Source organism: Stenotrophomonas sp. 2201_Sma (assembly GCF_056486685.1).
Genome location: NZ_CM151329.1, coordinates 4,405,001 through 4,456,464 on the forward strand (window position 1 = coordinate 4,405,001; position 51,464 = coordinate 4,456,464).

Annotated in this window: 43 protein-coding genes; 20 read left to right on the top strand and 23 right to left on the bottom strand. The window is 67.9% G+C overall.

Translation table 11 applies throughout. The features are described 5' to 3' along the window. Positions 1-423 precede the first annotated feature (423 nt). Positions 424-1,614, top strand: coding sequence for a benzoate/H(+) symporter BenE family transporter (locus ACZLIF_RS20210; protein ID WP_128987795.1), 1,191 nt, complete (start codon positions 424-426; stop codon positions 1,612-1,614). Here ACZLIF_RS20210 and ACZLIF_RS20215 read toward each other — a convergent pair. The 5 genes from ACZLIF_RS20215 to ACZLIF_RS20235 all read right to left on the bottom strand — a co-directional run bounded on the left by ACZLIF_RS20215 (position 1,611) and on the right by ACZLIF_RS20235 (position 7,135). After that, the gene (locus tag ACZLIF_RS20215; protein WP_128987796.1) at positions 1,611-2,168 is read right to left on the bottom strand and encodes a DUF2628 domain-containing protein; all 558 of its coding nucleotides are present in this window, start codon (positions 2,166-2,168) and stop codon (positions 1,611-1,613) included. The two genes, ACZLIF_RS20210 and ACZLIF_RS20215, sit on opposite strands and share 4 nt — an antisense overlap. Then, positions 2,165-4,330, bottom strand: a complete 2,166-nt coding sequence (locus tag ACZLIF_RS20220) for a lytic murein transglycosylase (RefSeq protein WP_128987797.1) — start codon at positions 4,328-4,330, stop codon at positions 2,165-2,167. Before ACZLIF_RS20220 ends, ACZLIF_RS20215 begins: the two co-directional genes overlap by 4 nt. 85 nt (positions 4,331-4,415) lie before the next feature. Further along, a complete protein-coding gene (gene egtD / locus ACZLIF_RS20225; RefSeq protein ID WP_128987798.1) occupies positions 4,416-5,390 on the bottom strand; it encodes an L-histidine N(alpha)-methyltransferase in 975 nt (324 codons plus the stop codon). Then, on the bottom strand, positions 5,387-6,658 hold the full coding sequence (egtB, locus tag ACZLIF_RS20230; RefSeq protein ID WP_128987799.1) for an ergothioneine biosynthesis protein EgtB: 1,272 nt from the start codon (positions 6,656-6,658) through the stop codon (positions 5,387-5,389). The genes egtD and egtB overlap by 4 nt, the downstream gene beginning before the upstream one ends. A gap of 84 nt (positions 6,659-6,742) precedes the next feature. After that, positions 6,743-7,135 carry a YchJ family metal-binding protein gene (locus tag ACZLIF_RS20235; protein WP_065182154.1) on the bottom strand — a complete coding sequence of 131 codons (393 nt, stop codon included), beginning with the start codon at positions 7,133-7,135 and terminating at the stop codon, positions 6,743-6,745. Between the two features lie 81 nt (positions 7,136-7,216). Between ACZLIF_RS20235 and ACZLIF_RS20240 the strand changes: the two genes are divergently transcribed. Then, positions 7,217-7,996: a sulfite exporter TauE/SafE family protein gene (locus ACZLIF_RS20240; protein WP_128987800.1), complete on the top strand. Its 780-nt coding sequence runs from the start codon at positions 7,217-7,219 to the stop codon at positions 7,994-7,996. A 105-nt stretch (positions 7,997-8,101) separates the two neighbouring features. Here the strand turns inward: ACZLIF_RS20240 and ACZLIF_RS20245 are convergent, their stop codons facing one another. The 4 genes from ACZLIF_RS20245 to folE form a co-directional block, all read right to left on the bottom strand. Continuing rightward, positions 8,102-11,482: an ATP-binding protein gene (locus ACZLIF_RS20245; protein ID WP_065176260.1), complete on the bottom strand. Its 3,381-nt coding sequence runs from the start codon at positions 11,480-11,482 to the stop codon at positions 8,102-8,104. Positions 11,483-11,498: 16 nt separating this feature from the next. Continuing rightward, positions 11,499-12,200 (bottom strand): DUF4194 domain-containing protein, encoded by a 702-nt coding sequence (locus ACZLIF_RS20250; protein ID WP_128987801.1) that lies wholly within the window; start codon positions 12,198-12,200, stop codon positions 11,499-11,501. Then, on the bottom strand, positions 12,187-13,656 hold the full coding sequence (locus ACZLIF_RS20255; RefSeq protein ID WP_053520046.1) for a DUF3375 domain-containing protein: 1,470 nt from the start codon (positions 13,654-13,656) through the stop codon (positions 12,187-12,189). The genes ACZLIF_RS20250 and ACZLIF_RS20255 overlap by 14 nt, the downstream gene beginning before the upstream one ends. Positions 13,657-13,768: 112 nt before the next feature. After that, complete coding sequence (gene folE / locus ACZLIF_RS20260; RefSeq protein ID WP_004141296.1) at positions 13,769-14,380, bottom strand: GTP cyclohydrolase I FolE; 612 nt, start codon at positions 14,378-14,380, stop codon at positions 13,769-13,771. A gap of 271 nt (positions 14,381-14,651) precedes the next feature. Here folE and ACZLIF_RS20265 point away from each other — a divergent pair, with 271 nt between their 5' ends. The 6 genes from ACZLIF_RS20265 to ACZLIF_RS20290 all read left to right on the top strand — a co-directional run bounded on the left by ACZLIF_RS20265 (position 14,652) and on the right by ACZLIF_RS20290 (position 20,321). Then, entirely contained in the window at positions 14,652-15,107 is a 456-nt protein-coding gene (locus ACZLIF_RS20265) for a MarR family winged helix-turn-helix transcriptional regulator (RefSeq protein WP_053517258.1), read from the top strand. Positions 15,108-15,213: 106 nt separating this feature from the next. Next, positions 15,214-15,423, top strand: coding sequence for a DUF1656 domain-containing protein (locus tag ACZLIF_RS20270; protein ID WP_053517257.1), 210 nt, complete (start codon positions 15,214-15,216; stop codon positions 15,421-15,423). Further along, positions 15,420-16,337: an efflux RND transporter periplasmic adaptor subunit gene (locus ACZLIF_RS20275; protein WP_128987802.1), complete on the top strand. Its 918-nt coding sequence runs from the start codon at positions 15,420-15,422 to the stop codon at positions 16,335-16,337. Before ACZLIF_RS20270 ends, ACZLIF_RS20275 begins: the two co-directional genes overlap by 4 nt. Then, positions 16,334-17,785 carry an efflux transporter outer membrane subunit gene (locus ACZLIF_RS20280; RefSeq protein WP_128987803.1) on the top strand — a complete coding sequence of 484 codons (1,452 nt, stop codon included), beginning with the start codon at positions 16,334-16,336 and terminating at the stop codon, positions 17,783-17,785. Before ACZLIF_RS20275 ends, ACZLIF_RS20280 begins: the two co-directional genes overlap by 4 nt. Before the next feature lie 3 nt (positions 17,786-17,788). Continuing rightward, complete coding sequence (locus tag ACZLIF_RS20285) at positions 17,789-19,828, top strand: FUSC family protein (protein ID WP_128987804.1); 2,040 nt, start codon at positions 17,789-17,791, stop codon at positions 19,826-19,828. A 94-nt stretch (positions 19,829-19,922) separates the two neighbouring features. Then, positions 19,923-20,321 (top strand): hypothetical protein, encoded by a 399-nt coding sequence (locus tag ACZLIF_RS20290; protein ID WP_128987805.1) that lies wholly within the window; start codon positions 19,923-19,925, stop codon positions 20,319-20,321. A 47-nt stretch (positions 20,322-20,368) separates the two neighbouring features. On the opposite strand, the gene recD is transcribed toward ACZLIF_RS20290, so the two are convergent. From recD to recC, 3 genes are read right to left on the bottom strand one after another with little or no spacing between them, the layout of a single operon-like run. Then, positions 20,369-22,249, bottom strand: coding sequence for an exodeoxyribonuclease V subunit alpha (recD, locus tag ACZLIF_RS20295; protein WP_128987806.1), 1,881 nt, complete (start codon positions 22,247-22,249; stop codon positions 20,369-20,371). Then, entirely contained in the window at positions 22,246-25,920 is a 3,675-nt protein-coding gene (recB, locus tag ACZLIF_RS20300; protein WP_128987807.1) for an exodeoxyribonuclease V subunit beta, read from the bottom strand. Before recB ends, recD begins: the two co-directional genes overlap by 4 nt. Further along, a complete protein-coding gene (recC, locus tag ACZLIF_RS20305) occupies positions 25,917-29,267 on the bottom strand; it encodes an exodeoxyribonuclease V subunit gamma (protein WP_128987808.1) in 3,351 nt (1,116 codons plus the stop codon). The genes recB and recC overlap by 4 nt, the downstream gene beginning before the upstream one ends. 190 nt (positions 29,268-29,457) lie before the next feature. On the opposite strand from recC, the gene ACZLIF_RS20310 reads away from it, so the two are divergent. Genes ACZLIF_RS20310 through ACZLIF_RS20335 form a run of 6 tightly spaced genes read left to right on the top strand, consistent with a single transcriptional unit; the run spans position 29,458 to position 33,544 of the window. Further along, entirely contained in the window at positions 29,458-30,246 is a 789-nt protein-coding gene (locus tag ACZLIF_RS20310; RefSeq protein ID WP_128987809.1) for an ABC transporter ATP-binding protein, read from the top strand. Beyond that, on the top strand, positions 30,246-30,995 hold the full coding sequence (locus ACZLIF_RS20315; protein WP_053517248.1) for an MlaE family lipid ABC transporter permease subunit: 750 nt from the start codon (positions 30,246-30,248) through the stop codon (positions 30,993-30,995). The genes ACZLIF_RS20310 and ACZLIF_RS20315 overlap by 1 nt, the downstream gene beginning before the upstream one ends. A 58-nt stretch (positions 30,996-31,053) precedes the next feature. After that, on the top strand, positions 31,054-31,578 hold the full coding sequence (gene mlaD, locus ACZLIF_RS20320) for an outer membrane lipid asymmetry maintenance protein MlaD (RefSeq protein ID WP_053517247.1): 525 nt from the start codon (positions 31,054-31,056) through the stop codon (positions 31,576-31,578). After that, positions 31,575-32,237 (top strand): MlaC/ttg2D family ABC transporter substrate-binding protein, encoded by a 663-nt coding sequence (locus tag ACZLIF_RS20325; RefSeq protein WP_053517245.1) that lies wholly within the window; start codon positions 31,575-31,577, stop codon positions 32,235-32,237. Before mlaD ends, ACZLIF_RS20325 begins: the two co-directional genes overlap by 4 nt. Beyond that, positions 32,227-32,538 carry an STAS domain-containing protein gene (locus ACZLIF_RS20330; protein WP_053517244.1) on the top strand — a complete coding sequence of 104 codons (312 nt, stop codon included), beginning with the start codon at positions 32,227-32,229 and terminating at the stop codon, positions 32,536-32,538. The genes ACZLIF_RS20325 and ACZLIF_RS20330 overlap by 11 nt, the downstream gene beginning before the upstream one ends. Before the next feature lies 1 nt (position 32,539). Continuing rightward, positions 32,540-33,544 carry an MlaA family lipoprotein gene (locus ACZLIF_RS20335; protein WP_065174059.1) on the top strand — a complete coding sequence of 335 codons (1,005 nt, stop codon included), beginning with the start codon at positions 32,540-32,542 and terminating at the stop codon, positions 33,542-33,544. A 57-nt stretch (positions 33,545-33,601) separates the two neighbouring features. Here the strand turns inward: ACZLIF_RS20335 and ACZLIF_RS20340 are convergent, their stop codons facing one another. The 3 genes from ACZLIF_RS20340 to ACZLIF_RS20350 all read right to left on the bottom strand — a co-directional run bounded on the left by ACZLIF_RS20340 (position 33,602) and on the right by ACZLIF_RS20350 (position 36,239). After that, positions 33,602-34,147: a glutathione peroxidase gene (locus ACZLIF_RS20340; RefSeq protein WP_053517241.1), complete on the bottom strand. Its 546-nt coding sequence runs from the start codon at positions 34,145-34,147 to the stop codon at positions 33,602-33,604. A gap of 68 nt (positions 34,148-34,215) precedes the next feature. Continuing rightward, complete coding sequence (locus tag ACZLIF_RS20345) at positions 34,216-34,605, bottom strand: hypothetical protein (protein ID WP_053517240.1); 390 nt, start codon at positions 34,603-34,605, stop codon at positions 34,216-34,218. Positions 34,606-34,676: 71 nt separating this feature from the next. Further along, positions 34,677-36,239: a DNA recombination protein RmuC gene (locus ACZLIF_RS20350; RefSeq protein WP_053517239.1), complete on the bottom strand. Its 1,563-nt coding sequence runs from the start codon at positions 36,237-36,239 to the stop codon at positions 34,677-34,679. A gap of 50 nt (positions 36,240-36,289) precedes the next feature. Here ACZLIF_RS20350 and ACZLIF_RS20355 point away from each other — a divergent pair, with 50 nt between their 5' ends. After that, positions 36,290-36,895 carry a glutathione S-transferase family protein gene (locus tag ACZLIF_RS20355; RefSeq protein WP_053517238.1) on the top strand — a complete coding sequence of 202 codons (606 nt, stop codon included), beginning with the start codon at positions 36,290-36,292 and terminating at the stop codon, positions 36,893-36,895. A 72-nt stretch (positions 36,896-36,967) separates the two neighbouring features. Here the strand turns inward: ACZLIF_RS20355 and ACZLIF_RS20360 are convergent, their stop codons facing one another. Further along, the gene (locus tag ACZLIF_RS20360; protein WP_053517237.1) at positions 36,968-37,975 is read right to left on the bottom strand and encodes a zinc-binding alcohol dehydrogenase family protein; all 1,008 of its coding nucleotides are present in this window, start codon (positions 37,973-37,975) and stop codon (positions 36,968-36,970) included. 91 nt (positions 37,976-38,066) lie between these two features. Between ACZLIF_RS20360 and ACZLIF_RS20365 the strand changes: the two genes are divergently transcribed. The 3 genes from ACZLIF_RS20365 (at position 38,067) to ACZLIF_RS20375 (ending at position 41,284) form a co-directional block, all read left to right on the top strand. Continuing rightward, positions 38,067-39,038 carry a LysR family transcriptional regulator gene (locus ACZLIF_RS20365; RefSeq protein ID WP_111187101.1) on the top strand — a complete coding sequence of 324 codons (972 nt, stop codon included), beginning with the start codon at positions 38,067-38,069 and terminating at the stop codon, positions 39,036-39,038. Between the two features lie 15 nt (positions 39,039-39,053). After that, a complete protein-coding gene (leuE, locus tag ACZLIF_RS20370; protein WP_128987810.1) occupies positions 39,054-39,683 on the top strand; it encodes a leucine efflux protein LeuE in 630 nt (209 codons plus the stop codon). Positions 39,684-39,856: 173 nt separating this feature from the next. Further along, entirely contained in the window at positions 39,857-41,284 is a 1,428-nt protein-coding gene (locus tag ACZLIF_RS20375) for an amino acid permease (RefSeq protein ID WP_053517233.1), read from the top strand. A 51-nt stretch (positions 41,285-41,335) separates the two neighbouring features. Here ACZLIF_RS20375 and ACZLIF_RS20380 read toward each other — a convergent pair whose 3' ends face one another. Then, the gene (locus ACZLIF_RS20380) at positions 41,336-42,577 is read right to left on the bottom strand and encodes a dipeptidase (RefSeq protein WP_478462231.1); all 1,242 of its coding nucleotides are present in this window, start codon (positions 42,575-42,577) and stop codon (positions 41,336-41,338) included. 138 nt (positions 42,578-42,715) lie between these two features. Further along, on the bottom strand, positions 42,716-43,885 hold the full coding sequence (locus tag ACZLIF_RS20385; RefSeq protein ID WP_128987811.1) for a class I SAM-dependent rRNA methyltransferase: 1,170 nt from the start codon (positions 43,883-43,885) through the stop codon (positions 42,716-42,718). Between the two features lie 350 nt (positions 43,886-44,235). Between ACZLIF_RS20385 and ACZLIF_RS20390 the strand changes: the two genes are divergently transcribed. Both ACZLIF_RS20390 and ACZLIF_RS20395 read left to right on the top strand, forming a co-directional pair. Beyond that, a complete protein-coding gene (locus tag ACZLIF_RS20390; protein WP_053517229.1) occupies positions 44,236-45,198 on the top strand; it encodes a TerC family protein in 963 nt (320 codons plus the stop codon). A 103-nt stretch (positions 45,199-45,301) separates the two neighbouring features. Continuing rightward, positions 45,302-46,063, top strand: coding sequence for a rhomboid family intramembrane serine protease (locus ACZLIF_RS20395; RefSeq protein ID WP_128987812.1), 762 nt, complete (start codon positions 45,302-45,304; stop codon positions 46,061-46,063). A gap of 70 nt (positions 46,064-46,133) precedes the next feature. Here the strand turns inward: ACZLIF_RS20395 and ACZLIF_RS20400 are convergent, their stop codons facing one another. From ACZLIF_RS20400 to rpmH, 5 genes are all read right to left on the bottom strand, one after another. Then, positions 46,134-47,249, bottom strand: a complete 1,116-nt coding sequence (locus ACZLIF_RS20400; RefSeq protein WP_065182139.1) for a glycerophosphodiester phosphodiesterase — start codon at positions 47,247-47,249, stop codon at positions 46,134-46,136. 143 nt (positions 47,250-47,392) lie between these two features. Then, positions 47,393-48,742: a tRNA uridine-5-carboxymethylaminomethyl(34) synthesis GTPase MnmE gene (mnmE, locus tag ACZLIF_RS20405; protein WP_128987813.1), complete on the bottom strand. Its 1,350-nt coding sequence runs from the start codon at positions 48,740-48,742 to the stop codon at positions 47,393-47,395. 112 nt (positions 48,743-48,854) lie between these two features. Further along, complete coding sequence (gene yidC, locus ACZLIF_RS20410) at positions 48,855-50,570, bottom strand: membrane protein insertase YidC (RefSeq protein WP_128987814.1); 1,716 nt, start codon at positions 50,568-50,570, stop codon at positions 48,855-48,857. Continuing rightward, positions 50,570-51,064: a ribonuclease P protein component gene (gene rnpA, locus ACZLIF_RS20415; protein WP_080375251.1), complete on the bottom strand. Its 495-nt coding sequence runs from the start codon at positions 51,062-51,064 to the stop codon at positions 50,570-50,572. Before rnpA ends, yidC begins: the two co-directional genes overlap by 1 nt. Before the next feature lie 5 nt (positions 51,065-51,069). Beyond that, the gene (gene rpmH / locus ACZLIF_RS20420; protein WP_005411729.1) at positions 51,070-51,210 is read right to left on the bottom strand and encodes a 50S ribosomal protein L34; all 141 of its coding nucleotides are present in this window, start codon (positions 51,208-51,210) and stop codon (positions 51,070-51,072) included. Positions 51,211-51,464: the final 254 nt, after the last annotated feature.

Sequence of the window (51,464 nt, forward strand, 5' to 3'; positions counted from 1 at the left end):
TCGTAGCGAGCCGCCCATATAGCCGGCTTTTCCGCTTCGTCAACACCTTTTTCAAGGCCGTCGCACCGGGGTGGACGTTGTTGCCGGAACTGCTTCGTCGTTGGCCCCGAGGGGCTTTCGTCGTTGCGAGCCGCCTATTATGACGGACTTTTCGAGTCCGTCAACACCCTCGTTCGATCATCTCGTCCGCTGGCGTGGCGTCGCTTCTGCGTGCTGCTTCCGGGGAAGCATCGCGCTGCAGCGAGGGAGCGAATTCTAGAGATCCTGCCGGATTCGTCAACCACTTTCTTTCAGGACAATGACAGCGCTGGCGCTTGTACCGGCTGGTGCGTGCACTCAATGTTCCCTGCGGCGTCGCCCGCGCGTTGCGCGGGCAACGCCGCAGGCGCTATCAATGCAGGGATGCACACGGGAGAGCAGGCAATGAGTACGCAGGTGCGCCACGGATGGTGGCGGGATCTATCGATGCCGGCGATCGTCGCCGGCTTCATCACCGTACTGGTGGGCTTCGCCAGTTCGGCGGTGATCGTGTTCCAGGCCGCGCAGGCGGTCGGTGCCGATCAGGCCCATATCGCATCCTGGATGTGGGCGCTGGGACTGGGCATGGGCGTGACCTGCATCGGGCTGTCACTTCGCTATCGGGTACCGGTGGTCACCGCGTGGTCGACGCCCGGCGCCGCGATGCTGGTGGTGGGCGCCGGCGGCGCTTCGCTCTCGGAGGCGACCGGCGCGTTCCTGCTTGCTGCGGCATTGGCAATGCTGGCCGGTTTCTCCGGCATCTTCGCCAGGCTCATGCAACGTGTGCCGATGGCGCTGGCGGCGGGCATGCTGGCCGGTGTGCTGTTGCGCTTCGGCCTGGATGTGTTCGTCGCAATGGACAGCCAGAGGGTACTTGCCCTGGCGATGTTCGCGACCTGGCTGGCTGGCCGGCGCCTGTTCCCGCGTTACGCCGTGATCGCGACCCTGCTGGTTGGCATCGCGGTCGCGGCCAGCCGCGGTCTGCTGCACGCGCAGCAGCTGCAGTTGCAGCTGGCGGTCCCGCAGTGGGTGACACCTTCCCTGTCGTGGACTGCCGTGGCAGGCATCGCCCTGCCCCTGTTCGTGGTGACCATGGCCTCGCAGAACATTCCCGGCGTCGCCGTGATGCGCGCCTCCGGCTACGACGCCCCGGTATCGCCGCTGATCGGCTGGATCGGCGTGGTCAACACGGTACTGGCCCCCTTCGGTGCCTATGCGCTGAACCTGGCCGCGATCACCGCAGCCATCTGCATGGGCCGCGATGCCCATGAGGATCCTGCCCGGCGCTACACCGCGGCGATGGCGGCAGGTGTGTTCTACATCGTCATCGGCCTGTTCGGCGCCACCGTGGCCGCACTGTTCGCCGCGTTCCCGCGGGAGCTGGTGGCCTGCGTGGCTGGCATCGCACTGTTCGGCACCATCGGCAACAGCCTCGCCAGCGCACTGGCGGTGGAGCGCGACCGCGAGGCGGCACTGGTCACCTTCCTGGTCACTGCGTCGGGGATGTCGCTGGCCGGTATCGGTTCCGCCTTTTGGGGGCTGGTCGCTGGCGCGCTGTGCCTGCTGGTCCTGCGGCCACGTGAGCCCCGCAGCTAGGCGCCGCCGAAGAGGTCCAACGCCTGCAGTGCGACGCTGAACACGATGCCCAGGCCCAGGGCCAGCCGGCTGACGCCGCTGCGCCGGTCGATATAGGCCTCGACGCGTGCGCCGTCACCCGCGCCGGCGGCTTCGGCGCGGGCGATCACCGCCCTGCAGCGGCGCAGATACAGCGCATTGGCCGCCAGTGACACTGCGATCTTCAAGGCCAACGTCAACCCCCATATCGCCGCGTCGTCCATTCCGGCCAGCACGATGGCGGCACCCCCCACCATGCTGATCAGGACGTAGGCCACCGCCATGCCGTACATACGCCGGTACAGCAGCCACTTGAAGTCGAACAGGAACGCGGCCCAGTTCCAGGGACGCGGCCAGCCCGGCGGATCCCGACGCAGCCGCCACAACTCGGCATAGACAGCGAAGTTGTCGGCCACCACGCGGGCGAGCCGTGGATGACGGTCATAGACCGCCATTGCGGCGTCCAGGCTCGACGGCGCATCGCCGGCAACCGGTGCAGCGTAGGGATTGCCATCCGTGGCGGGATGTCCACTCACAGTGGCGAGCTGGACAAGGTCTGTACCAGCACGTGGCGACCGGCCGGTGCGATGGTGATCACGTCGGGCCCGGCATTGGCCGCTTCCAGGCAGACGTAATCGCGCCAGCCGTCGCCCACGTCGGCCATCTTCGCTGCCGCTTCCGCGCCAGGATTCCAGGCCACCAGCGAGCGGCTGCCTTCGGTACGGATCGTGATGCGACGCTTCAGCACCGGATCGCGCAGGACGTAGTGGCCACCTGCCCCGGTATAGATGCGGTCACTGCGACCCGGGTCGCGCGGATCGCGCAGGGACCACGGGCCCTGCTGGCGCCGCGCCTGTGCATAGTTCTCGAACTTGTCCAGATACTCCAGCCCGTCCACGCCATCGACTTCGACCTTGCTGGCATCGCCCACGCGGAAGTAGTTGTGCAGCGCCTGGGTGATCGTCACCGGCGCGGTGCCGGGATTGTCGGTCACCAGCTGCTGCCGTAGTTCACGGCCGATGCGCACGGTCATGGCCAGGCGCAGAGCGAGGTTGTCCAATGCAGGGGGAGCCAATACGAGTTCGATGCTGCCGTCGTCCAGCCGGCGGGCCTCCTTCAGCTCCCACGGCAGGGTGCGCACGAAACCATGCGCGGGCACATCGTCGCCTTGCCCCTGTCGCCCGAAATACGGCCAGCACACCGGGCTGCCGCCGCGGATGGGGGTCGGCAATGCGGCACGGCGTGGCGAAAGCCAGAGCAGATCGGGCTGCCCCTTGGGTACGAAGGAGAGCAGCTGGCCGCCGAACACACTGATGGCTGCGGTGGCCTGGGGGGTTTCCACCAGCCAGGCATCAAGCCCCTGGAACTGGCCACTGCGTACGCCCTGGATCTGTTGCACGTTGGATCGACTCCGTATGGCCGGCGACTGCACGGCACTGTAGTTGCTGGGAAGCGTGAAGCGGGTGGAGGCCACCGCAGGCGGCTGCGCGCTCTGCAGCGCGCGCAGGATGCGTTGGCCGGCTCGTCCATCGGCCGTGCTCCATCCCAGGCGGCGCTGTTCGGCCTGGATCGCCCGGCGGCTGGCTGTGCCGATCATGCCATCAGCGGTACCGATATCATGCCCCCGCGCCAGCAGCAGGGTCTGCAGCTGACGGCGCTCATCACGGCCCAGCCCGGGGTCATCGGTCGGCCAGGCGGTGGCCAGGCCGCTGCCGCCGCGCAGGCGATCAGCCAGCGTCGCGATCGCCAGCGCATAGCTTTCGGCGGCGTTGTAGCTGTAGATCGCATCGTAGTTGCGGAACACCAGCAGGGCCGGCCCCTTGATGCCGGCGGGCAGCAGCAGTGCCGCCCGCGCGCCGGCAGCCAGACCCGCCGGAGCCAGCGCGCTGCCGTCCAGCGCTGTCACGCCCTGCGTACGCCATTCAGCCAGTGACCGGCGTTGGGTACGGCCGGCCAGGCTGGTATTGAAGCCGTCGGCAACACGCACCTCCATGCCCCACGGTTCTCCCGTGCGCCAGCCGGCGCGCTTGAGGTAGTTGGCGGTAGACGCCAGTGCGTCGGGAATGCTGCCGACCAGGTCACGGCGACCGTCGCCATCGCCGTCGACGGCGATGCGTGCGTAGGTGCTGGGCATGAACTGCGTATGGCCGAACGCGCCGGCCCAGGACCCGGTCAGACCTTGAGCCTGCAGATCACCGCGATCGATCAGCGTGAGCAGGGCCAGCAGTTCGCCACGGAAGAACGCCTGCCGCCGGCCGGCGCAGGACAGCGTCGCCAGCGACTGCAGCAGCGGACGCTTGCCGAATACACGGCCATAGTCGCTCTCCACGCCCCAGACGGCGACGATGGTGACCGGATCGACGCCATACTGCGCGGCGATGCGATCAAGCAGGTCGCGGTGCTGCTGCAGCATGGCCCGTCCATCGTCGACGCGCTGGCGGTCCACCAGTGCAGCCAGGTAGTCCCAGATCGGGGTGGAGAATTCGGGCTGCGCATCCAGCAAGCCGAGCACGCTGGGATCAGGACGCAGGTCGGCGGTGATCGCACCGAAGCGGTCTGCGGCAATGCCCTGGGTAGCTGCCGTTGCCTGCAGCTGTGCCAGACACCGGGTGAACGCGGGATCGGGCGGGGTCAGGTCGGGCGCCGTTGACGGCGCGGCCAGTGCCGCGGCCAGGCCGAGTGCGGTCAGGGTGGGCATGGCGTCCTCCGTGTTGCCGGTGCTGACACCATACTAGAGGCTGAGCGACCGGCGATGCTGAAGCAGTTGCCGGCCGTTGGCCTCTCTAGAGCGTACGCAGCAGCCGCAGGCCGTAAGCTGGACTGTCAGCGTCCCAGCGCTGCGCAACCTGCAGGCCGGCCTGCCGCACCAGCGCATCAAAGCCGTCATCGGTGTACTTGTGGCTGTACTCGACGCGGATCGCCTCACCGGCCTCGAAGTGGAAGGTGCGGCCATCGAGGTGGACGTCCTGCGCCCGCTGGCTGACCAGATCGGTCTCGATACGCAGACGTTCGGTGCTGTAACGGGCACGGTGGCGGAAGCCGTCCAGATCGAAGTCGCTGCCCACCTCACGGTTGAGGCGGACGAGCAGGTTGAGGGTGAATGCCGCAGTGATGCCTTCGGCGTCGTTGTAGGCGGCTTCGATCAGCGCGGGGTCCTTGTGCAGGTCGATGCCGATCAGGGCCAGGCCGTGGTCACCCATGGTCTGACGCATGGCCCGCAGCAGGGCGAGGGCGTCCTCGCTGGCGAAGTTGCCAAGCGTGGACCCCGGGAAGAACAGCAGGCGCCGCGCGGGCTCGCGCTCCGGTGCGGGCACGTCCACCGGACGGGTGAAGTCAGCGCAGACCGGCAGCATTTCCACGTCGGGAAGCGCGGGAGCGAGGTGATCGATGCTCGACAGCAGCGCCGCCCGGGAGATCTCGATGGGGGTGTAGGCCACGAGATCCTGCAGCGCGGCCAGCAACAGCGCGGTCTTGCGACCACTGCCGCTGCCCAGCTCGACCACGTGCAGGCGCGGGCCCATCACGCGTGCGATATCCGGCAGCACCCGATTCAACAGGGCCAGCTCGGTGCGCGTGGGGTAGTACTCCGGCGTGTGGGTGATCTGTTCGAACAGGCGTGAACCGCGCGCATCATAGAAGTACTTCGACGGCAGCTGGCGCGCAGTGCGCGACAGTCCGGCCAGTGTGTCGGCGAGGATCTGCTCGCGGCTGGGCGTCAGATCGGTCAGCGCCTGCAGCGCATCCTGTACGGTGCTCACGGCAGATCCCTCGCCAGGCGCAGGCCGGAGAACTGCCAGCGCGCAGGTGGCATGAAGAAGTTGCGGTAGCTGGCGCGCACATGCCCGCGCGGGGTGGCACAGCTGCCGCCGCGCAGGACCCACTGCCCGCACATGAACTTGCCGTTGTACTCACCCAGATTGCCGGCGAACGGACGGAAACCGGGGTACGCGCCATAGGCGCTGCCGGTCCATTCCCAGACGTCGCCGAACAGCTGCCGCAGTCCCCTGCCCTGTGCTGCAGCAGGATGCAGATGATCGTCCTCGGCGAAATGGCCGGCGATCGGCTGCGACGTCGCGGCGGCCTCCCACTCGAATTCGCTGGGCAGGCGCGCACCGGCCCAGCGGGCATACGCATCGGCTTCGTAGTAGCTGAGATGGCACACCGGCGCATGCGCGTCGAGGTCACGCCAGCCGCCGAGCGTGTATTCGCGCTGGAGGGCGTCATCCCAATAGAGGGGATGCTGCCAGTCCTCGCTTTCGCGCAGAGCCCAGCCCTCACTGAGCCACCAGCGCGGATCGCGGTAACCGCCGGCTTCGACGAAGTCCCGGTACTCCGCGTTGCAGACCGGTCGATCAGCCAGCATGTGGGCCGGCAACAGCACGCGATGCGGTGGCGATTCGTTGTCGTAGGCGAAGGTAGCGTGCTGTGGCCATGCCGGTGCGCCGACGGTGACGATGCGCTCGGGAGATTCGATCCAGCCCAGCGGACTGGCTGCGCTGACGGCGGCGCGCAGGTCCTGGCGGTAGGGCGGATGCAGCGGATTGCACCAGAGCGCGTGCTTGATGTCGGTCAGCAGCAGCTCCTGGTGCTGCTGCTCGTGCTGCAGGCCCAGCTGGAGATGCTGCAGGGCTTCATCGTCAAGATCGCCATCGCGGAGACGCGTCAGGAGGTGTGCATCGACCTGCTGCCGGTAATCGAGTACCTGCTGAAGCGACGGGCGCGAGAGCAGGCCACGCTGCGGCCTGGCATGCGCCGGTCCAATACTCTTGTAGTAGCTGTTGAACAGGTAGTCCCACGCGGGGTCACATGCCGGTGCGCCAGATAGACCGGCCAGCACGAAGCGGTCGAAGAACCACGTGGTGTGCGCCAGATGCCATTTGCTCGGGCTGGCGTCCGCCATGCTCTGCAGCATGGCATCTTCGGCACTGAGCGGTTCGGCCAGCAGCACGCTGCGGGCGCGCGTCTGCGCATAGCGGTGGGCGAGTTCACGCTGCGGAGCAGCGACGGCGACGGTAGCGCTGTCCATGCAGCCAGCATCCAGCGGTGCGGGTGAGCGCAACGTCATGGCGTGACATCGCGCCGTTCACATCGATGCCGTCGCGTAACCGGTTCAGATCGCGTCGAGGTAGTACCAGCGTCCGTCGATGCGCTCGAACCGGCTGCGCTCGTTCATTTTCACCGCACTGCCGCCGCCCACCCGGTAGCGGGCGGTGAATCGCACTTCGGCATGGTCGGGCCCATTCACCTGGTGCTCGTGGACGGTCAGGCCAAGCCAGTGCGTCCGCTGGCCGGGCGCCTCGTCCAGTGACAGTTCGGCGGGACGGGTGGCCGGATGCCAGGTGGCCCGCAGGTAGTCGGCCAGACCACGCACGTACGCGCTGTAGCGCGAGCGCATCAGGCGCTCGGCGTCCGGTGCGGGCTCGCCGGCATGGAAGCGGCCGCAGCAGTCGGCGTAGCCCGTGGCGAGGCCACAGGGGCAGGAATCGGCAGGGTTTCGGCTCATGGGGGTATTGTCGCTCGAGTCACGTCGGGCATCCATCGGCGATAGGCGTATGCTGTCGCGCCCCCACATTGAATGATCCCCGTGCTGGAACTGGTTCCCCCCGAGTTGTGGTGGCTGGTGGTGATCGCCTTCATTGCCGGCCTGGTCGATGCTGCCGTGGGTGGAGGGGGACTGGTACAGCTGCCCGGCCTGTTCACCGTGCTGCCCCAGCAGACGCCGGCGATGCTGTTCGGTACCAACAAGTTCAGTTCGATGTTCGGCACGGCGGCGGCGGCGTGGCGCTATGCACGCAACGTGCGGTTCCCCTGGAAGCCGGTACTGTTCGCCGCGGGCACGGCATTCGTGTTCTCGTTCGCCGGGGCTACGGCGGTGAGCCTGCTGCCCAAGGATGCCGTGCGGCCACTGGTGCTGGTGCTGCTGGTGGCGATGCTGGCCTACACCCTGTGGAAGAAGGATTTCGGCGCGCTGCACCGGCCACAGGAGATCGGCCGGCGCGAGCTGACTATCGCGCTGGTGATCGGCGCTGCGATCGGCTTCTACGATGGATTCTTCGGGCCGGGCACCGGCAGCTTCCTGATCTTCCTGTTCGTGCGCTTCTTCGGCCTGGACTTCCTGCGTGCGTCGGCCGCATCGAAGGTCGTGAACCTGGCGACGAACATGGCGGCGATCTCGTTCTTCGTGCCGACCGGCAACATCCTGTGGTTGTTCGCGCTGCCGATGGCCACGGCCAACATCATCGGTTCGGTGGTCGGCACGCGGCTGGCACTGAAAGGCGGCACGCCGTTCATCCGTAAACTGTTCGTGGGCCTGGTGGTGGTGCTGATCGCGCGGATGGGCTGGGATACGTTCGGCGGTTCGTGAGGGACGTTATGAAATGGTAGGTGCCAACCTTGGTTGGCACGTTGTTTCAGGTCGCGAAGAGCAGCCGAGCATGGCTCGGCTCTACAGGTGGATTGCCCGAGGCGGTCAGGCTTCGGCTTCCTCCGGTTCATTGGCCTGCTGGCGGCTGCGCTCGGGCAGCTTCAGGCGCCTTCCTTCTTCGTCGTACTCGATCAGCAGCACGCCCGAATCGTGGCGGCCACTGATCTCGACGAAGCAGGCACCACCGATGAAGGGCTCCAGGGTCATCACCGACTTCAGCGGCGTGGCGACCACCATCTGGAAACCGAAGTTGTCGAAGATGTTCATCGCCAGCGCGGTGAACTCGTTGTCGGCCTTGTCGAAGGCCTCGTCGAGCACGACCGCCGCGTAACTGGGCAGCTGGCTGTCAGCACCGCCGAGCTGGTAACGCAGCGCTGCGGCCAGGCAGGTGGTGGCGAGCTTCTGCCGCTGGCCACCGGACTTGCCGGCGCCGCTGCGGTAGATTTCGACCTGCTGGCGCGTTTCCGCATCGAGTTCGACGCCGATGAACTCCACGTGCATGCGCACGTCCAGGACCAGCTCGCGCCAGCGCTTGTCCTCACCTTCCTGCGAACCCAGGCGGTTGACCAGCTGGCGCAGCACGGTGAACTGCGACTCCGCCAGTTCACGCTGCTCGGTCTGCTGCTGCGACAGCACTTCGCGCAGCTGCAGCTGGAACTCCAGCACTTCCGGCAGCCGGCGGTCGCTCAATTCGATGGTCAGCAGGGTGCCCCGGTTGAACGGCACCTGCTCCAGGCTGGCGTTGACTTCGTCCAGGCGCTGGCCGATCGACTTGCGGGCCTCGGCGCTGTGGCGCTGCAGGGCCAGCAGGTTGTTCTTGCTCTGGTTCTGCAGCAGATCGAAGAAGCGTTCCTCATGCTGCGGCAGGCCATCGCGTTCGAGACGGTCGAGGCGGGCGAGGAAGTCCTCGGCCGACGCCACCGATGCGGTGAAGTCGCCGGATTCTTCCGGCCACTGCTGGATGAAGCGGCGGAAGCAGCCCACCAGCTGGTTCTCGATACGGTTCAGGTCCTGCTGCGAGGACGACAGCTGTTCGTTCAGCGCGTTGCTGACCTGGCGCATGTGCGCTTCCAGCGTTTCCAGGCTGAGCGGGCCCTGTTGCTGCAACCGCTCTGCCAGGCCGCTCTCCTGCGCTTCGGCCAGCGTTGGCAGCACCAGCGCGCGGCTCTGCTGGCGCGCGCGGTCGAGGCGGTCACGTTCCCGGACCAGCTGGCCGCGCTCGACACGGACATCCTCATAGGTGCGGCGGGCCTGCTCGATGTCGGCGCGCACGGCGTCGATCTGCTGTGCCAGCCTGGCCAGGTCGGCATTGCCTTCGCGCAGGTCGCGCAGGCTGGCTTCGATGTCGGTCAGGCGCTGCTGGGGCGCGGCGACGTCGATCTCGTTCCATTGGATACCCGCGAGCTCGTGGCAGGCCAGGCGGCGCTCGTTGTCACGATCGCGCTGGCCACGCAGGCTCGCGATATCGGTCTCGCAGCTGGCGATGCGCTTGGCCAGTTCCTGCGCCTCACGTTCGAACGCACCGACCTTGTCGTGATTGTTGAAACCGAGAATCCAGCGACGGCGGTCGCCCACGGCACTGCGGTCGTCCTTCTCGAAGCGGTCGCCCGGATGCTTGACCTGGCCTTCGCGGGTGATGCCGCGGTCGACGTTGCGCAGCTGTCTGGCATCCACGCATTCGTAGTCGAATCGCTTGCCCAGCTCGCGTCGCAGCCAGCTCTCGAACACGTGGTCGCGCAGCTCCAGCTTGTGCAGCAGCGATTTCGCCGACGGTTCGCGGGCGAACGCCTCGTCGTTGCGGCGCACGCGGTAGTAGGTGAAGCGCATGCCGAGGTGGGTGCGGTTCACCCAGTCGGCAACCGCGTTGTAGTGCTTGTCGTCAACCAGCAGCGACAGCGCGAAGCCACCCAGCACGCGTTCGATCGCACCCTGCCAGCCCTGTTCCTCGGAGCGGACCTGGATCAGCTCGCCGACGAAAGGCAACGCCACTTCGGAAATGCCGGTCTCTTCCGCCAACCGTGCACGCAGCTTCTGCATCGGCGCCGGAATGTTGGAGGGCGTGCGCTGCATCGCGTCAAGTTCGAGGCGTACTTCAGCGAAGCGACGCTCGTCATCACGCTTGCCACCGAGGCGCTCGCTGATGGCATCGTCCAGCGAGGCCGAAGCGCGCTGGCGATCCTGCAGTTCGTTCTGCGCACGCTCCACCAGTTCGGCGAAGCCATGGGCATCGTCGGGCAGTTCGGCCTGCAGTTTCCGTGCGGCTTCCTGCGCCTGGTCGCGCTTGGCCTTGCGGCGATCGCGCTCGGCTTCGGCGCGGCCCTGCTCGCGCTCCAGCTCTTCGATGCGCTCGCCGCCTTGCTGACGCCGCTGCAGTTCCAGCTCGGCCAGGCGTTCGCTGTGGTTGTCCAGCGCAGCGCGGCGCTGCGCCTCTTCCCCGAGCAGGCCGCGGTCACGCACGTCCATTTCGCGCAGGCGCGCTTCGATCAGCGCCTGGCGGCGGCTCTCGCGGAAACTGTCGACGCCCAGCTTGAGCGCCTCGTCGTCACCGCGCTGCCGGTGCATTTCCTTCAGATCGGCGTAATAGGCGCGCGCCGGCAACAGCGTCTCCACCTGGCGACGGGCGGTGACGACCGCCTGATGGGCCCCGTCAAGCTCGGCGAAATCGCTCACCAGGCGCTCGGCGGCGTCGAACGTCTTCGGCGTGTCGAGCATGAAGTCGCGCAGGAAGACGTTGAGATCACCCAGGTTCTTCGCCGATTGCGTCTTGTGCAGCAGGCGCAGCGCCATCTCGTTGTCGATGCCGAGCAGGTCGCGGAAGCGCTCGGCATAGCCGGAGAAGGTGTCGAAGTGGTGGACGTCGGCCAGCTTCTGCTTGAGCTTGCGCAGGTCCAGATCGAAGCCGCCCAGATCCTTGGCGATGTCGAACGGACGCTCGGCGATCATGTAGTGCTTGCGCACGTCGCCGGCCGAGGTGCCGTTGCCGGAGATCCACAACAGGCGCACCAGGCTGACCACGCGGCCGTCGCCGGCGCGGTACTCCAGCACCAGTGCGGTCCAGGTCGCACCCTTGCGCAGGTACTGGGTGGCAATCTCGCCGGTGCCACTGTCCTGCTGGTCGGCCCACGCGCCACGCACGTAGGACACCAGGTTGCGGTCGCGGCCACTGCGCTCGGCTTCGCGTGCAGCCGCGTTGAAGTCGACGATGGCCGGCGGCGTCAGCAGCGCGGACATGGCATCGAGCAGGGTCGACTTGCCCGAGCCGGAACGGCCGACAAACAGGAAGCCGCGCTCGGCGATCGGCACTTCGGTCAGGCCGTTGAAGGTGCCCCAGTTGTGCACCTGCAGGCGGCGCATGCGGAACTGCTGCAGGCGCGGGTCCGGCAGGCCTTCATTGAACAGGGCGGGGGTGTGCTTGGAAATGGCCATGCGGTGTTCGGGTCTCTCAGGCTTCGGCGGCCGGGGTTTCGCGCAGCTGGCGGTACACTGCCGAAAGCTGGGACACGTCTTCGGCGGAGAACAGCAGCTTCAGCGCCGGCGAGACTTCGTGGCGGTCGTCCTGGCCGCTCAGACGGGTCAGGATGTGGTTGTCCTTCATTTTCTGCACGGCCGATGCAACGCGGCGATTGAAGCCGGCGCGGTCGGTGGACAGGTTCTTCTCGTAGATGGCCAGTGCTTCGGCCATCTCGGCGTCGGCGACCACCGCGCGGTTGCCGCGCGCGTCGGCCTCAGCCAGCTGCTGGCGCAGGAACAACAACAGCACCGAGTCAATGAAGGTCAGCGGCGAGGTCCGCAGTAGTACCGGTGCATCGACGTCTTCGGTGTCGGCCTGGCGGGTGAATGCCACACCGCTTTCGCGGTCGAGCACCAGTTCCAGGAACAGGTCGGACAGCGCTGAACGGATGCCCGCCTCGCTGCGGACCAGTGCCGGCCACAGCTTGGCGTGGCGCAGCTGGTCGATGCTGGGACCGATCAGCAGCTGGCACAGCGCGCGCCGGGCATCCAGCGGCAGGCGGCCGGTATCACCCAGGTAGTACACGCTGTTGCCGTGCCGTGGCTGCGCTTCGAGCATCGCCGGCTCGGCCTCGTAGGCGTCCTCGGCCTGGTCGGCAGACGGTGCTTCGATGGGGTCTTCATGCCAGCTCATGGCGTCTCTCCTGGGTGAACCAAACCAGCGGGATACGTGCGCGGCGCAGTTGGCCGTCGCCGCCACGCCATTCGGCGAGCTCCTGTTCGCCAGCGACTACGCTGCCGAAGCGCGTGCCCAGCGACAGGTAGCCGATGACGCTGCCCAGGCCCTGCGGCGCTTCGCGCTGCGACAGCGCCTGGGCGATGCTGAGCCGCGGCTGTGCATCGAGCAGGTCGTGCAGGTCGCGGCGCAGGGTGCGGAAATCGATTTCGGACGAGGCCACCAGATCACCGACGCTCTCCAGGCTGATGCTGGCCGCGTCGTTGTACTCGACATTGCCATCGACCTGGGCGCTGCGGGGGTCGTGCAGTTTCCACTGCGACCACGAACGCAGCCGGCTGGTCGTCAACTGCAGGTCACGACCGATCGTGCGCTGGGCCGGGAACTCGTCGCGCAGGGCCAGCGCTTCGGACTGGGCCTGCTTGAGCAGCTGATTGAGGCGACGCTGTTCAAGATAGCCGCGGCTCTGCACGAAGCCGCGCAGGCTGCGCGCGAAATTCTGCAGGACATCGTGTACCTGGCCGCCGCGTTCAAGCATGGTGCTGGTGAAGCTGCGCAGGAAGTTGCGCTCGTTGCGGTCCAGGCGGCGTGCAAAGCCGCGTGCCAGCACGGCTTCCAGCGCGGCATCGAGCTGCGCGCTCTGCTCGGCATCATTGAGCAGGCGCCAGAATGCCTGGAAGCTGCGGCCGGCATCGCTTTCGCCGATCACGTCCACGCCCTCGAACAGCTGCGACAGCACATCGCCACGTTCGCCTTCGTCATCGATGATGCGCTCGCGGAACTCCCGGTTGAGCTGCTCGAAGCCGTCGCGCACCCGGCGGAAGTCTTCGGTCAGCTCGTCGGCGAGACCGATGATCTGGCGGGCACGCTCCAGTGCACGCTTGCCGTCCAGGGCGACCACACGACCGGCGCTGACCCGCGCGATCTCGGCGTCGATGCGGTCGCGCTCGTCGCGCAGCGCAGACAGGCGTGCGTCGGGGTCGGATTCGGTCTGTGCAGCCAGCTGCGAGAGCTGTTCGATGACCAGTGCCAGGCGGCTCTCGGTGGCGGCCACGCGCGCCTGCTCGAGGCTGTCGGCGAAGCGGATCGCCTGCAGGGCCTGGGTCGACAGTTCGTACTGCTCCTGGTCGGCACCCTCGGGCAACCGCCGCTCCAGCCAGCCCTGGGACAGCCAGTGTGCGATGTAGGCCTGCGCCGTGCGCGGCAGGTCACGGGCCAGTTCGTCCCCATTGAGCTGGTCCAGCGCGCGCTGCAGGCGCTCGTTGAGCACCGAGGACGGCAAGGTGCGTTCGCCGTCCATCAGCAGGCTCTGCAGCAGACCGATGATTTCGGGCGCATGGTCGGCGGCAAGCAGCTTCCATTGGGGCTGTTCGCGCAGGTGGCGGTAGCGGGAGATGCGTTCGCGATGCTTCATGCAGCGAGAGGATTGGGAAAGACAGGCGGCTGCGGGCAGCCACGCACGGCCGTCGCGGGGACAGCCGTGGGCAGGCCGGCCACCATGGGCCGGCGGTGCGGGGAGAAGCGGCTCAGCGCTTGCCGCCCACTTCGATGAAGCGCAGGAACTCGGCGCGGGTACGCGCATCGTCGCGGAAGCTGCCGAGCATCTTGGAGGTGACCATGCTGACGCCACGCTTGTGGATGCCGCGGGTGGTCATGCACTCGTGGGCCCCTTCGACGACCACGCCGACGCCGATCGGCTGCAGCACATCCTGGATGCACTGGGCGATCTGCGCGGTCATCTTTTCCTGCACCTGGAAACGGCGGGCATAGGCCTCGACGACGCGCGCCAGCTTGCTGATGCCCACCACCTTGCCGGCCGGCAGGTAGCCGACATGCACGCGGCCGATGATCGGCGCCATGTGGTGCTCGCAGTGGCTCTCGTACTCGATGTCACGCAGGACGATCAGTTCGTCGTAACCGGCGACTTCCTCGAAGGTCCGCTCCATGTAGGCGCGCGGGTCATCGCGGTAACCGCTGAACCAGTCGCCGTAGGCTTCGGCGACGCGGCGGGGGGTGTCCAGAAGGCCTTCGCGGGACGGGTCCTCTCCGGCCCAGCGCAGCAGGGTGCGCACGGCATCCTCGGCCTGGTCCTGGGTCACGTCGCCCTGCGGGGCGGCCTTTTCGTTGTTCTTGCTCATTGCGTACAGCGTCCCGAACGGGGGGCGAGCATCGTACCTGACCGGGGGGTGGGTCGTCCCGTGGGGACGGTTCATCGCGCGCCGACAGTCGGGGTCGCAGGCCGATGCTCATGACTCCGGAACGAGCTGCGGTAGCGCCGGGCCGTGCCCGGCGAGCGGCATGGTGCCCCGTCCACAGAGCCCGCCGGGCATGGCCCGGCGCTACCGCAATGGGGCGCCCATTCAGACAAACCTATTGATAGGAATGAAATTAGTAGTATCCTATCTATCTATGGACCGCCCCCTCGACGAGCGCACCGTGCTGCAGATGCAGCTCAGCTCCGGCCTGCTGTATGCAGGGCGGCAGTGGCAGCGCCTGGCCGACAGCCGACTGGGCAGCTACGGGATCTCCACCGCCTGCACCATGCCCCTGCTGATGATCGGCCGCTCCGGCGGCGGCATCCGCCAGGTCGCCCTGGCCCAGCAGTTGGGCATGGAGGGCCCCTCGCTGGTACGCCTGCTGGACAAGCTCTGTGCCAGCGACCTGGTCCGCCGTGAAAGTGATGCAAGCGACCGTCGCGCCAACCTGCTGTGGCTGACCGAGGCCGGCCACGCGCTGGTGCAGGAACTTGAAGATCAGTTGATCGACCTGCGTCAGGACGTGTTCGGCGCGCTTTCCATGGATGAACTGCACGCCGTGCTGAAGGCATGGCGCCTGCTGGCCGAGGCCGCCGACCGCATCACGTGAGACCGATGTCCCCGGATGCCGCCGCTGCCGTTGCCACGCCAGCGGCTGTCACCCGTTGTTGTTGTGCCGTTGTTCCTCCCCCTCCCCCATCTGCCCTGCCCTACCGATGCCTGGTGAATTCAGTCTCCACGGAGTGTTCGTCCCGACCCTGCTCGGGTTGATGCTGCTGGCCTATCTGCTCAACAGCGGTCTGCACGCGCTGCTGCAACGCGCCGGTGCCTACCGCCATGTCTGGCACCCGGCGCTGTTCAACCTGGCGCTGTACGGGATCGTGCTGGGCCTGCTTTTCCACCTTCTGCGTTGGATGCAATCGTGAACAAGATCGTGAAGAAGTCCCTGCCGGTGCTGCTCACCGGTGCCGCCGTGATCGTCGCGCTGCTGGTGCTGCGCCAGCTGTGGATCTATTACATGGACGAGCCCTGGACCCGTGACGCCCATGTCGGCGCGGACGTGGTGCAGATGGCGCCGGATGTGTCCGGCCTGGTGGAGACGGTGAACGTCGCCGACAACCAGGCGGTGAAGAAGGGCGACCTGCTGTTCGTGGTCGACCGTGCGCGCTACCGCATCGCACTGGAGCAGGCACAGGCCAGCCTAGCCGAGCGCCAGGCGTCGGTGGCCCAGCTGAAGCGCGAGATCGGTCGTGATCGCAGCCTGCAGGACCTCGTCGCTGCCGAGGACGCCGAAGTGCGCCGGGCCAAGCTGCAGGCCGCACAGGCCGCGCTGGCCACGGCACAGGCCGCAGTCGATCTGGCCGAACTCAATCTGGGCCGCACCGAAGTGCGCGCACCGGCAGACGGCCGGGTCAACGACCGTACGCTGCGCGTCGGAGACTACGTGGTGGCCGGCAAACCGGTACTGGCGTTGCTGGATACCGGCTCATTCCGCATCGATGGCTATTTCGAGGAGACCCGCCTGCAGGGTGTGGTGCCCGGGCAGCGCGTGGACATCCGCCTGATGGGTGAATCCAGGCCATTGCAGGGACATGTGGAGAGCATCGCCGCCGGCATCGAGGACCGCTACCGCAGCAACGGCAGCAGCCTGTTGCCGAACGTCACACCCGCATTCGACTGGGTGCGGCTGGCGCAGCGCATTCCCGTGCGGATTGCCATCGATGATCTTCCCGCGGGTGTTGAGTTGATCGCCGGCCGCACCGCCACCGTGACGGTGGATACCGGCCACCGCGCGGATGACAGCAAGGCCGGCCCCACGCCGACGCGGGGCCGCCTGTGAATACCGCACTGCCCCGCCTCGGCCTGATCGTCGCACTGGCCAGCCTGGCCGCGTGCAGGACCGTTGGTCCCGACTATGCACTACCGGAAGGCTCGGCATTCAAGCGCCCGGAGGCGAATGCGGCGTTCATCGATACGCAGAACCCGCAGATCGCCGCCAACCAGCCGCTGCCGGCGCGCTGGTGGTCGCTGTACGACGATCCGGTGCTGGACGGCCTGATCAGCCAGGCGCTGCGCGACAACGTTGAGTTGAAAGCCGCGGATGCCCACCTGCGCCGCGCGGCGGCCGTGTACGAACAGGCACTGGACGCCGGTGGCTTCGAGTACGAGGCCGAGGCCGGCGTCAGCCGCGCGCAGTTGTCGGCCGAATCGTTCCTGCAGGAACACGAACTGCCGGTGATCAACCTGGCCGATGGCAAGTTCGCGGTCAGCTATCAGTTCGATCTGTTCGGCAAGCTCAAGCGCGGTGCGGAAGCGGCGCGGGCCGACGAGCAGGCGGTCGCAGCGGCGCGCGACCTGGCCCAGGTCAGCGTGGTCGCGCAGGTGGCCGACAGCTATCTGGAGATCTGCCACGCCAACCACGAACTGCATGTGGCCGAGCATTCGCTGCAGCTGCAGCAGCGCGGCCGCTCGGTGACCGAGCGGTTGATCGCGGCCGGCCGCGGCACGCCGCCGGAACTGGCCCGTGCCAATGCCCAGGTCGCCCTGCTGGAGGCCGCGTTGCCGCCGTTGCGCGCGCAGCGCTCGGCGGCGGCATACTCCCTGGCCGCCCTGCTCGGCCAGACCCCCGGCCAGTTGCCGGGCGGAGTGATCGACTGCGCACAGGCACCGTCGCTGACGCAACCGCTGCCGGTCGGAGATGGCCGTGCGCTGCTGCAGCGTCGTCCGGATGTGCGCCAGGCCGAACGCAGGCTGGCCGCGGCCACCGCGCGCATTGGCGTGGCTACTGCCGAACTCTATCCGGACATCCGTCTGGGGGCTTCGATCGGCGCCGCCGGCCTGCTGGAAGATTTCGGCCAGCCCATGACCCAGCAGTGGTCGATCGGGCCGCTGATCTCGTGGACGCTGCCGTCATCGGGCAGCCATGCACGCATCCACGCTGCCGAAGCGGGCGCCGATGCAGCGCTGGCCGAGTTCGACCACACCGTGCTGCAGGCACTGCGTGAGACGCAGACCGCTCTGGACCGCTACGCACAGGACCTGCGCCGCCTGCAGTCGCTGCGCATCGCCCAGGAACAGGCCGCGCTGGCAGCCGAGCAGAACCGCCGGCTTTACCAGGGTGGGCGGACACCGTACCTGGCCAGCCTGGACGCCGACCGCAGCCTGGCCACCAGCGATGCCACACTGGCCGCAGCCGAAGCACAGGTCTCGCGCGATCAGATCCACCTGTTCCTGGTGCTCGGCGGTGGCTGGCAGGCGACGGCCGCTCCACGGGCCACGGCGAACTAAGTGATGAACGCCGTGACCGATCGCCAGGCGTGGCTGTTCTCGATCAAGACCTACCTGGCCGCGATCGCCGCCCTGTACATCGCCATGGCCGGCAACCTGTCGCGCCCGTACTGGGCGATGGGTACGGTCTACATCGTCAGCCAGCCGCTGCTGGGACCAACCCGCGCCAAGGGCGTATACCGCATCGTCGGCACCCTGGTGGCCGGCCTGGCCACACTGCTGGTGCTGCCCGCGCTGGTGGAAACCCCACTGATGCTGAGCGCGGCGATGTCGTTCTGGCTGGCCGGCTGCCTGTTCCTGGCCCTGCTCAACCGCGGCCCGCGCGGCTATGCCTTCCTGCTCGCCGGCTATACGACCGCCTTCATCGGCTTCCCCGCCGTGACCTCGCCGGAGACGATCTTCGACACGGTCGTGGCACGCAGCGAGGAGATCATCCTCGGCACGGTGGTGGCGGTGCTGTTCGCCTCGCTGCTGTTCCCGGCTTCGGTGCGGCCGATGCTGCGCGCACGCATCGGCACCTGGATGGAGGATGCGGCGCAGTGGTGCCGGCAGATCCTGGAGCGAGGCCGCGCGCATGCACCGCGCAACCGCCTGGCCGCCGATCTGGTGCAGTTCGAGGCATTGATCGAGTTCCTGCGTCGCGATGATCCGCGCCACACCGGCGCGGCGGTCTCCATGGAGCGGCTGCGCGAGCGCATGCTGTTGCTGTTGCCGGTGCTTTCCTCCATTGCCGATCGCCTGAGTGCGCTGCGAAGCAATGGCCAGTCGCTGCCCGATGGGCTGCCGGCAGTGATCGACGACATTCACGAATGGCTGCAGCAACCGGCCAGTGCCAGTGATTACGCCCGCCTGCGTGCGCGCATCAGCGCAGTAAAGCCGCAGGTGGACCGCGACCTGCAGCACCTGCAGCTGGCCAGCCTGCTGCTGCGGCTGGAAGAGCTGGTGGACCTGTGGCAGGACTGCCGCACGCTGCAGCAGGCGATCGACCACGGCAACGCGCCGCTGGACCGCGCGCACTATCGCATCCGCACCGACCGGGTCGCGGCCGACAGGCACGTCGACTACGGCATGGCGCTGTTCTCGGCGCTCAGCGCCGGCGTGGCGCTGATGGGCTATTGCGTGCTGTGGATCGCGCTGGGCTGGGAAGGCGGTGGCAACGGCGCGATGATGGCTGCGGTAACGGCGGCCTTCTTCGCGGCACAGGATGATCCGGCACCGAGCATGGTCTCGTTCCTGGTGTGGGCGATGGTGGCTTCGCTGGTCGCAGGCGTGTACCTGTTCGGTGTATTCCCCGCCGTTCACGACTTCGGACTGCTGGCACTGGTGCTGGCGGTGGCGTTCCTGCCGCTGGGCCTGCTGCTGCACCACCCCAAGAGTGCGTTGTTCGCACTGCCGCTGACGGTCAATCTGGCCGCGCTGCTCAGCCTGCAGAACACCTACAGCGCCAACATCCAGACGTTCGTGAACTCGTCAGTGGCGATGTTCATCGGCATCGGCTTTGCGGTGGTGATGACCCGCCTGTTCCGCTCGGTAGGTGCCGAATGGACCGCGCGGCGGCTGGTCCGGCAAGGCTGGACCACCCTGGCGGAAGCGGCCGAAGGCCGCGGACAGCAGGACCGGCAGCGCTTCGCCGCGCGCATGCTCGACCTGCTCGGGCTGCTGGCCCCCCGGCTGGCGGCGACGCCGGAAGGCAGCGACATCGCGTCGGTGGACATGCTCAATGAAGCCCGCATCGGCCTGAACATCCTGCAGCTGCGGCGTGCCCGACTGGAACTGCCCGACCGCAGCCGCGAGGCCGTTGAGCAGATCCTGCAGGAGATTGCCGCGCACTATCGACGCCAGGTCGCGGCACGCCGGCCGATCACCGCCGATCAGGCGCTGCGCGAGCGGTTGGATGCCTCGCTGGGGCGGGTCGGCAGCGTGGCGGCCTGCAAGGCACGCGACGAGGCGTTGATGGGCCTGGTGGGCCTGCGCTTCGCCCTGTTCCCGGAGGCGAAAGCGTTGGCGCCGGGGCTGGCGGATGCTGAATCGCCGTCCATGTAATGCGATCCGCCGGGCATGGCCCGGCGCTACCATCGCTACCCCGTAGCGCCGGGCGATGCCCGGCGGCCTTTCGCCCCGACAACAGGACGGTTCAATGACTTACGACATGATGGTGTTCGAGGCCAGCGTCGCCCCGCGTGAGGCGGCAGCGTTCATCGCCTGGTTCGAGAAGCAGACCGCCTGGGGCGAGAACCACGAGTACGACGATCCGGTGGTCAGCAGTCCGGCGTTGCAGGGCTGGTTCGCCGCGATGGCACAGGAGTTCCCGCCCTTGAATGGTCCGCTGAGCAACGATGAGGACCATCGTGCCGAGGTCACCGACTACAGCATCGGCCGCCACGTCATCTACGGTGCGTTTGCCTACTCCGTGGCCGAGCGTGCGCACGGCCGGGTACAGGACCTTGCGGAGGAGCACGGGGTGGGCTTCTTTGATGTCAGCGCGGATGAAGCGGCCATCGTCTTCCCCGATGGCCTGGTGCTGATCGCGGAATGACGCCGGGTCGGATCCCGTTCCCGTTGGGAAGGGGATCCGACCCCGGTTCAGAACAGCTGGCCCTGCACCGTGGGCTGTTCCATGCGCGCCGGTTCTTCAGCCGCCTGGTCCGCACCCAGCCGCCAGGCCAGGCCGCCGATTCGACTGGCATGGCGCTTGAGCGCGGCCTGCAGCACGTCGGCACTGGCCGCCACATGCAGGACCTGGCGGGCACGGGTCAGCCCGGTGTAGATCAGCTCGCGCGACAGCACGCGACTGTCCTGCCGTGGCAGTTGCAGCCAGACCTCATCGAACTCCGAGCCCTGTGCCTTGTGCACGGTCATTGCGAACGCGCTCTCGTGCGCCGGCAATGCGGCCGGATGGAAGGCGCGCGGCTGATCGGCGGTGTCGCCGGGGAACCACGCCACCATCGCGCCCGTGCTGTCGCGCAGGCAGATGCCGACATCGCCGTTGAACAAGCGATGCCGATAGCTGTTCTCGGTTACCAGCAGCAGGCGCCCCTGGAAGTAGCCCGGGGTGGTGCCGGCGAGCAGCTGTTCGATCCGCTCGTTGAGGCCACGGGCTCCCTGCGGCCCTTCACGCAGCGCGGTCAGCACGCGCAGGCGGCCGGCCTGCTGCAGTGCCAGGACCGGGTCCCGGATATCGGCCAATGCACGCCAGCGGCCCAGCAGATGCTCACGCTGGTCACGCAGCGGATCCGGCTCCCCTTCGTGGAAGCGGACTCCCGACAGTTCGCCACTGCGCAGCAGTCGCAGCGTGGTGACGCTGTCGCCATCGCGGATGGCACGCGCCAACGGTGCCAGATCCAATGCGTCGCTCTGCCGGTAACCGCGCTGCAGCTGCACCCGCCGACCGGTGAATGCATGGACCGGCGCCGGCGGCTGCAATGCCGGTGCCGCCAACACCCCCTGCAGCGCCAGTGCATCATCGACGCGCGTGCCCATGCCATCACCGCTGGCTCGCAGGATCGCGCCCAGCACGTCGCCGGCTTCGACCGAGGGCAGCTGGTCAGGATCGCCGAGCAGGATCAGGCGGGTGCCGCTGGCGATGGCATCGACCAGCTTGGCCATCATCGGCAGATCGATCATCGACGCTTCGTCGATCACCACCACATCCAGCGGCAGCGGATTATCAGTGTGGTGGCGGAAACGGGGCGAGTCGGGAATGACGCCCAGCAGGCGATGCAGCGTGGTACCGGTGGTAGGCAATGCGGCGCACAGCGCCGGGTCCAGGCCCTCCTCCTGCAACCGCTGCACGGCCAGACGCAGGCTTTCAGCCATCCGCTCTGCGGCGCGGCCGGTCGGCGCGGCCAAGGCCACCTTCGGCGGTGGCTGGCCGGCATGCGCTGCCTGCGCAGCCAGCAACAGCAGCAGGCGCGCGATGGTGGTGGTCTTGCCGGTGCCGGGTCCTCCGGTCACCAGCGCCAAGGGATGACGCAGGGTCACGCCTGCCGCGCGCGCCTGATGATCCTCGGCATCCCGGGCCTGCGGGAACAACCGTGCGAACAGAGGCGCCAACGCGGGCAGATCCGGCACCGGCAGCGGATGGCCGCCGATGCGCTGCAGGCCTGCCGCCAGCTGCCGCTCGTACTCGCGATAGCGGCGCAGGTACAGCAGGCCATTCTCCATCACCAGCGGGGCGTCATCTGCGACAGCATCGGCGCGCCCGGGGGTCGCGACCCAGGGCGAGGCGCGCAGCTGCTCGATCCAGGATTGCGGCGCCGGCCAGGCGGATACGCCTTCCAGCAGCCGGTGCGGCTGCGCCGGATCGAAACCGGCATGCCCCAGCGATACCGCCAGCGAGGCCAGGGCCGCCGCCAGGGCCACGTCCTCCGGGGTGTCCGTGCGCAGGCGCTGCAGGCCGGTGGCCAAGGCGTGGTCGATCGTCCGCAGCTGGCCATTGCGGTACAGATCCCTGAGCAGGCTCATGCGCTGGCTCCAAGCGCGCGTGCCGCCAGCTCGGCCTGGGCCTGCCTGCCTCCGGCGAACAACGCATCGAGCGCGTCCACCAGTTCGAGCGGGAAACGATCGGTGTAGACACCATTGCCAGTGCCATCCAGGCCGCGGCAGAACAGATAGCGGATGCCGCCCATGTCGCGTTCGTAGCGGTAGGCCGCCCCCAGCCGGAAGCGCAGCCAGCGATGCAGCGCGACGGTATAGATCAGGGCCTGCAGGTCGTACTCGCTGTGGCGCATGGCGATGGCCAGCAGGTCGGGGCTGTAGCCCGGCAGCCGGTTGGATTTGTAGTCGAGCACGTACCAGCGGCCATCGCGCACGTAGGTGAGGTCGATCATGCCGGTCATCAGTCCTTCCAGCCGGCGGCGCTGGCCGAAGCCCCGGCGCGCGCTGGCGATGCCATGGGCATGCAGTACATCCAGCAGCGCCGGCACAGCGGTCGGCTCGATGGCGAAGTGGAAGTCGATCTCGGCACGACGATCCTGCGCGGGCAAGCTGTACAGCGCGCCGCCCTCCGGCAGCTCCGCGATGAGGGTCTGGCCGACCAGTGGCACCAGCACCGCGATGCCGTCATCCAGGTCCGCATCTGCATAGCCCTCTTCGCGCAATGCCTTGCGCAGCACGGCGGCCTGGCCTTCCGGCGCTTCCTGGCCAGGCTGCCAGGCGCCCCATGCGGCGAAGTCGACGTTCTCCATCGCTTCGTGCAGCACGTTGCCGAAGCGGCTGCCCATGAAACGCGGGTCGACCGGCGCGGCCTCTTCGGTCGCGGCAGGATCCGGCAGCGCGGGCTCCAGGGGCAGCTCTGCGCCAACCGGTTCGTCGGCCGCCGGCGCCGGAAGTTCGGTGGCGGCCGCCTCGATGTCACTGCCACTGCCGGCATCGGCATGGGCCAGCTGGGTGAAGCTGTATACCCACCAGTCGTGGGGCACGCGACGCGCCTGCGTGCGCACTGCCGGAAGTTCGCCGTCCATTTCCACCGCCAGCTGCGGCAGCTGCGCCACAGGCTCGCTGTCGTCGACCTGCACATCGGCGCACCCACGCAGGGCCTGCAGGTCGCCCAGCAACGGCGCCAGTGGGGTCCTGGCAAGACCGGCCAGGTCACCGATGGCGATCCACAGCGCGTGCTCGGCTCGGGTCATGCCGACGTACAGCAGGCGCGCGTCCTCTGCCTGCTGTTCGTGCCGCGCCTGGCGGCTGACGGCGTCCCACACCTCGTCCCTGTCCAGCTTCCAGTGCAGCTGGCGCTCGCCGTCCAGATGCACGGTGCAGTGTGCAGCGCTGTTGTTCGCGCCGCGCTCGATGCCCACGAACGGCAGGAACACCAAGGGGTATTCCAGGCCCTTGCTCTTGTGCAGGGTGATGATCTGCACACGGCGCGCGTCCGATTCCAGGCGCAGCAGCTGCTGCTCATCGTCCTGGTCGGCGCTGGCCATCCGGCCCTGCAGCCAGTCCAGCAGGCCATGCATGCCCAACGCCTGTGCCGACGCCTCCTGCAGCAGCTCGCCGAGCTGGAGGTAATTGGTCAGCCGGCGCTCGCCATCGATCAGCGCCAGCAGGCGTTCGCCCTGTGCGGCGCAGACGTCGGCGATCACCGCGAACGGGCCGCCGCGCTGCCATCGTTCGCGCCAGTGCAGCAGCTGCGCCTGGAATCCCCGCTGCAGGTCGCCTTCGCGTTCCATCGCTGCGATCGCACTGGCAGGCTGGCCGAGCAGCACGGTGGCCAGCGCGGTACGCAGGCGGCCTTCGTCGGCCGGTTGCAGCAGGGCCAGCAGCAGCGCGCGCAGGTCGCGGGCTTCGCTGGTGGCGAACAGGCTCTGCCTGCCGGCTGCCACCGCGGGAACTCCAACAGCCGCCAGCGCACGCTGTACAAGCGTGGCCTCGCGATGCGAACGCACCAGCACGGCGATGTCAGCCGGCTGCACCGGGCGACCACGCAGCAGGGCCCTGCCGGCGCGCGCGTCCACCAGCACCTGGTGAATGGCGGCCACACAGGCCCGCGTCGCTGCCTCGCGGGAGGCATCGGCAGCCAGCGGCCTGTCACCGCCGCTGCGCAGCACGCGCAGGGTCAGGGCTGCGGCGGCATGGCCATCACGCTGGTAATCCGCATCTACACGTACGCCGCCCGGCCGCACCGGCTCGAAGCGGATGTCACGCTCGAGGAAGGCGTCCTCACCGCCGTTGTCGTACAGCATCTGCAGCACGCGCAGCAGCGCAGGCCGCGAGCGGAAATTCTGGTCCAGTGCCGGCGCAGGCTGCGCAACCTGCCTGGCCTTGAGGTAAGTATGGATGTCGCCACCGCGGAAGCCATAGATCGCCTGCTTCGGATCGCCGATCAGGAACAGCGCTGGCGCCAGTCCCAGTTCGCGCACCTCCGGCGAATCGCCGAACAGGGTGTGGAAGATGCCCCATTGACGGTCATCGGTATCCTGGAATTCATCGACCAGGGCAATGCGGTACTGCGCGCGCAGCCGTTGCACCAGCGTCAGCCGTTGCGGCCCCTGCAGGGCAAGCGCCACGCCGTCGATCAGGTCATCGTAGGTCTGCACCCGTCGCGTCTGTTTCAACAGGGCCAGTCGCTGCGCGGCTTCGGCGCGCAGGGCGTGCAGGAAGCGGATCGCGCGCTGGCGAAGCCACGACATGACCACGTCGGCGGCATCCCACCAGGCCTGCAATGCGTCGAAGAGGGGTGCATCCGGGCATGCGCCCTGCTGATCGTCCCGGCAGAGCGCCTGCATCGAAGTGGGCAGCAGCTTCTCCAGATGGAGTTTTCCATCGCGTGACCAGTCCGCGCCGGCCTGCCCGGCGACCAGGGTGGAGAATGCCTTGTCGAAGCTCGGCCGCTTGGCACGACGTCCATCGAAGACCTTCTTCTCGAACGCCGTGGCGATCTGCCCACGGGCCGCATCAAGACCGGAGTCGATGGCGGACGCGAGGACCTGCGCGGCCTGCAGCATCCGCGGCCGCGGATCGTCCGGCAGCGTCGGCAATGGCAATGGATGCAGCGGCGGTGCGGCCAGCAGCGCGCGCAGGTCGCCTGCCAGTGCGTCCGGGCTCGACCACAACAAGGTCAGCGGCTCCAGTGTGGCCGGATCGTTGGCGTGCACGCGCCACAGGTCAGCCGCCAGTTCCTCCATCAGCTCGCGGTCGCTGGTCAGCAGCTCCGGAGGATCGAAGGTGTGGCCGCTCTCCAGTGCGTGCTCGCGCAGCACGCGGGTGCAGAAGCCGTGGATGGTGAAGATCGCGGCCAGATCGATTTCGTCGGCAGCGACCTGCAGGCGACGCTTCAGCGCCGCCGCGCTCTCATTGCCGGCATCGAGATGGCGCCTCAGGATCTGCCGGGTCAACCGCATGTCGGGTGCCTCGCCGTCGCCCGGAGGCAGGTCGACCATCCGCGCGGCCAGCGCCAGTCGCTCACGGATGCGCTTGCGCAGTTCCTGGGTAGCGGCATCGGTGAAGGTCACCGCCAGGATCTGGCCGATACGCAGGCCCTGCTCGACCACGAGCCGGGTGAACAGCGTGGCCAGGGTGAAGGTCTTGCCGGTGCCGGCACTGGCTTCGATCAGGCGGACGCCATCCAGGGGCAGTGCGAGATACGGGTCGATACCGGGATGTTCGATGGGGCTGCCTGCCACGGTAGCGTTCATCCGGTGACCTCTGTATGTGAACCGGCGCCGGGCACGCGGCCTTCGCGCAGCGCGCCGAACACCACCTGGCTGTTGTGCAGCAGCTCGGCATACCGGGCATCGTCCGCGAAGGGATCGGCACCGCGCATCAGCAACTGCCAGGCGTCACTGCGGGATTCGCCCCAGCTGCGGTCGCTGCCATGCCACTGCTTCCAGCCCTCGCTGCGCTGTTTCTCGCCGCTGGTCGTGTACAGCACCCAGCCGGTGTAGGGAGCGAACCACAACGGCTCACGCAGGCCACGCCGGCGCAGCTGCAGCAGCGCGCGCAGGGCGGCCCGCGCCGCGGGCACGGACAGTGCCGGCAGGACGTGCGGACCCTGACCGGCGTCACCACCGTCGTGGAACTGGACCAGCGGCAACGCGTCGCCTGCCGCATTGGCCAGCAGCCAGTCCAGCCCCTGGCGGATCACCGCGTTGCCGTTGAGCGTGCCCGCGCGCAGCCGCACCAGACCACCAGGATGGCGATCGGCAACCCGGCCGTGCAGGCGCACGCCGTCGATCTGGACCTCATAGCGGCGGCTTTCCGGCTGTACGCCCTGCATCCAGCCCAGCATTGCGTCGGCATAGGGGCGGGTCTTCGATTGTTCCACCTCGAACTGCCGCTCGCCCAGCGCGCCGGATGGCACCAGCGCGCGTGCGCGCAGCCTCGGGTAGAGCGGGTCGTCATCGCCGGTGAGGGTGGCACGCACCACCGCGGCCTGCACACTGCGCGTGTCCGGCCCTCGCGCGGACAGCACCAGCGGCTCCAGATCGACGACGTCCTCGACCTCATCGGCCAGTCGAAGGCCCAGAGACTGCGACAGGAACTGCCCAGCCGGATCGCACAGAAAACGGCGCAGGCTTTCCAGAGACAGCTCCTCTTCCACCGCAGCTTCGACCGGCGGCGGCAGCGCCGCCGCGTCGAACCACGGCGACAGCCCGCCACGCTGCCCGGCCAGGCGACCGGCTGCGGGATGCCATTGCCGGCGGTAGCTGAAGCGACGCGGGTCGCCATCGCCGAACGCGGCGGGGGAGAACGGCTGCAGCGCGTGGCGGACCGTGAATGCCGCGGCGGCGGCGGCTGGATCGAGGTGGTAGGCCGCTGCGGCGTCGATCAGCTCGCTGACCAGCACCGACGGTTCCCGCACGCTGCCATCGCGTGGATCGGCGCCGAGATAACTGAGGTAGAACACGTCCTGTGCGGCGGCGAACAGCTGCAGGAACAGGAAGCGGTCGTCCTCGCGGGTGGAACGGTCGCCCGGGCGGCGTCGGGGCGTGTCCAGTTCGGCGGTGAGCTGGTTCAGGCCGGCCGCCGGATCGCGACGCGGGAAATCGCCATCATTGAGGCCGAGTACGCAGATCACCCGGAACGGCAGCAATCGCATCGGCACCATGCGGCCGAAGCTGATGCCGCCGGTCAGCAGCGGTGCACGCGTGTCGGCTTCGGCCAGGGCGGAGGCGAAATGCGCACGTATCACTTCGGGAGGCACCCCGTCGCTGAAGCCGGCCTTGTCTGCGTCTTCGGCGAACTGGTTGAGCAGTTTGCGCAGCCGCTCCAGCGCGCGCTGGCTGTTGGGTGAGCCGGGTGGAGTCGGCAGCAGCGCATCCAGCAGCGACAGCAGGCGCTGCCGCCACTGCGCCGGAGTCAACGTCTCGCCAAGACGGCGCTGGTAGGCGGCCAGCACCCGCAGCAGGCGCAGCAGGCGGTCCAGCGCATCCAGCGCGCCACCTTCCAGCCCGGTCCACGGCGCGACGCCGGCCAGGTCGGCATCGCTGCCGGTGGCATGGCCCAGCAGCAGGCGATCCAGCGCGAACTGCCAGGTGTAGGCATCATCCGGTGGCGCGCCGTGCTGGGCGCGATGGTCCGCATCCAGCCCCCAGCGTGCGCCCGCCTGCTGCAGCCAGCCATGCAGGCGGTCGAAGTCGGTCGCGTCCAGTCCGGCTGCCTCGGCCAGGGGCGCGCTGGCTAGCAGGTCCAGCATTTCATTCAGGCCGAACCGCGAGACCGGCAGGCCAATCAGGTGCACGAACACATCGGCCAGCGGTTCGCCCGCCAGCGGACTGCTGTCGGCCAACGCGTAGGGAATGTGGTCGTCCTCGCTACCGCGGCCACCGAACACGGCCTCCAGGTAGGGCACGTAGGGATCGATGTCCGGCGCCAGCACGGCGATCTCGCGGGCCTGCAGCGGCGGGTCGAAGCGGTCATCCTCAAGCAGGCCACGCAGCTGGTCGTGCAGGACCTGCAGTTCGCGCAGGCGGGTGTGGCAGGCGTGCACCTGCAGGCTGGGATCATCGCCGGCCAGGCCATCACGCAGTTCGCCGGACGGCAGCGCCCGACGGTGGAACAGATCGCGCTGCAGGCGGTGCAGCAGGCTGTCGGACAGGCCGCCGTCGGCCATCGTCGGCCGCGCGTCGTCTTCCGGGTCGATGTAGGCGGCGATCTCACCGGCCGGGTGTACCACTTCATAGCTGCCCAGCACCGCCATGAAGTCGCGGCCGGCTGTGCCCCAGGCTTCCAGCAGGCGGTTTTCTCCCGCCGCTTCGCCGAAGGGATCGGGAGCGCCGCTGCGCAGCCGCTCGGCCAGGGTCTGCAGGTCGCCCCAGTACGACTGCACCGGGGTGGGCAGGTAGAAATGCAGTTCGCCCACCCGCGCCTGGGTCGCCATGACCCGCAGCACGTCCGGGGAGATGTTGAGCGTCGCGAATGCGGACATGCGCGGCGGCAACCCCTGCGGCAATGGCTGGCCGGCACCCTCGAAGCGGTCCAGGTAGGTCTGGATGCGGCGCGCGCGGTAGCCATGCCCACCGGCAACGGCGCGCCACAGGATCGCCTGGGGATCGGCCGGGTCGGCCCCGGCCTCCCAGCGCAGCAGCCAGTCGCGCCGCCAGGCCTGGTATTTCTCGAACACCGACGCCAGCTCGCCGGCCAGGGCCCAGGGTTTCAGCCCATCGCTGCCGGCCAGATAGGACTGCAGCGCGCGCATCGGTGGTTGCCCGAGCAGCGCCGGATCGCGCAGCGCCCGGTACAGCCGCCAGTGCAGGCCGGCAGCATCGAGATCGTCGGCTTCGCCATCGACGTTGGCGTTGAGCGCACGGGCGACGAACTCACCCGGGGTGAGGAATTCGAGGTTGGCGGCGACACCGTATTCGGCGGCCAATGTCGCCTGCAGCCAGCGCCGCATCGCTACCTGCGGGATCAGCACCACGTCCGGTGCGAGCAGCGGCTGCCCTGGCATCGGCGCACGGACGTTGCGTGCCAGCAGCGCGGCCAGCACATCCAGCGAGTTGGAATGGTAGAGGCGGAAGTCGCTGCCCGGGTCACTCATCATGCACAGTGTGCAGCACGGCTGGCAGTATTCAATGGTCAAACCTGTCACCGGCACGGATTGTTCCGGGTCGCCCGGCGATTGTCCCGACCTGCCCGGGGCCCTGCCGTGCCACAATACTGCACCGTCCAGTCTGCTTATGTTCAGCCGGCTGACCCGATCCTTCGATGTCGAAAAAATGTTAATGGTGCCCATGTCGGCTTCCACCTCCAGTCTGGTGCAGTTGTCCAACGTCCGCATCGACCGGAGCGGACGCACGATCCTGCGCGACGTTTCCCTGCAGGTGCCGAAGGGCAGCATCACCGCCGTGCTCGGTCCCTCCGGCAGCGGCAAGTCGACCCTGCTGGCCGCGCTGACCGGCGAACTGCGCCCGGCGGCCGGCGATATCACCCTGTTCGGCAAGCCGATCCCGCACCGCAGCGCCGAGCTGCTGGAGATGCGCAAGAGCGTCGGCGTCCTGCTGCAGGGCAATGGCCTGCTGACCGACCTCACCGTGGCCGAGAACGTCGCCCTGCCGCTGCGCACCCACACCCGCCTGCCGGCGGCGGTGCTGCGCCGGCTGGTGCAGATGAAGCTGCACGCGGTGGGATTGCTGGCCGCGGCCGATGCCTGGCCGCGCGAGCTGTCCGGCGGCATGGCGCGCCGCGTGGCGCTGGCCCGTGCGCTGGCGCTGGATCCGCCGCTGATGATCTATGACGAGCCGCTGACCGGGCTGGACCCGATCGCGTCCGGGGTGATCATGAGCCTGATCCAGCGTCTCAACCACAGCCTGGGACTGACCAGCATCATCGTCAGCCACCACGTGCACGAGACGCTGCCGATCTGCGACCAGGTGATCGCCATCGCCAACGGCGGCATCGTCTTCCAGGGCACGCCCGACGCGCTGCAGTCCGGCCAGGACCCGTTGCTGCGTCAGTTCCTGCACGGCCAGCCCGATGGCCCCATCCCGTTCGACGCCGAGCCGCGCGCGAGGGTCGCCTGATGCCCTTCATCCAAGCCACCCGCTCGCTGGGCCGCGCCGGCCTGTTCTCGCTGACCGTGCTGCGCGGTTCGCTGCCGACCCGTGATTTCCTGAGCGAACTGACCCGCGAGATCTACAAGATCGGCGCGCGCTCGCTGCCGATCATCGCTGTCGGCGGCGCCTTCGTCGGTCTGGTGTTGACCCTGCAGGGCTACCGCACGCTGACCACCTTCGGCGCGGCCGATGCCCTGTCGACCCTGCTCGGCTTGTCGCTCTACCGTGAACTGGCCCCGGTGCTGACCGCGCTGCTGTTCATCGGCCGTGCCGGCAGCTCGATCGCCGCCGAACTGGGCCTGATGCGCGCCACCGACCAGATCAAGGCACTGGAGCTGATGGCGATCGACCCGGTGGCCAAGGCCGTGGCGCCGCGCTTCTGGGCAGCCGTGCTGACCGTGCCGCTGCTGACCGGCATCTTCTGTTCGCTGGCGATCAGCGCCAGCTACTTCGAAGCGGTGCACGTGCTCGGCCTGGACAATGGCGTGTTCTGGTCGGCGCTGCGCAACAGTGTCGACTTCTGGGACGATTTCGGCGTGGCGATGCTGAAGTCGGCGATCTTCGGCGGCACTGCAGCCCTGGTCGCCGCCTATGTCGGTTTCCACGCCGAGCCGACCATCGAAGGCACTTCGGTGGCCACCACCCGTGCGGTGGTCAATGCCTCCCTGCTGGTGCTGATGTTCAACTTCGTGCTGTCGGCAATGCTGTTCACCTAACCCTTCCATCGGCGGTGCGCGGTGCGCGCGGCCACAACGACTCGATCAGGTACTCCCCATGGCCATCCGCGGTCCCAGACTCGAATTCTCCGTCGGCGCATTCCTGCTGCTGGCCCTGGCGTCGCTGCTGGTGCTGGCCGTGGCTTCCACCAACCAGCGCTGGAGCTGGGGCGGTGACGGCTACGAGCTGAAGGCGCGCTTCTCCCAGGTCGGCCAGCTGCGCAAGCAGGCGCCGGTCAAGATCGGCGGCGTTACCGTCGGCCAGGTTGCCGCAATCGACCTGGACCCGGTCAAGTTCGAATCCATCGTGACCCTGCGCATGGACAGCAAGGTCAAGGACCTGCCGGCGGATACCTCGGCCGGCATCTTCACCAGTGGTTTGCTGGGCGAGAGCTATATCGGTCTTCAGCCCGGTGGTGATCCGGAAGTGCTCAAGCCCGGTGAGGAGATCGTCTTCACCCAGCCGGCAGTGGACCTGATCCAGCTGGTCGGCAAGTACATGTTCAGTGGCGGCGCCGGCGGCGGCGCAGACCCGAAGCCCAACGATGGCGCACAGGCGCCTGCAAAGGAACCGCAACCATGAAGATGAAACTGATCCCGGCCCTGCTCGCGTCCTCGCTGCTGCTGGCGACCCCGTTGCTCGCCCAGGCGCAGGCCGCGGCCCCCGCTGCCGCCGCTCCGCAGGCCCAGGCCGGCAAAGTGGTGATCGATGCCAGCAGCCGCATCCTGTCCACCCTGCAGCAGCGCAAGAGCGAGTTCAGCAGCAATCCGTCCAGCCTGCGCTCCTACATCGACAGCGAACTGAACCGCACCTTCGACCGCGACTACGCGGCGCGCCTGGTGCTGGGCACGCATGCACGCGGCGCGTCGGATGCGGACATCAAGCTGTTCGCCGATGCGATGGCCGACAGCCTGATGCAGCGCTACGGTTCGGCCCTGCTGAACATCCAGGGCAGGCCGAGCTTCCGCCTGAAGGGTGAAAGCCCGCTGCCCGGCAACCGCGGCGTGCGCGTGAGCACCGAGCTGGTGCGTGCGGGCAACGAACCGACGCCCGTCGAGTACTGGATGCGCAACGTGAACGGCCAGTGGAAGATCTTCGACGTCAACATCGAGGGCATCTCCTACGTGCAGACCTTCCGCAACCAGTTCGACAGTCCCCTGCGCCAGAAGGGCATCCGCCAGGTGGCCAACGAACTGCACAGCGGCAGCATCCAGGCCGGACCGGCCGGCAATGGCAAGTAACGCGCTGGCACTGCTGGAAGGCGGCACCCTGCGCCTGCGCGGGGCGCTGGATCGTGCCGCAGTGATTGCCCTGTGGCCGCAGCTGCAGGCGTTGCCGGCGCAGCTGGCACGGCTGGAACTGGGCGAGGTCGAGCGCGTGGACAGCGCCGGCCTGGCCCTGCTGGCCGAACTGGCCGCGCGCGCGCGCAAGGCCGGCCACCCCCTGGTGATCTCCGGCATGCCCGCCGGCTACAACGAACTGAGCGCAGCCTACCGGCTGTCGCCCGACCTGGATTTCAACGCTACTTCTGCTGCGAGCTGACATGAACGTCGTACGCGCTCTCCCCCTGATCGTCCTGGCCGCCGCGCTCAGCGCCTGTGCCGGCAAGCCCGCGCGCAGCGATGCGCCGGTTGCCGATACGCTGGTTCCGGCCAGCCCGACCGCCGCCACCGATACCGCCACCGATGCCCCCGCACCGGCAGCGGAGCCCACCCCCGTGGCCAGCGGCGAAACGGCCACGGCCAATACGCCTCCGGCCACGGACGCGTCTGCTGGAACCAGTGCCTCGGCTGCCGCTGCGCAGCCCGGCGGCGACGATGATTTCGACGCGCTGTACGGCGCCGACGGTGCGGCCGGCAACGCGGTGGCCTACGACCCGTGGGAACCGTTCAACCGCAAGGTGCACCGGTTCAACGTGGCGGTCGACAATGCCGTCGCGCGACCGCTGGCGACGGCTTACACCCACGTGGTGCCACGCTTTGCCCGCACCGGTGTGAGCAACTTCTTCAGCAACCTGCGCTCGCCGGTAACGATCGTCAACCAGTTGCTGCAGGGCCGTCCGGATGATGCCTGGGACACGCTGGGTCGCTTCCTGATGAACTCGACGCTGGGTATCGGTGGCCTGTTCGATCCGGCCAGCAAGGCGATGGTCGCCAACCGCAAGGAAGACTTCGGCCAGACGCTGGGTGCATGGGGCTGGCGTCGCTCGCGCTACGTCGAGCTGCCGTTCTTCGGTCCCCGCACCGTGCGTGATGTGTTCGGCCTGGCCGGCGACATGCCGCTCTCGCCGATCCGCAACATCGAAGAGGACAAGGTCCGCATCGGCCTGCAGGGCCTGCAGCTGGTCGACAGCCGCGCGCAGCTGCTGGCGGTGGACGATCTGCGCAGTTCGGCGGTGGACGAATACGCGCTGGTCCGCGATGCATGGCTGCAACGTCGCAACTACCAGATCGAGAACGATCTGCGTGGCAAGCGCAATCGCGGCCAGGACGATCCCAATTCGCCGATCCCGATCGATGCGATGCCGATGCCGCAGTGGGGCAACTGAGTCCTGCCGGCACCCCATGAAAAACCCCGCCTCGGCGGGGTTTTTCATTGCGGGCGATCAGGCGCCCAGTGCGGCGTCGACGGCCTCGCGCAGACGCGCATCATCGGCGGCCACATCCGGCGCGAAGCGGGCGATGACCGCGCCGTCGCGGCCCACCAGGAACTTCTCGAAGTTCCACAACACCGCCGGCGCCGGGTGGATTGGAATCTCCTTGCTGGACAGGCGCTCGCGCAGCGGGCCTTCGCCGATGGCCTGCGGCTGCGCGGCGATCAGCTGCTGGTAGAGCGGGTGCGTGTCATCGCCTGCCACGCTGATCTTGGCGAACATCGGGAAGGTGACATCGTAGGTCAGCTGGCAGAACTGCTGGATCTCCGCCTCGCTGCCCGGCTCCTGGCCAAGGAAATTGTTGGCCGGGAAACCGAGCACTTCCAGCCCCTGTGCCTGCTTCTGCGCATACAGCGCCTGCAGGCCCTCGTACTGCGGGGTCAGGCCGCACTTGGAAGCGACGTTGACCAGCAGCAGCACCTTGCCCTGGTAATCGGCAAGACTGGACGACTGGCCGTCGATGGTGGTGAGGGGAATATCCTGGATCGGGGTGCTCACGCGGGGTGCTCCGGCAACAGCGGGGAATGGCCCATCAGCATAGCGCCACGTGGCTGCGCCGGAACGCCTCAATCCACGCAGAGCGTGCCCTGTGCCTTGCCGTCGTCGATGCGCTGCCGGCAGCCGAAGTTCTGGCTGACGTCGCGCTGGCAGGTGCCGGTGGCTGCCGTGCCGGCGGCGATGCCGTCGCTGGCCAGGCATTGGCCGGTGCAGTCACGCTTGCTGCTGCAGGTTTTTCCTGCGTCGGCGTACGGAATCACGCACTGCAGGCGCTGCAGCCGTCCGAGCGGCTGCAGGGTGCCACCGGCGGCCTGGCAGTCCACATCACGCGCGTCCTGATAGGCCTGCGTGGCCTCCGGGCCTGGCTGGGCATCACCGGCCTGCATGGCAGGCGGTGTACTGCTGCATGCAGCAAGCACTGCGGCCAGGGCGGCACTGGCGGCAAGGTGGAAACGCATGGCGGTACCTGTTGGCGATGGACAGGCCGCCAGCATACGCATCGCCCCCGTCGGCAGGGTGTCTGCGTCGCTCAGCGGGCGTCGGTCCCGCCTTCACTCCCGTCATCCTCGCCGCTGCCTTCCGCATCCCCTTCGCCCAGGTCGCCGAGCAGCGACTGCGCCTGCTCGGTGGCCAGCGATTCCACTCCGCGCAGCCTGCGCTCGATGGTGCGCGTCTTGCGGCTGGCGTCGCCAATACTGCGGCCCACGGTGCTGATCTGCTTCTCGGCCTTCTCGAGGATGCCGGCGAACTTGCCGAATTCGCTCTTCACCGCCCCCAGCAGGCTCCACACCTCGCTGGACCGCTGCTCGATGGCCAGCGTGCGGAAACCCATCTGCAGGCTGTTGAGCAGAGCGGTGACCGTGGTCGGCCCGGCCACGACCACGCGGTGATCGCGCTGCAGGCCGTCGACCAGACCCGGACGCCGGATCACTTCGGCATACAGGCCCTCGGTAGGCAGGAACATCACTGCGAAATCCGTGGTGTGCGGCGGCACGATGTACTTCTCGCAGATCGACTTGGCCTGCACCCGCACCGCGCGCTCAAGCTGGATGCCCTGCAGGCGCACGCCCTCGGCATCGCCCTGCTCCTGCGCATCGAGCAGGCGCTCATAGTCCTCACGCGGGAACTTGGAGTCGATCGGCAGCCATACCGGCGTGTCGTCGTTCCTGCGGCCCGGCAGGCGCACGGCGATGTCGACCATCTCGCCACTGTCTGGACGGACCTTGACGCCCCGCGCGTACTGCTCCTGGGTCAGGGTCTGCTCGAGAATGTTCTCCAGCTGCACTTCACCCCAGCTGCCGCGGTTCTTGACGTTGGTCAGCACGCGCTTGAGGTCGCCGACGCCGGTGGCCAGCTGCTGCATCTCGCCCAGCCCGCGCTGCACCTGCTCCAGGCGTTCGGAGACCAGGGTGAACGACTGGCCCAGTCGTGTTTCCAGCGTCGACTGCAGCTTCTCATCGACGGTGTGGCGCATCTGCTCCAGCTTCTGGGCGTTGTCGTTCTGCAGCGCGCGCAGCTGCTCTTCCAGAGTGGCGCGCATCTCGGTGATGCGCTGTTCATTGCGCTGGGTCAGCTCCTGCAGCCGCAGGCCCAGGCTATCGGTCAGACGCTGCTGGGACAGCGCCCCCTCCTCGCGGCCCTTGCGTGCATCGTCCACCAGGGTCTGGCGCAGCGCGCCGAGCTGGGCATCGGTGCGGCCGGTGAGTTCCTGCAGCTGCTGGCCGAAGGCATGGATGCGCGCCTCCTGCTGCTGGCCGAAGCTCTCCAGCTGGCCTCGCAGTTCCTGCAGCCGCTGCGCCAGCAGGGCGCCGCTGCGCTGCTGGCTGTCGGCGGCTTCGGCGCGTGCCTTGCGTGCATCCTCGCCCAGCGCCTCGCGCAGCAGGTCCAGGCGCTGGTCGGTGCGGGTCGACAGGTCGGTCAGCGCCCGGGCAAAGCCATCCAACTGTTCGCGCAGTTCACTGCGGCCCGTCCGCGCCTCCTCGCGTACGGCCTGCTCCAGCCGATCATGCGGTGGGCGGCGCAGCAGGGCGACCAGCTGCAGGATGAGTACGACCAACAGGAGGCCGGCGATGAGCAGGGATTCGGTTTGCATGGCACCAGTGTAGGCTGGGCCAGTCTCAACTGCTGCGTCCCGCCCCGGTCATGCTCGCGCTGTTCGGAAAGCCCACGTCGATCAACGTACGCAAGGTGCTGTGGCTGTGCGCCGAGCTCAGGCTGGCCATCGAGCACGACCCGGCACCGTCGGCACGGCGGCTGGCCGGGCTGAATCCGAACCTGCAGGTGCCGGTGCTGCGCGACGGCGGCTTCGTGCTGTGGGAATCGAACAGCATCTGCCGTTACCTGGCCTCCCGCGCCGGACGCGCTGACCTGCTGCCGGCAGATGCGCAGGCGCGTGCGAAGGTCGAGCAATGGATGGACTGGCAGGCGACCGACCTCAACACCGCTTGGCGCCACGTGTTCATGGCGCGCGTGCGGCAGCATCCTGACTATCCCGACGACGGCCGCGCCGAGACCGGCCTAGCCCGCTGGAATGAGCTCATGGGTCTGCTGGATGCCCAGCTGGCCGGCACGGGAGCGTATGTCACCGGCGACGACTTCACCCTGGCTGACATCGTGCTCGGCCTGTCCACCCAGCGCTGGCGCAGCACCCCCGGCGCCAAGCCCGCGCTGCCCTGCCTTGACGCCTGGTTTGACCGCCTGCGGCCGCGACCCGGGTTCGCCGAACACGTCGACAACGGTGACCCCTGAGGCAGCGGCACGTACCGCGAGGCCTCCTGCAGGGCCGGGTCATGCTTTGCTCTGCAGGAGGCAGACAGGCCTCTACCAGCCCTCGAGAACGATCTTGCCCTTGGCGCGGTGACTCTCCAGCACGGCATGCGCGCGGCGCAGGCTCGCCGCTTCAATGCGGCCGAAATGCTCGCCCAGCGTGGTCTGCAGCACGCCGGCATCGACCAGGTCCGCGACGCGGTTCAACAGCACGTGCTGCTGCTGCATGTCCGGCGTCCGGTACAGCGGGCGGGTGAACATCGATTCCCAATGCAGCGACAGCGCCTTGCGCTTGAGCGCCATCACATCCAGCTGGCCAGGATCGTCGATCAGCCCCAACTGGCCCTGTGGCGCCAGCACCTCCACGATCTGCGCGAAATGCTGGTCGGTGTGGGTCAGGCTGGCGACATGCTCCACCTGCGCGATGCCCAGCCGTGCCAGCCCTTCGGCCAGTGGCTGGCTGTGGTCGATCACATGGTGCGCGCCCATCGCGTACACCCAGTCCTGCGTCTCCGGGCGCGAGGCGGTGCCGATCACGGTCAAGCGGGTCAGGCGACGCGCGAGCTGCACCAGGATCGAGCCGACGCCACCGGCCGCGCCGATCACCAGCAGGGTCTGGCCCTCGCCTGCGCCCTCGGCGATGCGCAGGCGATCGAACAGCAGCTCCCAGGCCGTGATCGCCGTCAGCGGCAGGGCTGCGGCGGCCGCATCGTCGAGGCTGGCCGGCTTGCGGCCCACGCTGCGCTCGTCCACCAGCTGGTACTCGGCATTGCTGCCGGACCGGTCGATCACGCCTGCGTAGTACACCGCGTCGCCCGGCTGGAACAGGGTCACCTCACTGCCCACCGCATCGACGATGCCGACGGCATCCCAGCCGAGCACGCGCGGGCCATCGGTGGCCATGTTGCGGCGGACCTTGGTGTCGACCGGGTTCACCGCCACCGCGCGCACCGCCACCCGGAGGTCGCGCGGGCCCGGCTGCGGAAGCGGCAGGTCGATATCGATCAGGGCCTGTGCATCGTCGATCGGCAGGCCGGCATGGGAATAGGCAATGGCGCGCATGGCAGCGGTCCAGTGGGAAAGGAGGCCACAGCGTGCGCCGCGCACGGTCCGCCGGAAAGGCGCACAATCGGGCAGGACTTTCACTCCTGCAATGAAAATGATCCGCTTCGACGACCTGCAGCTGTTCGTCCGTACCGCCGCACTGGGCAGCTTCTCGCAGGCCGCGCGCGAGGCCGACCTGCTGCCCGGACAGGTCGCCGCCGCCGTGGCCCGGCTCGAGCGCGAACTGGACCTGCGCCTGTTCGTGCGCACCACCCGCAGCCTGCGGCTGACCGCCGAAGGCGCGCTGTACCTGCCTTACGCGCAGGAGGTGCTGGCGACCCTGCGCGAAGGCCAGGCCCGGGTGCAGGGCGAGGATGCCGAGCTGCATGGCACGCTGCGGCTCTCTGCCCCGTCGGACTTCGGACGCAACCTGCTGCTGCCGTGGCTGACCCGGTTCCGTGCGATGCATCCGCGCTTGCGGCTGCATCTGCGCCTGTCCGACGAAGTGGCTGATGTATTCCGCGATCCGGTCGATGTGGCGATCCGCATCGGGCATTTCGATGATGCCAGCTATGTCGCCCTGCCCCTGCTGGAAGGCAACCGGCGCGTGCTGGCGGCGTCGCCCGGCTACCTGCAGCGGCGCGGCACGCCGCAGCGGCTGGAGGATCTGCGCGATCACGACTGCCTGGCCTACCAGCTCGGTGGTCGCGCCTACGACCGCTGGGCCTTCGAGGTCGACGGCCGTCGCGTGGTGATCCCGGTACAGGGCCCGCTGGTGTGCGACGACGCCGATGTGGTGCGGCGCTGGGCGGTGGCCGGTGAGGGCATCACCTACAAGTCCTGGCTGGACCTGCGCGAGGACGTGCTCGCCGGGCGCCTGCAGCTGCTGCTTGGCGGTGTGGGCAGCCACATCCCACTGCAGCTGGTCTGCCCGCACCGCAAGCAGTTCTCGCCCGCGGTGCGGCAGCTGCATGCGCAACTGCGCCAGCACCTGCAACCGCTGCTGTCGGGCATGCCCGAGGGCGGCGGCGGCCCCCTGTCGCAGCGCGCGGCACTGGCCGACAATACCGGCTCCCCGTAGCAAGAGAACATCGCCATGCCGTGGATGGGCATCCAGGACCTGTGGACGTTTCTGGTCGCCGTGCTGGTGTTCCTCGCCCTGCCCGGGCCCGGCACGTTCACCCTGTTGACCGCCACCGGCCGGGGCGGGGTGCGCGGTGGTTACACCGCACTGGCCGGCCTGCTGGTCGGCGACCAGATCCTGATGTGGCTGGCCCTGGCCGGCGTGGCGGCCCTGCTGAAGGCCAACCCGCTGGTCTTTCACGCCGTGCAGTACCTGGGCGCGGCCTATCTGGTGTGGGTGGGCATCAGCCTGCTGCGCACGCCCAGGCCGGAGGGGGGCGATGCCGGCCCGATCCGCATGCAGCCGGGCCGCTACTTCCAGCAGGCGATCCTGGTCAGCCTGCTCAATCCGAAGGCGATCCTGTTCTACATGGCCTTCCTGCCGCTGTTCATCGACCCCAGGGCGCACCAGGGCATCGCCACCTTCGTCGCGCTGGCGGGGATCATCTTCGTGGTCAGCATCGCCTACTGCTCGCTGCTGATCTGGGTGGGCAACCTGGCGCGGCGCCGGTTGATCCAGCATCCGCGCGTCAGCGACGCGCTGCGGCGCGTGGCCGGAGTGTTCCTGGTCGGCTTCGGCATCCGCCTGGGACTGAACGGCTGACCGGCACGGCGACGGCTGTCGGGCCCGTTCCGCAACCTTTGTGCTGATTCCGGCAGTGTCGTCGCGGTCATGCGCGCGCTGCGCCAGGCATGACCCCCGTCAGTGGTAATGCTGCGCTGCGTTCGGTCACACTCGGAGACTTGTCGTTATCAGTCACCCCTTCCGAGGCCTGCATGTCCCTGCTCCGGCGCAAGTCCCTAGATTCCGTCACCGTCCATGAAGCCGGCAGGCGACTGGTCCCGACACTCAGCTGGCCGCACCTGATCGCGCTGGGCATCGGCGCCATCGTCGGTACCGGCATCTACACGCTGATCGGCGTCGGTGCCAATCTCGCCGGCCCGGCCGTCCTGATCTCCTTCGCCATTGCCGGTGCGGTCTGCGCCTGCGCGGCCCTGTCCTACGCCGAGCTGTCGACGATGATGCCGGCTGCCGGCAGTGCCTACACCTACAGCTACAGCGCGTTGGGCGAGGTGTTCGCCTGGGTGGTGGGCTGGAGCCTGATCCTGGAGTACTCGCTGGTGGTCAGCACGGTGGCCGTGGGCTGGTCGGGGTACTTCGTCGGCTTCCTGGAGTGGGTCCACACCCAGTTCGGCTGGGACGTGACCCTGCCGGCCGCGCTGGCCGCGGGTCCGCACGTGGAAGGCGGCATGATCAATCTGCCGGCGATCGTCATCACCTGGCTGGTGGCCCTGATGCTGATGGCCGGCACCAAGGAGAGCGCGACCCTCAACGCGATCCTGGTGGTGTTCAAGCTGATCGCGCTGGCCATCTTCGTGGCAGTGGCACTGCCGGCCTTCGACAGCAGCAACCTGCAGCCGTTCATGCCGTATGGCTTCGCCAAATCACTGGGTCCGGATGGTGTCGAGCGAGGCGTGATGGCGGCCGCCGCGATCATCTTCTTCGCCTTCTACGGTTTCGACGCGATCTCCACCGCTGCCGAGGAGACCAAGAACCCGGGCCGCGACCTGTCGATCGGCATCATCGGTTCGATGATCGGCTGCACCATCGTCTACGTGCTGGTGGCGCTGGCCGCCGTGGGTGCGATGAGCTACGCGGTGTTCGGCCACAGCGCCGAGCCACTGGCGCTGATCATGCGCCAGCTCGGCCACCCCACCGCGGCGATGGTGATCGGTGTCATCGCGATCATCGCCCTGCCGACCGTGCTGCTGGCCTTCCTGTACGGGCAGAGCCGCATCTTCTTCGTCATGAGCCGCGATGGCCTGCTGCCGCGTGGCCTGTCCAAGGTCAGCGCGCGCACCGGCACGCCGGTGGCCACCACGCTGTTCACCGCGCTGGTGGTGTCGGCGCTGGCCGGCGTGGCACGCCTGGACGAGATCGCGGCATTGGCCAACGCCGGCACCCTGGCGGCGTTCACCGCGGTAGGCATCTGCCTGGTCGTGCTGCGCGTGCGTGAACCGAACCGCGAGCGGACCTTCCGCACGCCGCTGGCCTTCATCGTCGGGCCACTGGCGGCGCTGGGCTGCATCTACCTGTTCATCAGCCTGCCGCACACCACGCAGCTGTACTTCCTGCTGTGGAATGTCGCGGGCCTGGTGCTGTACTTCCTGTACAGCCGTCGCCATGCGCTGATCGCGCGCTGATCCAGACCGCGCCGGGCACGGCCCGGCGCAGATCCGGCCCGGGCGGGGCGGTTACCCGCCCTGCTTGGCGGCGTAGTCCTGCGCCTGCCGCATCACCCGCAGCAGATTGCCGCCCCAGATGCCGGCGATCTGCTGTTCCGTGTATCCCTTGCGCAGCAGCCACGCGGTGATCTTCGGCAGCTGGCTGACATCGGGCAGGTCACTCAGGCCGCCGCCGCCGTCCCAGTCCAGGCCGATGCCCACGTGTTCGGGCCCGACCACCTGGAGGATGTGCTCGAAGTGGGCGAAGAAGTCCTCCAGGCTGGCGTGCCGGACGGGGTGTTCGTGGTCCAGTGCCTGTTCGGCCTTCAACAAGGCCACGCCCTGCTCGATGCCCATGCCTTCCCAGCCTCCCAGCTGCCGGCTGAGTGCTTCTTCGGCCTGTTTGCGCTCGGCCGTCTTGCCGGTGTCGATCAGATAGCCGCCATAGGCGTTGACCTGGATCACACCACCGGCCTTGGCCAGCTTCTTCAGCCGCGCGTCGTCGAGGTTGCGTGGATGGTCGTAGACCGCCTTGGCTGAACTGTGCGAGAGCACGAACGGCACCGGCATCATCGCCAGCAGATCGTCGAACACGGCATCGGAGGCATGCGACTGGTCGATGACGATGCCGAGCTTCACCGCCTCGCGCACCAGCGCCTTGCCGGCCGGGCTCAGGCCTTTCCACTCCGGTCCCTTCGGATCGGTCGCAGAATCAGCGAACTCGTTGTTGGCGAAATGCACCGTGCTCAGCAGGCGCAGGCCGGCACGGTGATAGAACGAAAGCAGGCTGGGGTCGGCCACCAGCGGGCTGGCGTTCTCCATGCTGATGTAGACCACGCGTTTGCCGGCGGCCTTGATCCGCGCCGCATCGTCAGCGGTCAGGGCCAGGGCGAACCGATCGCCGTTGGCCGCCACCATTTCGCGGATTTCCAGCAGGCGCTGCAGGCCGTGATCGCGCTCGGCCAGGTGGGCGGCGGCGCTGCGGTCGCCCTGGTCGGTGTAGATCGCCCAGAACCCGCCGTCCAGTGATCCCTCGACCATGCGCGGGTAGTCCACCTGTGACAGCGCATTGCGATCATGGCGCTGTTCGATATCGAAGCCGGTGCGGCCAAAGTTGGCCGGCGTATCCAGGTGGCTGTCGAGCGTCAGCAGGCGCTGCTGCAATGTCTTGGCACGCGCAAGCTCCTGCGCGCTGAACTCGATGGCATGGGCGGTCAGCGGCGCGCTCAGCGCCAGGGCAAGCAGCACGGACAGACGGCGCAACGACGGCATGGGCTCTCACCGGCAATGGGAAGAGCCCGACCATAGCGCTGCGGCCGCGCATTGGGTAGCGCCGGGCCACGCCCGGCGGATCTTGAGGCTGTCAGACAGATCAGCCGAGCGTGGGCTCGGCTCTACAGCGCCACGCGGTCAATCAACCACGCGGCAGAACACCGCCTTCAGGTAACGCGATTCCTGCACGTGGGCCATGAACGGATGATCCGCGCCGGCACCGGCAACCTTCAGGATCTGCAGGGTGCGGCCGGAGAAATAGGCCGCACGGCGCAGCATGTCCAGGAACTGGTCCTCGGCCACCAGGCCGGTGCAGGAGAAGGTGGCGAACAGGCCACCGGGCTTGACTACGCCCAGCGCCAGCTTGTTCATGTCCAGGTACTTCTTCAGCGCATTGATCACCTGGTCGCGGTCGCGGGTCATCTTCGCCGGGTCCAAGATCACCACGTCGTACTGCTCACCGCGGTTGGCGGCGTCGCGCAGCCACGGGAAGATATCGGACTGGATGAACTTCGGGCGCACGTTGTTCAGGCGCGAATTGCCCTTGGCGATCTGGATCACGTCTTCATCGATGTCGATGCCGACCACGTCCGAGGCCCCGCGTGCCGCTGCATAGACCGCGAAGCCGCCGGTGTTGCAGCACAGGTCGAGCACGCTCTTGCCTTCCACCTGCTGGCTCAGCCATTGCCGGTTCTCGCGCTGGTCGGCGAAGAAGCCGGTCTTGTGCGCGCCGGCCGGATCGGCGCGGAACTTGATCCCGTACTCGGTGATCACCGACGCTTCGGTGGTGGTGTTGCCGTGGAAATCGAAGCTTTCCTGCTTCTGCACGTGTTCGTCGGCGAAGCTGTGGAAGCGGCAGCCGGGGAACTGCTCACGCAGCGCATCGTAGATCCACTCACGGTGGCGGAACATGCCGGCGGCAAAGAACTCGACCACCACCAGGTCGCCGTAGCGATCGACCACCAGGCCGGACAGGCCATCGCCCTCGCTGTGCACCACGCGCCAGGCGTCGGACACGGCGTCCAGCTTCAGCACGTCACGGCGCAGCGACACCGCCTGGGCGATCTTGCGCGAGAACCAGCCGGCATCAACCGCAACGGCCTGATGGGTTTCAAGAATGCGCACGGCGATGCGCGAGTGCCCGTTGTAGAACCCGCGCCCGATGAATTCCCCGTCCACCCCGACCACGTCGACGAGGGAACCGGGCTTGGGCCGGACGGTCGGCTTCTCGACCAGTTTCTGGAAGATCCACGGGTGGCTGGAGCGCCACGCGTTCTTGAGGCGGACAATCGGAAGGGGGGTATTCATCCACCCATTGTAAACCGGGCGCCGGGGTCGGATCCCCGCAGGGGCTCTGACCCCAGTGTGGCGACGGCCCCGGGGTCGGAGCCCCGTTGGGGATCCGACCCCGGCAAACCGGCATTTGACGGCGGCGGGGCCAGACGGCAGAATCGGCGCCAGAAGGGGAGTAGCTCCCAGACGTTGTCGCCGTCATTTCGAGCCCGCAGGCTCCGGTGCAACGGCAGTTCCAGCCGACTGGAACTGCGAGCGAGACCTTCGCCGTACTGGCGAAGCTCTGTCCCTGGATCCCCTCCCGATCCTCCGTTGCAGATCCTCGCCGTCCGGCCTGGCATTCATCTTTCCAACGGACATTCCCAATGCAGACGATCGGTAACATGTGGTTGTGGGGCGGCTTCGCAGCGGTGGTGGTCATCGCCCTGCTGGTCGACCTCGTGTTGATGCGCCATGGTGGCCCGCACAAGGTCACCTTCAAGGAGGCCCTGTGGTGGTCCATCGGCTGGGTCGCGCTGGCCCTGCTGTTCAACGCCGGCCTCTGGTACTACCTGAATGAGACGGCCGGCCAGGTCGTGGCCAACAAGGTCGGTCTCGAGTTCCTGACCGGCTACCTGGTCGAGAAGGCGCTGGCGGTGGACAACATCTTTGTCTTCCTGATGATCATGAGCTACTTCGCGGTGCCGGAGGAACAGCGCCAGAAGGTGCTGATCATCGGCATCCTGGGCGCGATCGTGCTGCGTACGATCATGATCTTCGCCGGCAGCGTGCTGATCAGCCAGTTCCATTGGCTGCTCTACGTGTTCGGCGCCTTCCTGCTGTTCACCGGCTGGAAGATGTGGTTTGCCGCCGGACAGGAGCCGGACCTGGAGAGCAACCCGGCCCTGCGCTGGATGCGCAAGCACCTTCGCCTGCTGCCGGAGTACGCCGGCAACGCCCTGAGCGTGAAGCGCGACGGCGTGCGCTGGTTCACCCCGTTGTTCGCGGTGCTGATCCTGATCGCCGTCACCGACGTGATCTTCGCGGTGGACAGCATCCCGGCGATCTTCGCGATCACCACCGATCCGTTCATCGTGCTGACCTCCAACGTGTTCGCGGTCCTGGGCCTGCGTGCGATGTTCTTCCTGCTGGCCGGCATGGCCGACCGCTTCCACCTGCTGCCGTACGGCCTGGCACTGGTGCTGGGTTTCATCGGCATCAAGATGATGATCATCGACCTGTTCAAGATCCCGACCCCGGTCTCGCTGGGCGTGGTCGCGCTGATCATTGCCGCCACCGTCGTGCTGAGCCTGAAGTACCCGCCCAAGGAAGGCGAAGGCCAGGCCTGATCGCGGCTGGCAGACATGGCCAGCGGGATTGTCCCGCTGGCCGCTTCCACTCTCCCGCAGCGGTGGCCTTGGTTTCGCGCCAGCCACCGCCATTGCTTGAGGTATGAACAGCAACGCGCCCCTGCCCGCCGGCGACGTGCCGGCCCCCCGCAACGACCGCCTCCGCATCCTGCGGGCGTTCAATGTCAGCCTGGCCGCCGTGCTGGTGCTGGTGGTCGTGTTCGCCCTGCAGGGCACGTTCGACTGGCGCCCCTGGGCGGTAGCGCCGCTGGAAGCCAAGGGCCTGCTCGGCGGCCCGCTGCTGCATGCCTCGGTCGAGCACATCGCCGCCAACAGCATCGCGATCCTGATCCTCGGCACCCTGGCCGGAAGCGTCTATCCCAGGGCCACCGTCCGGGCCCTGCCCCTGCTCTGGCTGGGATCGGGTGTGGGCGCATGGATGCTGGGCAATCCCGGCAGCGTCCATCTGGGTGCCAGTGGCGTGACCCACGGCCTGATGTTCCTGCTCGCCGGCCTCGGCCTGCTGCGTCGCGACCGCGCCGCCATCGCCACCGGCCTGATCGGCATGCTGTTCTACGGTGGCATGCTGATGACCATCCTGCCGCATGCCGACGGCGTGTCCTGGCAATCGCACATGGGCGGCGCCTTCGCCGGCATCATCGCAGCGCTGCTGTTCCGCACCGCCGACCCGCTGCCACCGCGTCCGCGCTACAGCTGGGAGGACGAGGAAGAGAGCGCAGAACCGCTGGCCGACGATGAACTGGAGCCGCCGTCGCCACACCGTGTGCCGGTCCTGTGGCAGCCGCGCGAAGGGCAGGATTACGTGGTCATCCCGTTCCGGCGGCCGGACGAGCCGCGCGGCTGAGGTGGGATGGGTCCCGGGCATGGCCCGGCACCCCGGGTAGCGCCGGGCCATGCCCGGCGGCGTTGACGCTTCAGTTCGCCGCGTTGCCCGCCGCGCCAGTGCCATCCACCGCCTGCCGGCCCAGCGCCGGGTCATCGGTGAAGAACGCATCGATGCCGGTGGCCAGATAGGCGCGCATCTCGGCGATCGAGCCTTCGGCATTGCGCGCGTTGTCCGCCCCCCTGCGCAGGTTGCTGGGCTGGAACTGATTCTCCGGGCGGAAGGTATACGGGATCACCATCAGGCCGGCCGCGTGCGCATCGCGCACCAGCGCGGTCGGCGTTCCCAGTGCACCGTTGGCGTCCAGCGGAATGATCGAGCGCAGTTCAGGACCGATGCCATCGGCATAGGCCGCGATGTCCTTCAGGCCCGCAGGAGTCATCATCTGTGCGTAGGTCAGCGTGCCCCCGGCCTTGGCGACGTCGGCCGGCTGGGTATCGCCCTTCCACAACAGCTGCAGCAGGCGGATGTTGCTGTCCTGCGGGATCTTGCTGCGCAGGTAACGCAGGTTGGCGGTCTCGAAGGACTGGATGGTGACCGGGCCGACGTTGGTGTAGGCATTGCCACGCAGCGCGGCCAACAGTTTGTCTTCCATCGGCAGACCGATGGACTGGAAGTAGGTCGGATGCTTGATCTCCGGCACCAGACCGATGCCGCGATTGGCGCGGCCGGCCTGCTGGACCAGGAAGGCGAGGATTTCATCGAGACTGGCGATGCGGAACTGGCCGTCGTAGGCGGTGCTGCGCAGGTCGGGCAGGCGTTCGCGCGCGTACAGCGTCTTCAGCTCGGCCAGGGTGAAGTCTTCGGTGAACCATCCGTCCACCGTCTGCCCGTCGATGACCTTGCGGGTGCGGCGGCTGGCGAATTCGGGATGCGAGGCGACATCGGTGGTGCCCCCGATCTCGTTCTCATGGCGGGCCACCATCACCCCGTCCCTGGTCATCACCAGGTCCGGTTCGATGTAGTCGGCTCCGTCGGCGATGGCCTGTGCATACGCAGCCAGGGTGTGTTCCGGCAGCAGCGCGCTGGCGCCGCGATGACCATAGACCGACGCCCTGGCCGCGGCCGGGAGAGAAGATTCAGCACTCATGGCCACCGATGGTGCCACGGCCAGCGACAACAGCAACGCACAACCCCACGACTTCACTGCAACGTCCCCCAACGGTAGGTGATGGGCGGCAGTATGCGGCGGCAATGTGACAGGAGGGGGACCTGGGGTCGGATCCCCGCAGCGGCTGTCACCCCATGTGGCAAACGGGGTCAGAGCCCCTGCGGGAATCTGACCCCGGCTTACTTCCCGATGCAGAAGCTGGAGAAGATCCGTCCCAGCAGGTCATCGGCGCTCATCTGCCCGGTGATCTCACCCAGCGCGTCATGCGCCAGCCGCAGCTCTTCGGCCGCCAGTTCCAGGTGTTCGTGGGCCAGCTCACCATCTGCGCGCTGCGCGTGTTCCTGCGCACGCTCGATTGCATCCACGTGCCGTGTACGCGCGGAGAACTCGCCGTCCACCTGTTCGCCCGCGCCTGCCGATGCGATCGCGCGCAGGCGCGCGTGCAGGTCCTCCAGTCCGGCACCGGTGGCGGCCGAAACGAACACACGGTCCGGATCGTCCACGGTTGGGCCGGCCTGCAGCAGATCCGACTTGTTGTGGATGTAGACCTTGTGCGGCACGGCCCGCACCGCTTCGCCGATGGCCGCCTCGCCCGCCGCCGGATCGCGTGCATCCAGCACGATCAATGCCAGGTCGGTGCGTTCGATCTCCACGCGCGCGCGGCGCATGCCTTCGCGTTCGATGGCATCACCACCATCGCGCAGGCCGGCGGTATCGACCAGGGTCAGCTCCAGTCCATCCAGGCGGATGGTCTCGCGCAGCGTGTCGCGGGTGGTACCGGCGATGTCGGTGACGATGGCGCGTTCGCTGCCGGCAAGCGCATTGAGCAATGAACTTTTGCCGGCATTAGGCGGGCCGATCAGCACCGCGTGCAGGCCATCGCGCAGGCGACGGCCACGCTCGGCATCGCGGCGCAGCAGGGCCAGGTCGCTGCGTGCCAGTTCCAGCCCGCGGCGCACCTGCGCGCCGCCCAGCGTATCCAGCGGCTCATCTACAAAATCGATGGCCGCTTCCACATGCACGCGCAGCAGCACCAGCTGCTCGACCACGGCGTCGATGCGCCGCGAGAACACCCCGTCCAGCGAGCGACGGGCAGCACGCGCGGCGCGGTTGTCGCCCGCAGCGATCAGATCGGCGATGGCCTCGGCCTGAGCCAGATCGAGCTTGCCGTTGAGGAAGGCGCGCTCGCTGAACTCACCGGGCCGCGCCTGCCGCGCGCCGAGCGCGATGCAGCGTGCAACCAGTTGCTGCAGCAACACCGGGCTGCCATGGCCCTGCAGTTCCACCACTTCTTCGCCGGTGAAGCTGTTCGGTGCCGGGAACCACAGCACGATGCCATCGTCGATCACCTCGCCGTCGGCGTCGCGTAGACGTGCGTAATGCGCGTGACGTGGGCGCAGGCCGGTTGCGCCCAGTGCGTTGGCGATGGCGGCGGCGCGCGGGCCGGACAGGCGCAGGATGCCGACGCCACCTGCACCTGGCGCGCTGGCGATGGCGACAATGGTGTCGGTGCGGGCTGCCTCATTCATCGCTTGGAACGTCTCCGGTTGCGCACGCGCGGAATTCTACCGCCTCATGCGAAAAGCCCGCCTTGCGGCGGGCTTCTGCTGCGGTCAGCCGGCCAGCGGCCGATTCTACCGATTACTTCTTCTTGACCGGAGCCGACGCGGCGGTGGCCGGGACCGGGTCGCCGCCATGGCGCTTGGTCATCCACCACTGCTGCAGCAGGCCCAGGCCGCCGTTGACCACCCAGTACAGGACCAGGCCGGACGGCATGAAGGCCATCATGACGCCGAACACCAGCGGCATGAACTGCATCATCTTCTGCTGCATCGGGTCCATGCCCGGCGCAGGCGTGAGCTTCTGGGTGAACCACATCACCGCCACGTTGATCACCGGCAGGATGAAGTACGGGTCACGCGCGGTCAGGTCCTGGATCCAGCCCAGCCACGGCGCCTGGCGCAGTTCGACCGACTCCACCAGCACCCAGTACAGGGCGAAGAAGATCGGCATCTGGATGAGGATCGGCAGGCAGCCGCCCATCGGATTGATCTTCTCCTTCTTGTACAGCTCCATCATCGCGGTCTGGAACTTCTGGCGGTCATCGCCATAGCGTTCCTTCAGCTGCTGGATGCGCGGCTGGAAGCGGCGCATCTTGGCGCCACTCTTGTATTGCACGGCCGACAGCGGGTACAGCACCAGCTTCAGCAGCACCACCAGGCCGACGATCGCCCAGCCCCAGTTGCCGACCAGCTTGTGCACCTGGTTGAGCACCCAGAACAGGCCCTGGCCGATCACCGCCATCATCGAGAAACGGCTGTAGTCGACCACGCGATCCAGGCCCGGCACGTCTTCCTTGGCGATCAGGTTGACCAGCTTGGGGCCGACCCACAGGCGCGCTTCGGTGCTGGTGGACTGGCCCGGGGCCAGGGTAAAGGCCGGTCCGCGCGCTTCGATCAGGTCACGACCGTCCACCTGCGACAGCACGTAGTGGGCGACCTGGTCCTTCTGCGGGATCCACGCGGTGAAGAAGTGGTGCTGCAGCATCGCCAGCCAGCCGCCGGTGATGTTCTGGTTCAGCGCACCGTCCTCCAGGTAATCCTTGAACGCACGACGCTGGTATTTTTTGTCGTTGTCGTACCAGGTGGCACCGTTGAAGCTGAAGGAATCCGGGTTGGTCATGCTCCGCGACAGGATGGTCGGGGTGCGGTCCAGGGTGCGGTAGACGTAGCCGTTCCACGTGGTGGCGCCGGCATTGCTGACTTCATCCTTGAAGCGCACGGCGTACTCGTTGCGCGAGACAGTGAGGGTGCGCTTGATGGTCACGCCGTTGTCGGCGGTCCACACGAACGGGATCTGCAGTTCGTTCTGGCCCTTGGCCAGCACGAAGTCGCGGGTGTCACCGACCAGCTTGAAGCCGTCGGCGCCGGGCACCGGGGCGTTCTTGTCCTGGCTGGCCCAGCCGCTGATCGCGCTGTACGGATGCGCGGGATCTTCGGTCAGCAGGCGGACCGGCGGGCTGCCTTCATCCTTGGTCTGCGGGAACTGCAGCAGCTCGGCGTCGAGCACGCGGCCCCCGTCCAGTACCAGGCGCAGGACGTCGGTGGTGACGGTCACGCGCTGGGCGGCCGGGGTCGCGCTGGCCTGGGCCTGCGTGGGCGCCTGGCCCGGGGCCGCCGGCACCTGGGCGCTGGGAACGCTGCCTGCGGCGGCGCCCGGCACGGTCTGCGCCGCGGCCGGGGCCGAACGGGCCGTCGGAGCAGGGGTCGGAGCGGCCTGCTCGCGGCTCCACTCCATCCACAGCAGCACGGCCACCATCAGCCAGGCAAAAATGAGAAATACGCGGGTCTGGTTCATCAGCGGACAGGCTCGGCGGGGCCGGAACGCGGTGCCGGCTCGGTCAAAGAGGGAGTTGCGATGCCATCAGGCGGCGGCATTGTGCCGTCCACGCCCGGCGCGGGCAATGCACGCAGGCGGCGCAGCAGGCGCAGGAAGGCCTGGCGGATGTCGTCATTGCTGGCGTGACGCGCAGCACTACGGGCCACGACGACAAAGTCGCCTGGCTGGATATCGGTTCGTGTCTGACGCAGGATGTCGCGCAGGACGCGCTTGATCCGGTTGCGCCCGACGGCGTTCGGATCGACCTTGCGGGAAACCGCCAGACCCAGCCTGGCCGGCCGGTCAGCCGGCAGCCAGTGCAGGGTCATCAGCGGATCGGACACACGGCGGGCGCCGTTGAAGACCGTTGAGTATTCGGCACGCGTGCGAACCCGCGCAGAGCGAGGGAATCGCTTGCGCGGGTCTGCAGTATTCACTGTCGAAGGGATTGCGTCTGCCGCGATGTGCGGCATGGCAATCAGGCGCTCAGGACTTTGCGGCCCTTGGCGCGGCGACGCGACAGGATCTTGCGGCCGTCAGCGGTCTTCATACGGGCACGGAAGCCGTGGTCGCGCTTACGCTTGAGGTTGCTGGGCTGGTAGGTGCGCTTGGTGGCCATTGGGGCCTCTCGTATGAATGGGACGGAAAGAACCGGAAATTCTAGAGAGGTACCCCACCCTGCGTCAAGCCCTGGGGACTACGCGAATTCACCGGCCTGTGCAATAGCTGTGGATGTTTTTGTGAATAAGTAGGGGACAAGCATTCCGAAGGCGGGCGCGCGGTGGTAGTCTGAGCCATCCATTTCCCCCCTTTCCGGCCTGTGTTTGGGCGCCTTGTCGCGCCCCCACCCCGGCCATCGGACGATTATTGCTG

What these genes read in the sequence shown, in the direction of transcription:
- ACZLIF_RS20210 (WP_128987795.1), top strand. Translation starts at nt 424, where the DNA reads ATGAGTACGCAGGTGCGCCACGGATGGTGGCGGGATCTATCGATGCCG.
- ACZLIF_RS20220 (WP_128987797.1), bottom strand. Translation starts at nt 4,330, where the DNA reads ATGCCCACCCTGACCGCACTCGGCCTGGCCGCGGCACTGGCCGCGCCG.
- egtB (WP_128987799.1), bottom strand. Translation starts at nt 6,658, where the DNA reads ATGGACAGCGCTACCGTCGCCGTCGCTGCTCCGCAGCGTGAACTCGCC.
- ACZLIF_RS20235 (WP_065182154.1), bottom strand. Translation starts at nt 7,135, where the DNA reads ATGAGCCGAAACCCTGCCGATTCCTGCCCCTGTGGCCTCGCCACGGGC.
- ACZLIF_RS20245 (WP_065176260.1), bottom strand. Translation starts at nt 11,482, where the DNA reads ATGGCCATTTCCAAGCACACCCCCGCCCTGTTCAATGAAGGCCTGCCG.
- ACZLIF_RS20250 (WP_128987801.1), bottom strand. Translation starts at nt 12,200, where the DNA reads ATGAGCTGGCATGAAGACCCCATCGAAGCACCGTCTGCCGACCAGGCC.
- ACZLIF_RS20255 (WP_053520046.1), bottom strand. Translation starts at nt 13,656, where the DNA reads ATGAAGCATCGCGAACGCATCTCCCGCTACCGCCACCTGCGCGAACAG.
- folE (WP_004141296.1), bottom strand. Translation starts at nt 14,380, where the DNA reads ATGAGCAAGAACAACGAAAAGGCCGCCCCGCAGGGCGACGTGACCCAG.
- ACZLIF_RS20265 (WP_053517258.1), top strand. Translation starts at nt 14,652, where the DNA reads ATGGACCGCCCCCTCGACGAGCGCACCGTGCTGCAGATGCAGCTCAGC.
- ACZLIF_RS20270 (WP_053517257.1), top strand. Translation starts at nt 15,214, where the DNA reads ATGCCTGGTGAATTCAGTCTCCACGGAGTGTTCGTCCCGACCCTGCTC.
- ACZLIF_RS20285 (WP_128987804.1), top strand. Translation starts at nt 17,789, where the DNA reads ATGAACGCCGTGACCGATCGCCAGGCGTGGCTGTTCTCGATCAAGACC.
- ACZLIF_RS20290 (WP_128987805.1), top strand. Translation starts at nt 19,923, where the DNA reads ATGACTTACGACATGATGGTGTTCGAGGCCAGCGTCGCCCCGCGTGAG.
- recD (WP_128987806.1), bottom strand. Translation starts at nt 22,249, where the DNA reads ATGAGCCTGCTCAGGGATCTGTACCGCAATGGCCAGCTGCGGACGATC.
- recB (WP_128987807.1), bottom strand. Translation starts at nt 25,920, where the DNA reads ATGAACGCTACCGTGGCAGGCAGCCCCATCGAACATCCCGGTATCGAC.
- recC (WP_128987808.1), bottom strand. Translation starts at nt 29,267, where the DNA reads ATGATGAGTGACCCGGGCAGCGACTTCCGCCTCTACCATTCCAACTCG.
- ACZLIF_RS20310 (WP_128987809.1), top strand. Translation starts at nt 29,458, where the DNA reads ATGTCGGCTTCCACCTCCAGTCTGGTGCAGTTGTCCAACGTCCGCATC.
- ACZLIF_RS20315 (WP_053517248.1), top strand. Translation starts at nt 30,246, where the DNA reads ATGCCCTTCATCCAAGCCACCCGCTCGCTGGGCCGCGCCGGCCTGTTC.
- mlaD (WP_053517247.1), top strand. Translation starts at nt 31,054, where the DNA reads ATGGCCATCCGCGGTCCCAGACTCGAATTCTCCGTCGGCGCATTCCTG.
- ACZLIF_RS20325 (WP_053517245.1), top strand. Translation starts at nt 31,575, where the DNA reads ATGAAGATGAAACTGATCCCGGCCCTGCTCGCGTCCTCGCTGCTGCTG.
- ACZLIF_RS20330 (WP_053517244.1), top strand. Translation starts at nt 32,227, where the DNA reads ATGGCAAGTAACGCGCTGGCACTGCTGGAAGGCGGCACCCTGCGCCTG.
- ACZLIF_RS20335 (WP_065174059.1), top strand. Translation starts at nt 32,540, where the DNA reads ATGAACGTCGTACGCGCTCTCCCCCTGATCGTCCTGGCCGCCGCGCTC.
- ACZLIF_RS20345 (WP_053517240.1), bottom strand. Translation starts at nt 34,605, where the DNA reads ATGCGTTTCCACCTTGCCGCCAGTGCCGCCCTGGCCGCAGTGCTTGCT.
- ACZLIF_RS20350 (WP_053517239.1), bottom strand. Translation starts at nt 36,239, where the DNA reads ATGCAAACCGAATCCCTGCTCATCGCCGGCCTCCTGTTGGTCGTACTC.
- ACZLIF_RS20355 (WP_053517238.1), top strand. Translation starts at nt 36,290, where the DNA reads ATGCTCGCGCTGTTCGGAAAGCCCACGTCGATCAACGTACGCAAGGTG.
- ACZLIF_RS20360 (WP_053517237.1), bottom strand. Translation starts at nt 37,975, where the DNA reads ATGCGCGCCATTGCCTATTCCCATGCCGGCCTGCCGATCGACGATGCA.
- ACZLIF_RS20365 (WP_111187101.1), top strand. Translation starts at nt 38,067, where the DNA reads ATGAAAATGATCCGCTTCGACGACCTGCAGCTGTTCGTCCGTACCGCC.
- leuE (WP_128987810.1), top strand. Translation starts at nt 39,054, where the DNA reads ATGCCGTGGATGGGCATCCAGGACCTGTGGACGTTTCTGGTCGCCGTG.
- ACZLIF_RS20375 (WP_053517233.1), top strand. Translation starts at nt 39,857, where the DNA reads ATGTCCCTGCTCCGGCGCAAGTCCCTAGATTCCGTCACCGTCCATGAA.
- ACZLIF_RS20380 (WP_478462231.1), bottom strand. Translation starts at nt 42,577, where the DNA reads ATGCCGTCGTTGCGCCGTCTGTCCGTGCTGCTTGCCCTGGCGCTGAGC.
- ACZLIF_RS20385 (WP_128987811.1), bottom strand. Translation starts at nt 43,885, where the DNA reads ATGAATACCCCCCTTCCGATTGTCCGCCTCAAGAACGCGTGGCGCTCC.
- ACZLIF_RS20390 (WP_053517229.1), top strand. Translation starts at nt 44,236, where the DNA reads ATGCAGACGATCGGTAACATGTGGTTGTGGGGCGGCTTCGCAGCGGTG.
- ACZLIF_RS20395 (WP_128987812.1), top strand. Translation starts at nt 45,302, where the DNA reads ATGAACAGCAACGCGCCCCTGCCCGCCGGCGACGTGCCGGCCCCCCGC.
- mnmE (WP_128987813.1), bottom strand. Translation starts at nt 48,742, where the DNA reads ATGAATGAGGCAGCCCGCACCGACACCATTGTCGCCATCGCCAGCGCG.
- yidC (WP_128987814.1), bottom strand. Translation starts at nt 50,570, where the DNA reads ATGAACCAGACCCGCGTATTTCTCATTTTTGCCTGGCTGATGGTGGCC.
- rnpA (WP_080375251.1), bottom strand. Translation starts at nt 51,064, where the DNA reads ATGCCGCACATCGCGGCAGACGCAATCCCTTCGACAGTGAATACTGCA.
- rpmH (WP_005411729.1), bottom strand. Translation starts at nt 51,210, where the DNA reads ATGGCCACCAAGCGCACCTACCAGCCCAGCAACCTCAAGCGTAAGCGC.